Below are 57,182 nucleotides of genomic sequence, written 5' to 3'. Positions count from 1 at the left end.
CGGCTTATCAATTTTGATTCGCAGTGTTGTGTACGGCATGCCGGTTTATCTTTTGAAAAAATTCGAGGAGCAGGTGGTACAGGAAGCGATCATGAGGCGGAACGTCACCATTGTTTCCGTCGTCACAGTCATGCTTGAGAAGCTGATGAGGCAGTTGGAAGAACAACGGTATCCAGCTTCCTTTCGTTGTATGCTGCTCGGAGGAGGACCAGCACCAAAAACGCTGCTGGATCAAGCGAAGGAGAAAAATGTACCTGTTTTTCAGTCATTCGGCATGACAGAAACTGCTTCACAAATCATTACATTAAGCGCTGCAGATGCACTTAATAAACTCGGGTCAGCAGGAAAACCCCTCTTTCCGGCACAGCTGAAAATTAAAAATCCCGGAGAGGATGGCGTAGGAGAAATTCTGGTCAAAGGCCCCATGGTCACAACCGGGTATTATAAAAAAGAAGATGCCAATTCCAAGGCATTTCAGGATGGCTGGCTGGCAACAGGTGACTTGGGGTATACAGACGAAGATGGTTTCTTATATGTTGTAGACCGACGGAAAGATTTAATCATCTCCGGGGGAGAAAATGTGTATCCATCGGAGATTGAAAGTGTACTGGCAGGCATGGAGGGTATAAAAGAGGCTGGCGTAACAGGGAAAGAGAATGCCACATGGGGGAAGGTTCCGGCGGCGTTTATTGTAAAAGACGATAAACTATTGACTGAAGCGGATGTACTTCATTACGCTAAAACCAAACTTGCCGATTACAAAGTTCCTGTTATCGTTTATTTTGTGGATGAGCTGCCAAGGAATGCTGCAAATAAGCTTGTGCGGAATCAATTATGGCAATTAGTACAGTGAACATGAAAAGAGCTGTTACCCTGTATTTGGGTTTCAGCTCCTGCTGCTGCACAGTAATTATTTTTTCTTGATAAGTGCATCACGGTCATCCGCCTGCGGAGCCTCTTCCAGCCAGCCGTGTTTAATCATGATATTTGCTCCATCTTCGGCATAGAAGGCAACTTCCGGTATCAAAGAAGCATAACGCAGCCCTATATCCCTTCTCTGACTTGCGGCCAAACCCATGCCAAAATTTCCGATCCCGGCAGCAGTCATCGAGGAGACGTTATACATCATAAGTTTGTCTGAAAAGACCTTATCAGTGGAATCCAGAATTTCTCCGTCCCAACTCATCGGAGCAGGTAGATCTTCCTTTCTTAAAAAATCACTGAAAATATCTATATACTTCTGTGATAGCTTTTTCCCTCTTAAAAAATAATTCTTTACATCTTCATTTTCAGCAGTTTGTGCAAAGCCAGTGATCAAAGCTTTTCCAACCGAATTTACATTTGTATTTACAAATAAATGGGTAATCTCTACACCTGTAACAGCTCTTTTATCTCCAAAAAAGCCATTTAAAAATTGTTGCTTCTTAACAAAATCTGTTTTGTCAGGTACAGATATAAAAGGAGGTCTTACATAAGTTCCCTGTCGTAACATCAATTCCAAGGTAATGCGCTTCAATTCAATGCCCTTTTCTATAACGCGTTTCTGGAAGCGAAAAATGTCCGGTCTTGTAGCTGTACCGGCTGAAAAGCTGCCGGCTGTCATGGCAAGTTGTGCCATTTGGTTAAGGTAAACCAAAAAAAAGGTATCTGTAAAAAGCTTCGGGGCTTTGGGATTTACATCCTCTTCTGTAAACCCTGTTGGTATTGGGAAATCTTCTTTTTTAAATAAGTCTTCCAGAATGAGAATGTTTTCTTCGGAGGACTTGAGTACCTGTGCGATTACGGCTCTAACAGCTTCATCTTCTGCTTTTTCATAGAAATAACTATTGACACAAACAGCTAATGAATCACTTAAATACTGGGACCATAACCCGGACATTTCTGCTGACGTAAGATGAATATTCGTTTTATCTTCCATTACATTCCCTCCCGTTTAAAACATATTGCTTATTTATGCCCGGCGGTAGATATATTATTCAGTGATTTTTAACAGAAGCGTTGATCTCCCTAAGAGTATTTATATCCCCCAGTCTTCTTTTAATATATTTTTCAGTAACTGCAACTGCTCATTACCTATACGCCCGGCGATTTCTTCCTCCAAACCGGCTTTCAGCATCTTATTTTTTTCGTAACAAGCTTCTCCAAGTGTTGTTAACTGAATGCATTTAGCTTTTTTATTATGTTTGGCATCACTGGTTTCCACCAGTCCTTTTGCTTCAAGATTCTTAATAAATTTATGTGTAGCCTGCCTTGTAATATCAACGTTTTTTGAAACATAAGCGATGCTAGCCTTCTTTTTATATATTCTGGCCATTATGTACCACTCTGAATTGGAAAGTTGAATATCACTATTATCATTCCACAGCTGTTCTGTTATCTTTCTAAGTTGCATATGACGCTCACTTAGAACATCAAATAGATCCAGATCTTTTATATCAAAACTCATCCGTTTCCCCCCTGTAACCTAATTACGGAATATACTATATATAACCGCTTCCTGTTTGTCAACCAAGTTGACAAAATTCTTGAAAACGGTTATACTGGTGTTGTAAACCAAGTTGACAATACAATAGTAGAAGGAGCCAGGCAAATGTTTAAAGTTGGAGATTTGATTATATATTCGACGCATGGCTTATGTGAGATTGAAGATATCTCTGAAAAAAAGGTTGGTGGTGTGACTAGAACTTACTATGTGATGCACCCGGTTGAAGACACCAATCTGACAATCAGCATTCCTAAAAAACTTGGGGAGAAAAATATGCAGCCGCTTATGGGAAAAGAGGAAGCGCAAAAGATATTGCAATCTTTCCAAATGGATGGTATAGCCTGGGTCGAGGATGCAAGAGACCGGTACAAGAAGTACAGCAGTATTGTCAAAACAGGGGAGCGCACAGATATTTCAAAAGTGGCCAATACGTTAATGAGAAAAGTAAATGAGGCCAGTAAAGATAAAAAAAGACTTTCCGAACAGGATCGAAAGCTGTTGGAATCGATTCAGACTATTTTATTTCAGGAACTGGCTGTTACATTGAATAAACCGCGGGAAGAAATAGCTGAACAAGTGTACAGTATGATTAAGAAAAAAGCAGTATAACTTATTTTAACCCATTTTCATCTGAGATTTTTATTTATTAACAAGATAATAGGTTAGTGAAAAATGGCTGGATCATTATCCGGCTATTTTTATTTTTAATAGTATACAACATTTTTTTATCAATAAATGAATAATAAGACAATATTTTTATAAATACTCCTTTCCCTGCATGATTTTTGCTATTATATATAGTATAGTGAGAAAATAATAGTAGTTAACTGCAACAATGTTCTATTTTCTACATAAAAGAGAAACAGAACTGCTGCGGAAATTTTAAGTAATTAAGGGAGGAATAATAATGGCAACAACGAAGGAAATCATTGAACAAACAGAGCAATACGGTGCACACAACTATCATCCCCTGCCAATTGTAGTGGAGGAAGCTGAAGGAGTGTGGGTAAAGGACCCTGAAGGAAATAAATACATGGATATGCTCAGTGCCTACTCTGCAGTAAACCAGGGGCACCGCCATCCGAAAATAATTGCAGCGCTGGAGGACCAGGCTGGTAAGGTAACGCTTACTTCCCGTGCGTTCCACAATAAAGTGCTTGGACCATGGACAAAAAGAGTTGCAGAACTTACAGGCAAAGACAAAGTATTGCCGATGAACACAGGTGTCGAGGCTGTGGAAACTGCGATTAAAGCTGCCCGCCGCTGGGCATATCAGGTGAAAGGTGTGGAGGATAATAAAGCTGAAGTCATTGCGGCTAAAGGAAACTTTCACGGCAGAACGTTAAATGCAATATCCTTATCCAATGATCCAGATGCAACAACGGACTACGGCCCATTTGTACCAAATATAAATAAAGTGGAATATGGCAATATTGAAGCCATTAGAGAAGCTATTACACCCAACACAGCAGCTGTCATCGTGGAACCGATCCAGGGTGAAGCCGGCATTATCATACCACCGGAAGGGTATTTAAAAGAAATCCGTCAAATTTGTGATGAAAACAATGTATTATTCATTGCGGATGAAGTGCAAACAGGTTTAGCACGTACAGGTAAAATGTTTGCGTGCGAATGGGAAGATGTGGTCCCTGATATTTATGTGATGGGCAAAGCGCTGGGCGGCGGTGTATTCCCGGTATCTGCCATAGCAGCGAATAAAAATATTATGGACGTTTTCACACCTGGTTCCCACGGATCTACTTTTGGGGGAAACCCATTGGCATGCGCCGTCTCATTAGCTGCGCTTGATGTGATTGAAGAGGAAAATCTGGTGGAAAAATCGCTGGAGATGGGGGAGTATTTCGTAAATGAGCTCCAGAAAATCGATAACCCTGAATTAAAGGAAATTCGAGCACGTGGTATGTTCATCGGTGTAGAGTTCAATCATCCTGTCCGCAAGTATTGTGAAGAACTAAAAGAAGAAGGCGTGTTATGTAAAGAGACACATGAGAATACCATCCGTTTTGCTCCGCCACTGGTGATTTCCAAAGAAGAAATTGATTGGGCAATGGAAAAGGTGAGAAAAGTATTGTCGAAATAAAATCATATTGAAATGGAAAGAGGATGGACTAGTGAAGCAGTTCCATCCTCTTTTAAATTTGTTTTGAAGAGGTGATGCGAAGGGAGTACTTCTTCGATATAAGTGAATGAGTCATTAAAAAGATCTTCAAGAAGTCGCTGAAGTTCAAAAAAAGCAGGGACGAGCGTAAAAATGATCTTCAAGAAGTCGCTGAAGTTCAAAAAGAGTTAGGTCGAGCGTAAAAATGATCTTCAAGAAGTCGCTGAAGTTCAAAAAAAGCAGGGCCGAGCGTAAAAATGATCTTCAAGAAGTTGCTGAAGTTCAAAAAGAGTTAGGTCGAGCGTAAAAATGATCTTCATGAAGTTGCTGAAGTTCAGAAAAGCAGGGCCGAGCGAAAAAGTGATCTTCATGAAGTTGCTGAAGTTCAGAAAAGCAGAGCAGAGCGAAAAAATGATCTTCAAGAAGTCGCTGAAGTTCAGAAAAGCAAGGCAGAGCGTAAAAATGATCTTCAAGAAGTCGCTGAAGTTCAGAAAAGCAGGGCAGAGCGAAAAAATGATCTTCATGCAGTTGCTGAAGTTCAGAAAAGCAGGGAAGAACGTAAGAATGATCTTCAAGAAGTCGCTGAAGATCAAAAAAAGTTAGGCAGAGCGAAAAAGTGATCTTCATGAAGTTGCTGAAGTTCAGAAAAGCAGGGCCGAGCGAAAAAATGACCTTCAAGAAGTTGCTGAAGTTCAGAAAAGCAGGGCCGAGCGAAAAAATGACCTTCAAGAAGTTGCTGAAGTTCAGAAAAGCTGGAGTAAGCATAAAAATGATGCTCATCTAGGTAATAAAGATCAAATAAGCCGGAATAGCAAAATAACAGCCTTATTTTAAAATTTCCTGGAAGTTAAAGACAAAGTTAAACATAATAAGCCCACTGATGAACGCCTACAATTTTGTAATTATTACTTAGTATTCTTCTTATCCTCTGTTTTGACTTGACTACCGTGCACCAATCATGAATTATATTTGTCGTAAGCCTCTTATTCGGGAATAGAATCTGAAATTCCTTTATACTTCTTAATACAGCGTTTGTTACTAACTCTTCAAAGCCGCATTTACAACAAATACATTTGCTTTTCACCACTGTAACAGATAATGACTGACACCTTGCACATGCAATGCCCTTTCGCAATTGATTAAAATCGTAGTACGGCAATTTGCTATATTGTGATTCGGTTTTATGCAAAGCCAACAATCGTTCTGCAAGTTTCTTATGATTTCCTGTTAATTTTGATGGAATTGTATTTAAGCTTTCCATATAACTGTGGATCTGGGTTGGAAGAATAAATGGCTTGTCCATAGGTGCTTGGTATAAGGTGAATTTGGGATTGATGAAAAGAACAGAAGCATCTATTTGAGGATTGGAGCCAAGGCTTAGGAGTAACTGTCGCAGCAAAGAATCTGCTCTGCTCAATTGGTGCAGCGGGTTGATCACTTCTTTTCTCGGTTTTTTATACAATTTGTCTTTTTCATAGTAGTAATCACCCTCATGATATTTAACTTCATAAAAGTAAATCTTTTCCTGCATAATGATTAGTGTATCAATTTGGAAGGTAGTGTTACTCACTTCGAGTAAGAGATCATTTAATATTAAGCAGTCGCATTGAAGTTTTTCCGTAAATGTATCAAATAGCATCTCTCCCTCATAACCTTTTTTCAGGCTAAAATAATACTGCTTGTCCTTGCTGCTTAGATCCATTCTCTGGTTTAGTAACTCGAGGATTATTAATTTTTTGGGTTTAGTTCGAGGTTTGTAAATCATCAACTACATCCTTTCTATGTTTATATAAGCTTAATATATTTTAATAATTAAATAAAGAGAATTAACTAATAATTTTTCGGCTCACAATAAAATTAATGCCAATTACGCTGAAAAAGACAAATGGTAACACCAATTCTTTTTGCCAGATAGTAAATTGACGCCGTGTAAAAGAAGTGCTATTACAGGTTGAATTTAAGGTTAAAGACGAGTATTGTTCAAGTGATGGAATTGCAAAGGACCTTGCAGTTTTATAAACATGTATTAAAACTTAAGCAAATCCTTTAACGATAAGCGTATGGCTTTTTTCTCAGTTGGAGAGGGGACTACAAATCTGCTCCATACGGCTGATGAGCCAGACCCACCAAAGAAAGAAATGGATAAGTTGGAGGCTGCTGTATTATTCATGAAATCTGACAACGGAGAAATCGTAACAGTATCCCGTTAATAAGATTGGGGCGTAAGAGATGCTGTCCGGACGGGTATAAAGTTTTGGCTGGGACAGTGGAAGGTATAAAAAGGGGTGAGAAAATTGGATATATCAATAGTGAAACCGGACATAAAACATACAGAGGGCATTGCCGGCGTCTGTGCAGCCGGCTGGAAGCAGACGGTGGAAGGAAAACTGAGTAAGGAATATCAGAAGAAGAATATAGATTTTTGGTACAACCATGGCAGGGTATATAATGATATTCTTGAGGACATATACTCGTATGTCGCACTTGATGATAAAAAAGTTGTAGGGGTTATTGGGGGAAGTATCACAGAAAAATACACAGGAGAAATATTTGTTCTTTATGTGGATGAAACATATCGCTATAAAGGCATTGGCAGGCTGCTTCTTGAAAAAATTACGAAAGAACAACAGATCCAAGGTGCAAAAATGCAATGGGTGTCGGTGCAGGAGGACAACCAGCGGGGCATTCCTTTCTATGAAGCAAGAGGTTTTGTGTATCAGCATCAACAGGTTACATATACGGATACGAATGAGAAGCAGGTATCTCTGCGGTATTTGAGAAACATATAGGTTGAATGAATTTACACGGCTTATGCATATAATGAATGCGAATCAACCGATTGTCAATATGGATCCACTTTAGTGCAGGTTCCCTTTCTGTACATTATGAGCATCTTTATTTCCATTTACATTAATTATAGGCAGTACCAAATTTTCAACTAGCTTAAATTCATACATGCTTTTAGGTATATTGAGCCAAATTATTACCAGGAGGTGTTGGATTTGAAAAGAAAGAAGTATTATGTCAATCTTGGTTCCGGAGAAATTTCCCAAATTAGATTTGGAAATAATGATGAGTTTACCATTCATGCAACAAATGACGAAATCTTATTATTACGCTCCAAAATGGAGAATATGCATGGAGCGGGATGGTATTCATTTTGGCGAGCTCATGTACCGATCATGCCATACCATAATGACAAATCAAATGACCGTTATGACAGTGAACTGACAGAGGCATATCAGATGCTGTACGATTTAGGCGACGAAAATGTGAAAAGGCATATTGAAGAAATAGGTGTATTGGGTACCGACCCTTTGTAAAATGAAATGATTACGGCTATAGGTATAAAAAGAGTGTGGTGACTTGGTTGATTTAAGCACCACACTTCTTAAGTTTCGTTTATCGGGTGGGCTGCTGGGCGCAACACCTGTGATCATGAGAGCTGTATATTAGTAGACGGAAAGATGTGGTATAAATTTTCTACTGAGACAACATTAAAACAGGTCATCCCTGAGCCCCCGCCGGAAAAAACAGAGAGGCGGGAGCAGCCACAGTGCAGCAACTGTTTCAAGCTTTGCTCAGGACATCAATGATATGGATTCACATGGACGTACACATCCTGTGTTTCTTCATGACCGCTTATTAATGCTTCTTTTACATTTTTTGCAATATCATGCCCTTCATCTACCGTTATTTGCGAATCGACACTGATTTTCGTATCAATGATGACGTAGGACCCGTGAGAGCGTGCATGGAGGGAATCAATTCTTTTTACACCTTCAATGCTATTCACTGTATCAATGAATTTCTTTGTTTCTTCCTCATCCAGCACTATTTCCAGAGAGATTTTCACAGCCTCCTTACCAAGGCTGAAGCCCATCCATATAATAATGACTGCAATAATGGCACCTGCCAGGGGGTCCAAATATTGCAAGTATGGAATGTTATAATTGGCTCCCCAGATGGAAAGCCCAATCCCGGCAAGTGCAATCACAGAAGAAATGGCATCTGTACGGTGATGCCAGGCATCTGCAATGATGGCCGGGCTATTGATTTTTTTTCCTAAACGTTTTTTATATTGAAAAAGTGCTTCTTTCACGAAAATGGAAAAAAGAACGATATATAAAGCGACTATGCTTGTATAGCTCTGTGTATTTGACCAAATGGCGGAGACGGCATCCATCAAAATTTCAAAACCAATCACAACGAGCAAAAAGGATACAATGAGAGTAGCAATATTTTCTGCTTTGCCGTGACCATATGGATGCTCGGAATCGGGTGGTTTTTGCGCTGCCCTGATCCCAACCAAAACGGCAATGGAGCTGATTACATCTGATGCAGAGTGAAATGCATCCGCTATTAAAGCTCGACTATTCCCCATCACACCTCCAATGCCTTTGATTACTGCCAATACCAAATTCGCCACAATACCCAGGATGGAAGCGAACTGGGCTTTTTGAAATCGATCATTCATGAAAATACCTCATTTGCAATTTGCCTTCTTTCCATTCTATCAGTATTTTAACAAAAACGTCCATGGGGAATTGGTGCATATTTGGTTTACAGTGTAATAATCATCACCTGCCCATCATATTTTTCTCCAGGCAATGTTTATCTATCCGGGTAAAAAGGAATAGGCATAAAGACAAGTCATCAAAGACCCACAGGAGGAGTCATCAAATGAAAAAAATACATTATAAGAAACAGCATGCTATGTATTTTCTGGTTCCTGCAATGATTATCATATTATTTATATCGTATACATACGACAATGAATTAAGACAAGTCGTTGCCGAAAATTCCATCAACCAGGATGAACAGGAAACTGAAATAAAACCATTGGAACATGAGCAGATAGTACGGATGACAGATCGGTTTATGGATTTAATTTTACAGGATATTGATGAAAAGCACATGGTGCTGAATTACGAGTCAAAAGAGGAGCTATTGGAGGCATTTGAAGAGATTGCAGTAAAAGAAGTTGCCAAGCCGTACGTGGAATATTATTTCCATGAAAAGCAGGATGGCATGTATATTCTGCCGACGGAAGCACCTTCCTGGTTTATGGAAGAGAATGAGTATGATATGATTCAATTAGAGGAAAATAAAGTGAAGCTTGTACAGGACAATTTTTTGGAAATGTATGGAGCGTACAGCATAGAAATAGAATTTACTTATGAGAACGAATGGAAAATTACTGAAATCAAACATTTGTATTGATGCAAAAGGCAGTTGACACGATGTTCACGTTTACAGACTATTATAATAACCAGGTAAAACTATCGTTTGAGGATCATCCATTTTCAAAAGAGCCTAAACACGTATGGGTGATTTGCAGATATAAAAACAAGTGGCTTTTAACCAATCATAAAGAAAGAGGATTGGAATTCCCCGGCGGTAAAGTGGAAGAAGGCGAAACTGCAGAGCAGGCTGCCATCCGTGAGGTGGAAGAGGAAACCGGTGGACTGGTCAATCATATTCGCTACATTGGCCAGTATTTTGTTGACGGAAAGAGACAGGCAGTTGTGAAGAATGTGTACTATGCGATTGTTGATACGCTTGAGGTGAAAGACACCTACCATGAAACAAATGGACCTCACCTTTTAAAAAAAATTCCCAAAAATGTTAAAAACCTGGGAGTGTATAGTTTTCTAATGAAAGATAATGTGTTGAAATACAGTTTGCGTTTTATTGATGAAAATGATCTGTAAAACTCGCCTGCTCATTTTTAGCAGGCGAGTTTTTTAAGTGGAATGCTTCATAAGCCAGCCTTCTAATCTTTCCACCATTTTATACATGATGGCAGCAAAGATGGCGATCAGCACAAGGCTGGACAGAACGAGAGAAAAATCAAACACCTGGAATCCATAGATAATTAAATAACCGAGTCCGTTTTTTGCTACGAGAAATTCGCCAACTATGACGCCTACCCAGGAAAGGCCAACATTTACTTTTAACGTCGAAATCATGGCAGGAAGTGTAGCCGGGAATATAGCTTCTTTAAAGGATTGCCACCTTGTTGCTCCAAAACTGATAAGTACTTTCTCATAATTGGGATCCACTTCATTAAAGGCAGAGTAAACGACCAATGTTGTAATGATGATACATATAATTGCTCCCATCGTAATAATGGATATATAGCCGGTTCCGAGTGCAACAATCAGGATCGGACCAAGGGCTACTTTCGGCATGGCATTGAGAATGACCAGGTAGGGGTCCATAATTTTGGCAAACCGCTTTGATGACCAGAGCGAAATCGCAATGATAATTCCGCCGATTGTTCCAATGAAAAAGCCTGCAATAGTCTCAAACAGTGTTATTTGCACATGGGTCAGCATGGATCCTTCGCTGAGGCTTGAAATAATGACGTTAAAAACCTGCGTGGGAGAACTGAATATAAGCGGGTCAATCCAATACAGCCTGCTGGCGCTCTCCCATAAGACAATAAAGCCGATGAGAATCGCAATTTGCCAGCTGATGACAATCCTTTTCTCTTTTTTTAACGAGTTTTTATATTCCTGAAAAAGCTGCTGATCATTTTTGGATGTCATTATTTGTGTTCACCACCTTTTCAGTTACCGGGTCATTTTCTTCGTTCTCCAGTTCTTTCCAAATCTTATCAAACAAAATTTGAAATTTAGGATGACGCCTGACATAAAAAGGTGTCTCGTTTCGCAATTCGATGGGCACATTAAACGTTTTCGAGATTGTGCCCGGGTTGGCATCCATGACAAAAATTTTATCACTCATGGCGATTGCCTCTCCGATATCATGAGTTACCAGAATAGTTGTTTTGTTGTATGTTTTTAATAGCTGGGAAACGAGTTCTTCCAGTTTCAGTTTTGTTTGGTAATCCAGGGCGGAAAATGGTTCATCCAGAAGTAATATTTTCGGGTCATTGATTAAAGTGCGGACTAAGGCAACCCGCTGGCGCATCCCTCCGGAAAGCGAGCCTGGATAGTTATTCGCGACATCGGGGAGACCAACTTCTTCCAGCAGTTTATTGGCCATTTCCTGGGAATCATCTCCAAGTGTTTTGGAAATTTTAGGTCCGAGCAGTACATTGTCAATAATTGTTTTCCAAGGAAATAAATAATCCTGCTGCAGCATATATCCAATCACCGTGTCCGAATCTTGGATGGGCTGATTTTGGAGAAGCACTTTGCCTGAAGTTTGTTTCATAATACCAGCAATAATGGATAGTATCGTTGATTTCCCGCAGCCGCTTGGACCCAACAGGGAGATGAATTCCCCTTCCCGGATGGATAGTGATACATCATCCAACGCCTTTGTAAATCCTTTTTTGGAAAAATAATGATGGGATACATGTGCTAATTGTAAAAATGACACGAAATCCCCTCCTTAGTTGTTGATAACATCCTCGGCTATTTCTTTATTAACGAGCTCTTCATACGGCACATCTTCCGGCAGTTCCCCAGCTTCATCCATAATATCTTTTAAGTTTTCCCATGCCTCTTCTTCCATTAATGGGGTTGGGGAAAAAGAGTCCTGTTCTTTGTACCTGTCAATGGATGCAGCAAGCATTTCCACTTCCGTATCTTCAAAGTAGGGGTGGATGGATTCGGCAATGGTTTCTGCACTGTTTTCCTGTACCCATTGTTGTGCTTTAAAAATAGCGCGAGTAAATTTTTCAATCGTTTCCTGATCTTCATCTATCATGCTCTGTTTTGCCATAAAGACGGTATAAGGGACTTTCCCTGACTCCTCACCGAAGGAAGCGATTATATGGCCATCTCCATCTTTTTCAAAGGTGCTGGCAGTTGGCTCAAAGAGCTGTACGTATTCTGCATCCCCGGTTTGAAAAGCGCCCGGGATATTGGCAAAATCAATGTTCTGCTGCAGATCCAAATCCTGATGTGGATCAATGTCATGATTTTTCAGCACATATTCACCAACCATCTGCGGCATGCCGCCTACCCGCTGGCCAAGGAATTTACTGTCTTTAAGATCATCCCATGTGAAGTCCGGCTTAGGTTCCTTGGCAACAAGGAATGTGCCATCCGTTTGGGTGAGCTGGGCAAAATTAATGGCGTAGTCTCTGGAGTCCTGCGCATACACATAGATCGACGTTTCCGAGCCGACCAGGGCAATATCCACGCCATCGGATAACAGCGTTGTCATGGTGGTGTCACCGCCCCAAGTTGTCTGCAATTCCACATCCAACCCTTCCTCTTCAAAGAAACCTTCTTCCAAGGCGACATATTGCGGTGCATAAAATACAGATCGCGTTACTTCCGCCAGATCAATCGATGTTGTTTCACTCCCGGACTGACAAGCAGAAAGAAATAGGACAATACCGAGAAAGAAGATAACAATATAGTTTCTCATACTTTCGTTCCTTTCTGTATTAGGTGTTATTGATTACATCCCAGTTTATGCACGTGATATAAATGTGTGAATGCCTAGGGACAGGGGGAGGGTTTGAACGAATGTGCTGGAAATCCGGCGTGATTTTTGGGTGCTGTTCATTACTTTGAAAGGTGAAATATAAGGGGTGGCTTGATGTTGGCAAATCATGAAGAACGTTGATGAAGGACCAAATAGTTTCATTACCTTAATGGGGTTTCAGAGTGTGGTGTGGCTAAATAAGTCCATCATCGTTTGGGTGAAGAACAAAACTGATCCGAATGAACGCGGCTAGTCCTTCATCGTGTGTATGAAGGACAAAATCCAGTTGAATGAGCCTTGAAAAGATCTTCATCGTGTGAATGAAGGACAAAATGCAGTTGGATGAGCCCAGAAAAGATCTTCATCGTGTGAATGAAGGACAAAATGCAGTTGGATGAGCCCAGAAAAGATCTTCATCGTGAGCATGAAGAACAAATTCCAGTTGGATGAGTCCTGAAAAGATCTTCATCGTGTGTATGAAGGACAAAACCGAGTTGGATGAGCCTTGAAAAGATCTTCATCGTGAGCATGAAGGACAAAATGCAGTTGGATGAGCCCAGAAAAGATCTTCATCGTGTGTATGAAGGACAAAATGCAGTTGGATGAGCCCAGAAAAGATCTTCATCGTGTGTATGAAGGACAAAATCCAGTTGAATGAGCCTTGAAAAGATCTTCATCCCGTGAATGAAGGACAAAATGCAGTTGAATAGTCACACAAAAAGTCCATCATCCATGGCATCTGGGGCATGCCGCCTACCCCATGAAGGACAATACGCAAGAATATAGTTGAAGTAAGAATCTCCTCTCTCATGAAGAACTTTACTCTATGAAAAATTTATAAAAATCTCCGCTGGAGTAAATAATTTAACAAGCTTGTGTGTGTACAAAAGTTAAAATCACACTGAATCCCTGTTTCAATAGAATTTATAAATTAAAACATACTAAGATTAGTGGGTAAGATCATCGACGGGTGACTTTACCCACTATTTTCTTTTTTAAGATATAGTGAGAAGTGAAAGAAAGCCCGGATGAAGCCTCGAGGATCATGAATCCGAATATAAAACCGGGCTTCTTCACTTTCATTTTTGAATCAGGTTTAAGTATGTTGGGGCCGATGAGCTCGTGTAAAGGAAATTGGAATCGAAATGAATAGGTGAAGAACTTTCATACAAACAGAAGAAAGAGGTAGTAAAATGGGAACAGTAATGGCTTTAGATGTTTCGATGGGGAAAAGCTATAAAGTTGTTTACAACGATCAAAATTGTCTTTCTGAAGGAGAAATAATACATAATCAAGCTGGTTTTGAGGAGCTAATAAACGAGATCCGTAATCTGCCTGAAGATTTAATACTTGTTTTTAAATCTGCTGGCATTTACTCCAAGCCTGTAGAAACATTTTGCCAAAAAAATCAGTTGCGTTATTGCTTATTAAACCCACTTGCGGCAAAAAAACAATTAGAACAAGGTACGTTACGAAGTTGGAAGACAGACAAGAATGATGCCCATAAATTGGCACAAGTTCATCAACAGAATGATCGACCAGTAAAAATACACCAACCGGATATCTATCATGAAATACGTGATTTATCTCGCTTTTACCAAGAAATAGAAGAGAATATAAAGCGCACACGGATGTACCTGCATAATGCATTACAATTAAGCTTCCCAGAGCTTGAGCGATTCTTTTCAAGGAGAGTTACACCATACGCCTTGACGCTCATTGCTTTATTTCCGCATCCCGAATTCGTGTTAGAAACGAGTAAAACGAAAACCTTTTGATAAAAAGTACCACCAAAAAGATATCCGAGAATCGCGCAAAACAAAAAGCAGTTGAAATTATAGAATACGCAAAAGAGTCTTATCCAGCTGTATCTTCAAACAGCATACAAACCCAAAAAGTTCAATATTACGCAAGTCAACTTCTTCAACTATTGGAGGAAAAAGAGAATATCTCAAAACAAATGATGGAGAAAGCCAAACAACTTCCAGAGTTTGAACTACTCATAAGTTTTCCAGGTATAGGTGAAATTAGTGCAGCACTTTTCATTGGCGAAGTTGGAGACATTTCAAGATTCTTAAATCATAAGAAAGTCAACGCCTTTATCGGGATTGATATTCGAAGATATCAATCAGGAAAGTATGCGGGCCAAGATCATATTAACAAGCGTGGGAATCCGAAAGGAAGGAAAGTCTTATATTTCATTGTTCGAAACATGATTCGCCAACAAAAAGCTGCACCAAATTACATTGTTGATTACTATTATAAATTTAAAAAACAACCTCATCCTAAAAAGGACAAGGTTGCAGTAATAGCTTGCATGAACAAACTACTAAAGTGTATTTATTCCATGGTCAGGAACAATACAAAGTACGATTACTTGCACACGGTCTCTAAGGACCAATAATTCACTTAGATTATAACATATATATTCCCTCAAAAAAGTTGAATGCTTGAGGTTTATTTACTATGTTTAAATATTTCGTATCAAACAGCATTTAAATATATGATAAAAAGACTTGACTAATCGTAGGAATGAGGCTGGGACATAACTATAACGTCTAGAAGAAATTCCGAACAAATCATGGTGATAGAGTATCACCGGCCGCTCCGGGAATACACTTCGCTTTCACCACGGGCACAAGTGCGACATCTAATCAAACTCCCGTTGGTCGTTTTCTTAGTGTCTTCTTTGCCGCAGGCGGCTGATGAGCCTCCTTGCCCCGACAAGGGGTATGCCGACGTTGCCCGCAAAGGGTGTTTTTAGTCGGCCTTCATTAATGTTGCCCTGCGGGGTCTCATCGATGCCTTTTATCCTGCTGGACAAGTAAAGCTTCGGCAGCATTACATCTTCGTGAGAAAATGCATAGCATTTTCAAGGAGTCTCCGTATATTCCCGGAGCTGGGCAAGTCGTTTGTTTGGTTTTTTCCAATAAAATTAGTTATGTCCCAGCCTCTGGTTCCGTAAGTTAAAAGGGGTGTGTAAAATATCTCTTTCCCTTTATCCTTTATAGATAGGTCCAGCTTCTCTGATTTCCTGGCTAGCCTGGTCAAACTTTTTAAAGTTCTCATGGAATTTCATGGCTAGGGAAGTGGCTGCTTCATAGTATGCTTCTTCATCATCCCATGCATTTCTTGGTACGAGTACTTCATCCGGAACGCCGGGGACATGTATTGGAATTTCCAGGCCAAATACATCATCTGTTGTTGTTTCGGCCGTATTCAGTTCACCCTCAAGTGCTGAATGTACCATGGCACGGGTATAGGACAATTTCATTCTGCGGCCAATCCCATAAGAGCCTCCAGTCCAGCCAGTGTTAACTAAAAACACGTTAGAGTTGTAGGAATCAATTTTTTCCCCAAGCATCTTCGCATAAGTGGAAGGAGCAAGCGGCAGGAACGGTGCCCCAAAACAAGCTGAAAACGTTGCTTCCGGTTCTGTTACTCCACGTTCTGTTCCAGCGAGCTTACTTGTATATCCGCTGAGGAAATGATACATTGCCTGTTCTTTCGTCAACTTACTGATCGGCGGCAATGTGCCTGAAGCATCCGCTGTTAAAAAGATAATTGTATTTGGGTGCCCAGCAATACTTGGACTGACAATGTTATCCATGTTTTCCAATGGATATGCAGCCCTGGTATTTTCCGTTAAGGATGTATCGTCATAATCCGGCAGTCTGCTGTCATCATCCAGGACGACATTCTCGAGCACAGACCCAAAACGGATTGCATCGAAAATCTGTGGTTCCTTTTCCTGAGACAGGTTAATACATTTTGCATAACATCCGCCTTCAATGTTGAAGACGCCGTTCGGACTCCATCCATGTTCGTCATCTCCGATAAGCCGGCGGTATGGATCAGCGGACAGGGTAGTTTTTCCTGTGCCGGATAAGCCGAAGAATAAGGCAACATCTCCTTCATGCCCCACATTGGCAGAGCAGTGCATGGACATAACGTCGTTCTGTGGCAGGAGGTAGTTCATGACGGAGAAGATGGATTTTTTAATCTCCCCGGCGTATTCTGTCCCGCCGATTAGTACGACACGTTTTTTAAAGGAAATAATAATAAATGTCTCCGAGTTGGTTCCATCCACTTCCGGGTCTGCCTGGAAATCCGGTGCAGAAATAACCGTAAATTCAGATTGATGGTTTTTCAGTTCTTCTTCTGTAGGTACAATAAACAGCTGGCGGGCAAATAAATTATGCCAGGCAAATTCATTAATTACCTGGATCGGGAGCCGGTATTTCGCATCCGCACCTGCAAAGCCATTGAACTCGTAAAGGGTGTCTTTTTCGCTCAAGTAGTCGATTACTTTATGATACAGCTTATCAAAAGAAGCCTCATCGATAGGTTGGTTGACAGGTCCCCAATCGATCTTTTTATCCGTTTCGTTATCCCGTACAATAAATTTATCCTTGGGGGAACGGCCGGTATATTTTCCGGTTGTTGAACGAACCGCTCCGGTTGCTGTCAGTAACCCTTCATCCCGTTCTAAGATTTCTTCTACTAAACCAGGGACAGACAAATTACGTTTTAAATTTTTATGAGCATGTAAATTTTCTATCATCGTTTTCATTTGAGATACCTGCCTTCTTGATAAAATATGTAAATACCAATGCTGGTTTTCATGAATCTGTTTATTAGTATAACACATTTAAATAAATAATCCATACTAATTATCATATTAATTTATAAAAAATAAGTGTCAAATTTGTTGCAGGAATTAATTTGTGAAAAACGATCCCTTTCCTATATAACAGTATAACATTATTCGCCGTCATATAGCATTAATTTTTAAGATTGAACGATTAATCAAGTTTCCATAAATACAGTTCCATTGGTGTTTTTATTGACAATCCCCCGTGTTTTCGTTAATCTGTCTTTGAGCGGATACTCTCTTATTCAGAGTTGGTGGAGGGACAGCCCCGATGAAGCCCAGCAACCGTCACATTTGTGAAATGGTGCTAACCTGGTGCAAGGAATTTTCCTTGAACAATAAGAGCGAAAGGCCACACCCTTTCCTCATACATGCAGGAAAGGCTTTTTTGTTTAGGGTAAAACCTTGATTTGGGCAGTTGACTGGTGGTATGGAATAAATAGTGGATCCGGATTATTGAATAGTGTAATTTCCTACCTCTGACTTACTTCTACATATGCACCCCAAATCAACTTAAGCATATAGTAATGGAGTTCCGTAACAAATGATAAGGGAGAGAGCCTTATGGCTGCTAATCGTCGTTTATTCACATCAGAATCAGTAACAGAAGGCCATCCGGATAAAATTGCCGATCAGATCTCGGATGCTATTCTGGATGAAATTTTAAAAAAGGATCCGTACGCACGGGTAGCTTGTGAAACAACTGTAACAACTGGTCTTGTATTGGTGTCCGGTGAAATATCAACGAGTACTTACGTAGATATTCCTGCAATCGTACGCCAGACCATTAAGGATATAGGATATACACGGGCGAAATTCGGGTTTGATGCGGAAACCTGTGCTGTTTTAACCGCAATTGATGAACAATCCGTGGATATTGCCGGTGGGGTGGATACAGCCCTGGAGGCCCGGAAAGGAAAAATGAGCGAAGAGGACATTGATTCCATTGGAGCCGGGGATCAGGGGATGATGTTTGGCTTTGCATGTGATGAGACAGAAGAATTGATGCCACTTCCGATTTCCCTGGCACACAAAATGTCCAAACGACTTTCCGATGTACGTAAAGATAAGACGCTTGGCTATTTACGTCCGGACGGGAAGACCCAGGTAACTGTGGAGTATGATGAACATGACCAGCCTGCACGTGTGGATACTATCGTCATTTCTACTCAGCATCATCAGGATATAACGACGGAACAAATAGAAAAAGATATTAAAGAACACGTCATTCGTCCAGTGGTGCCGGAACAATTGCTCGATGAATCCACCAAATATTTTATTAATCCAACAGGGCGATTTGTGATTGGTGGACCACAGGGAGACGCGGGGCTGACAGGCCGAAAAATAATTGTGGATACTTATGGTGGCTATGCAAGGCATGGCGGTGGGGCATTCAGTGGAAAGGATTCCACCAAAGTGGACCGATCTGCAGCATATGCTGCCCGCTATGTAGCTAAAAATATTGTTGCTGCAGGTCTTGCAAAAACTTGTGAAGTGCAGCTTGCATATGCGATTGGAGTAGCGGAGCCGGTATCAATTGCAATCAACACTTTCGGCACCGGTTTGGTGAGTGAAGAAGAATTGGTGCGGGCAGTCAGAAAACTGTTTGACCTGCGCCCGGCCGGAATTATCCGCATGCTGGATCTGCAGAAGCCGATCTTCAGAAACACGTCTGCATACGGACACTTTGGCAGAACGGATTTGAGTTTTCCATGGGAGAAAACAGATAAAGTGGAAGAATTAAAAGCACTAACCGAGAAGTAAAAAAACTGCCTGGAACCGGAGTTTCCGGAACCAGGCATTATTTTATCCGTTATGCTTGTTAAGCATTTCCTGTGAATATTCCTCCGACTTTCCAACAGGTATACTGAGACTTGTCCAGTTTTCATTTTTAATCTCTTTACCAATATAAACAATCTGGCCGACATGATACGAATAATGGGAGAGCTGTCTTTCTATTGCTTCAATGACAGCGTGCTTTTCCCCGCGGATTGTAACGGTTTCCAAAAGGTTTTCTTCCTTTAACGAATCAATGGCATCAAACAGAACGTTCCAGCCTTTATTCCAAGCGTCCATAATATCTGTCTTTGATAAAAATGTATCGATAAATTCCTCATCTCGCAGGCGATTATGTTTTTCACCGTCACTCTTTAAAAAGTCCGTCCACCTGGAAATCATATTCCCGCTCATATGCTTTACAATAATTGCTATATTGTTCGAAGTATCATTGGCAGACCAGTGCAATTCTTCATTTGTTAATTGCTCCATAGTTTTATCTCCCAGTTGTTTTACACTGGCAAACCTGCTATGAATGGCATTTATATATACTTTACCTATCGTCATAAAAAAATCCTTTCTTGCTCAAACTACAAATCGGTATGATCACGGTAATAATTACATTTTTCCACATAGGATTTAATGACGCGGTCCATCTCCGCATAATCCTTTTCCGTCAGTTCACGGACCACTTTAGCCGGTCTTCCCATGGCCATCGTATGGGGAGGGATCTTTTTTCCGGGTGGTACGAGACTTCCTGCACCTACAAAGGCACTTTCACCAACTTCTGCACCATCCAATATAATTGATCCCATCCCAATAAGAGAATTTTTCCGTATGATGGACGAATGCAGAGTAACCTGGTGGCCAATTGCCACATCATCTTCCAAAATCAGTGGATTATCCGGACTCTGATGGAGCATGGAAAGGTCCTGTACACTAACCCTTTTTCCAATGATGGTAGGAGCAATGTCCCCGCGAATAACTGTGTTGAACCAGATGTTGGATAATTCGTCAATTTTTACGTCTCCTATAATAGTTGCGTTATGTGCTACAAAAACGGACTCATGAATTTCCGGCTCGTAGCCTTTGTATGAATGAATCATTTGCATCCCCCTGTGACATGATGGTATATAGAATATAGTATAGCAAAAAATAGAAAAGAACGGTTGCAGAACGGAGGAAATAAATTGACTGCCCCTGTCCCAGGAAATGCAGCCACACTCATGGCTGCTGTTTATCGAAAAATTTTACCAGCAGTAAGGAAAGAGCTCGCCTACTGGAAAACTCGCGCTGAAGCTATTCCAAATGAAGAGCTGCGAACACAGGCGCTTGCCAGTATGGCTTCCAAACGGTTTCACTGCCAGGGGGGTTCCGTCTATGCACTTCTTGCCGGGCAACAGTGGAGGGAAGCCATCCGTTTCATTGTTGCTTATCAGACAATCAGTGATTACCTGGATAATCTATGTGACCGCAGCACCTCTTTGGACCCGGATGATTTCAGGTTGCTGCACCACTCCATGCGAAATGCACTAACACCGGGAAGTGACCAGGAAAATTATTATGCATTGCGGGAAGACCAGGATGATGGTAACTATTTAAGTGAATTGGCTGCAACCTGTCAGGAAATGTTGCGCAATGTAAAAAACTATAGTCATATTCAGGAGCATGTCTGGAGACTTGAAGGGCTATATGAAGACTTACAAGTACATAAGCATGTCAGGCAGGATGAGCGCATTCCGCGTTTAAGGTATTGGTTTGATAAAGAGAATGATCCGGAGTTGGATTTAACCTGGTATGAATTCTCTGCAGCAGCTGGATCTACGCTGGGAATTTTTTGCCTGGTTAGTTACGCGATGGGCGGGAAAATGACTGAGAAGCGAGCTGAAGCTATTTATAAAGCCTATTTTCCTTATATACAGGGATTGCATATTTTACTGGATTATTATATCGATCAGGAAGAGGATAAAACAGAAGGGGATTTGAATTTTTGTAATTACTACCCGAATCAGGACAGGTTGAAAGCGAGGTTTCTCCATTTTATAGAACAGGCGAATAAACAAGTGCAGACCTTGCCTGACCGTCATTTTCATGAAATGGTTCACCAGGGGCTGGTTGGGCTGTATTTGGGAGATCGAAAGCTAAAAAGAGTGGATGCTTCCCGTGATATGAAAAAAGTGTTATTGCAGCGAAGTGGATTTAAATCGAAATTTTTTCATTGGAATACAAGGGCGTATTATCGATTGGGGAAATGATTTAAAAGTTATATCAGGCCAGGGATTGGAGAAATATGAGCGTTTTATTTGAGGTTTTGAATGAATTTCCCTGGCTATGAGCGCTTCTCCCGAGTTATGAGCGGTTTCCTGGTTTTATGAGCGATTTCCTGGAATTATGAGCGAATCCCTCTAGTTTATGGGCGGTTTCCTGGAATTATGAGCGGATCCCACTAGTTTATGGGCGGTTTCCTGGAATTATGAGCGATTTCCTGGAGTTATGAGCGGAATCCAGAATTTATGAGCGCTTCCCGGTACTTATGAGCGAATCCCTAAGTTAATGGGCGAATCCCCAGTGGAAGAGCTTCAAACCAAAAAAATAACCCGGAAGGCATATTCCTCTGCCTTTCCGGGCTTTATTTCTTCTGCACGGCCAAGATAAATGGTGGATCATTTTTCTGATTAATAAACCCGTACTTCAGCACAGCGAATTTTTTTTGATCCAGTGTAGTCACGTATTTTAAAAGGGCTTTCTTCTCTGCCTCACCGCCTTCATGTCCGTGATATACAACTATAACTACGAGCCTGTTCTGTTTCAGATGATACAAAATGGAACTGACAGCGGTAATGGTTGAGTCACTTTCCGTAATAACCTTTTTATCACTGCGGGGCAAATATCCAAGGTTGAAAATCGCTCCCCCCAGTTTTGCTTCATCCTCCAGTTGCAAATAGTCTCCAATATAGGCATGGCTGTCATGGATGAGGGAAACATTTTTCAGCCGATTTTCGACAAGCCTATCCTTCGTGGACTGAATGGCCTGTTCCTGAATATCAATCGCCAGCACATGACCTTCCTCGCCAACCAGTCTGCTTAAAAAAACAGTGTCATGTCCATTGCCGCATGTGGCATCGATGACCGTATCGCCTTTTTCTACGGTTTCTTCCAGTAAATAGTGTGCGTATTTCAAAATTCCCTTCAACGTCATAATCCCCTTCGTGTTGATATATGTCTATTTTAGCAGAATACAAAGCAAATTGCCTTGACAAAACGGTGGCACTTCAATAAAATTCAATATACATAATAAAACGACGCCGGGAAGGATTAGTAGTAATTATTTTCAGGTAAAGAGAGGCAGTGGCCGGTGAAAACTGTCCCTGAAAAATTATGAACTCGCCTTCCATGTTGCAGGGGTGAAGCCAAGTAGCTTCTGCCGTATGATTCGCGTTAAGAATTCAAGTGAACGCCGGTAAATTGCGAAACAATGCGCTGCTGCGTTAATTTGGGTGGTACCGCGGGAATAACAAGCCTCTCGTCCCTTTCCAGGGGGATGAGTGGCTTTTTTTCATCGGAATGTACAACACAATGGCGATAATAGTTGTTTGATCAAAGGAGGAAGCAGAATGAGTTTTCATCATCAGAAAATCGAAAAGAAATGGCAAAATTATTGGGAAGAAAAGAAAACATTTAAAACGGATACGTATTCGGAAAAGGAGAAGTTCTACGCCTTGGATATGTTTCCGTATCCCTCGGGAGCAGGACTGCATGTCGGGCATCCGCTGAGCTATACGGCTACGGATATTTTGTCACGTATGAAACGGATGCAGGGGTATGAAGTGCTGCACCCGATGGGCTGGGATTCATTCGGTCTGCCGGCAGAGCAGTATGCAATTGATACTGGGAACAGCCCGAAAGATTTTACGCTGAGTAATATTGCTACATTTAAAAGACAAATGAAGGAAATCGGATTTTCTTATGACTGGGACAGGGAAATAAGCACGATGGATCCAAGCTACTATAAATGGACCCAGTGGATTTTCAAAAAGCTGTATGAACAAGGACTTGCCTATGTGGATGAGGTCGCAGTTAACTGGTGCCCGGCACTAAATACCGTACTGGCAAACGAAGAAGTCATTGACGGAAAAAGTGAACGCGGCGGACATCCTGTTTACCGAAAACCAATGAGACAGTGGGTTTTAAAAATTACTGCTTATGCAGACCGTCTGCTTGAAGATTTGGAAGAACTGGACTGGCCGGAAAACCTAAAAGATATGCAGCGCAATTGGATTGGAAGGTCGGAAGGGGCAGAAGTCAGATTTTCCATTGATGGTCATGATAAGCATTTTGATGTTTTCACCACACGTCCCGATACATTGTTTGGGGCAACCTATGCCGTATTTGCACCGGAACATCCATACGTAAAAGAAATTGTTACGGAAGCACAAAAATCAGCAGTGGAAGATTATTTGCATAAAGTAGAAACAAAATCCGATCTGGAACGTACGGATCTGGCAAAAGATAAGACAGGGGTTTTCACGGGGGCTTATGCCATCAACCCGGTAAACAATGAAAAAATGCCGATCTGGATTGCGGATTATGTCCTCATGTCTTATGGAACAGGAGCGATTATGGCAGTTCCCGGACATGATGAGCGAGACTATGAATTTGCAACGAAGTTTGAACTGCCGATTGTGGAAGTTGTTTCCGGTGGAGACCTTTCCAAGGAAGCTTACACGGGAGACGGTGAACATATTAATTCCGAATTCCTGAATGGCTTGCATAATGAAGAAGCAATTTCCAAAATGATTGACTGGCTGGAGGAAAACAAAATAGGGAAAAAGGAGATCACCTATCGTCTGCGTGATTGGCTATTTTCCAGACAACGCTATTGGGGAGAGCCAATTCCAATTATTCATTGGGAAGACGGCACCATGACAACTGTTCCCGATGAGGAACTGCCTTTGGAATTGCCGGAGATGGATGAAATTAAGCCGTCAGGTACAGGAGAATCCCCGCTTGCCAATAGTGATTGGGTAAATGTGACTGATCCGGAAACTGGAATGAAAGGCCGTAGAGAAACCAATACGATGCCCCAATGGGCGGGAAGCTGCTGGTATTTCCTGCGGTATATTGACCCGGAGAATCCGGATCAGCTTGCAGACCCGGATGCATTGAAAAAATGGCTGCCCGTTGATATTTACATCGGCGGTGCGGAGCATGCGGTGCTTCATCTGCTGTATGCCCGTTTCTGGCATAAATTTTTGTATGATATTGGTGTGGTTCCAACTAAAGAACCGTTCATGAAGCTCTTTAACCAAGGAATGATTCTTGGGGAAGGCAATGAAAAAATGAGTAAGTCAAAAGGGAATGTAGTTAACCCGGATGATATTATTTCATCTCACGGAGCGGACACCCTGCGCCTGTATGAAATGTTCATGGGACCGCTGGAAGCGTCAGTAGCATGGTCGACAAATGGTCTGGACGGAGCAAGAAGGTTCCTTGATCGGGTATGGCGCTTGTTTGCCTCTGAGGACGGATCACTGTCCGATAAAATTACTGAAGAAGAAAACAAAGCAATGGATAAAGTGTACAATGAAACGGTGAAAAAAGTAACGGAGGACTTTTCCACGCTGCAGTTTAATACCGGCATTTCACAAATGATGGTATTTGTAAATGAAGGAAACAAGCAGGAGAAGCTGCCGAAGGAATATATGGAAGGCTTCGTAAAACTTTTATCCCCTGTTGCACCGCATCTTGCAGAAGAGCTTTGGGAGAAGCTGGGTCATAAAGATACAATTACGTACGAACCTTGGCCAGCTTATGATGAAACAAAACTGGTCGAGGACGAAGTGGAAATAGCTGTACAAATCATGGGCAAAGTCCGTGCGAAAATTCACGTGGCAAAGGATGCAACAAAAGAAGAAATGGAAGCACAGGCGCTGGCCAATGAAAAAATCAAAGAACAGGTCGAAGGAAAGACTGTTCGAAAAGTAATTGTTGTTCCTGGAAAACTAGTAAATATAGTGGCAAATTAATGAAACACCGGGACGGTTCTCTTGTTACATTTACAACAGGAAAACCGTCCTGGTGTTTACTTAAATTGTCGTAAAACAGATGAATTTGCAAGCATTAATGTGTGGTATAATATAAGTAGGGAGAAGGGTACCTTCCTTAATCCATAAATAAAGGTGTGATAGCATATGAAACGTCGAATTCTTGTAGCCTATGATGGATCGGAACTAAGCAGAGAAGCGCTTGAGGAAGCCAAATTACAGGCTGGCGGTGTGCCGGAGACGGAGGTTCATATTTTAGCTGTAGTTACGAAGGCAGGTCCCAGTACGAATCATGGTGTAGCACTGAGTATTCAGAAAGATATTGCCGAGGGTATGGAAAAGGAAATTGAAGACATCAAGCGGGAGTTTCAAAAAGATAATATAACCGTTGAAACCCGTGTATATATTGAGGAAAAGCAGCGTAACGCCGGAAAAACGATATGTGATTACGCCAAAGTAAATGATATAGATCTCATTATCGCGGGAAGCCGTGGACTCGGAAGCATGAGACAAATCCTTTTGGGAAGCGTGAGTAATCACATTGTGCAGTATTCCCATTGTCCGATTTTAATTATTAAATAGCATCACTTTAAAGATTCCTATATACAGATATAATAAATAATATTTTCACACTTGTGATTGTATAAATCCAAGTGTTTTTTTATTGGCCTATTTATTAAAAAATTAAGATTAATTATTGGATTTGTTATGTTATGATAGATGACGTAAAATAGTTTGTGTAAATTATTTGAGACAAAAAACGAGGTAGGGTACCCTCGGAATTGGCTAAAATTCTAAGAGAGGAGAAACCCTACCATGTCTCATAGTATAACCAATAATGACTTTATGAATCAACTTGACACACTTGTTCGTGACTTTGTCAAAGAGCACCTGGAAACCATTATGAAAGAAGAAATGGAACAGTTTTTTAAGGTGGAGCACCCTGAACTGAAACAGGTGAAAAACGGGTACTACACACGCACTCTCGACACCAAGCACGGTCATATCGATGACCTTGCTGTTCCGCGTGATCGCAACGGTGAATTTAAGACGGAGTTGTTTGATCCTTACCAGCGCCGTGACCAATGGGTTGGAGAAACGGTCACGAGAATGTACCAGAAAGGCATCAGCACCCGTGAAATCGGTCAAATGATCGAGCACATGTTGGGTTCTGCTTATTCGGCAACAACGGTAAGCAATATAACGGATGTCACACTGGAAAATATCGAATCATGGCAAGAGCGCAAGCTGCAGAAACGCTATTCGGTTCTTTATCTTGATGGAACCTATCTCAAGCTGCGTCGCGATGACGTTGATAACGAAGTCGTCTACCTGGTCATTGGCATCACCGAAGATGGTTATCGCGAGATTCTCGGTTTCTATGTCGGCGGCCAAGAAAGTTCACTCGGTTGGAAAGAAATCCTTCTTGACCTTTACAAGCGCGGTGCCGAGGAAGTGCTGCTTGGTGTATTTGACGGCCTGCCTGGTTTAGAAGACGCAATGAAAGAAGTTTATCCAAAGGCTGATGTGCAGCGCTGTGTCGTTCACAAAATCCGAAATGCCATAAATGCCGTACGTAAAAAAGACCAAACGGCCATTGCCGAGGATCTAAAGCCCATTTACGAGGCAAGTACAAGAGAAGAAGCCAAAAAGCAATTCCAGGCTTTTAAACATGCTTGGGAGGCTAAGCATCCTAAAATCGTCAAATCGTGGGAGAAAGACTTAGATGTGCTTCTGACGTTTTTAAATTACCCGTCATCCATCCAGCGCATGATCTACACGACAAACATCATTGAGCGAACGATGAAGGAAATCAAAAAACGTACCAAGACGATGAACAGCCTGCCCAGCGAAAAGGCGGCAGAGAAAGTGGTTTATCTCCAATCCATTGACTACAATCAAAAATGGGCAGAACGGAAACTGCGAGGCTTTGCGAGTGCTTATCAGCCGCTTCAAGACATGTTTGAAGCAAGATATGGAAAAACAAGCAAAGTATAACCGGGAGAATTTTCAGTCATCATCCCCCGGGTACCCGGGGGATGATGACTGCTCCCCCACCAATTCTGTGGAATACCCTATTAAAATTTACACATACTTCTTGACGGAACCTTATGATAAAAAAAGAAACTTTAAAGTTGGAGAAGATTTAGATGAGACATATATTAATTAATGCGTTGGATTTACGGAAAAGTGAGAAATACGATGAATCAAATGAATTACTTATGAAGTTAACAGGCGATTTTCCTAATGATGCAAAAATCAATTATCAATGTGCCGTGAGTTTTGATTTGATTGGTGAAGAAATGAAAGCAATACCTTTTTATAAAAAGGCGATTAAATTAGGACTGCCCCCAAAAGAGCTGGAAGAAGCCTATTTAGGATTGGGAAGCAGTCTTAGGGCATTGGGAAGATACGAGCAATCAAAAAGGATATTGCAAGAAGCAATGGTATTATTCCCTGAAAGCCATGCTATCCAGGTTTTTTATGCAATGACCCTGTATAACTTAAAAGAACATGAAAAATCAATAGAATTATTGTTGGGATGCATAGCAGAGACATCTGAAGATACAAAAATTAACCAATATAAGAAAGCAATCCGTTTTTATGCTGATAAATTGGATGAAATTTGGGCGTGAATGAAACTCAATATTGCAGTTGGTTTTACGGATCTATTCCCTAAAAATACATAATAAAAGCAGGTGGGAAAATGTTGGTGGAATCTTTTGAGAAGCCGTTGAAATACGCTGGAGAAGAAAACCTGACAGGTTCTATGGTGAAAAAATACATAAATATAAATGGAGCAAGACAAGGATTGATTATCGAAACGCTCAACCAACAAAAGCCATTATTGCTGTTTCTGCATGGCGGCCCCGGATTTCCGGCCTACCCTCTGATCAAAGCGCATGGTCTGAAGCTTGAGAAGTATTTCGATGTCTGTTACTGGGACCAAAGAGGTACAGGGATGTCCTATGATGGGAAGGCAGCCAAAACGCCTTTGACAGTGGAACAGTTACTGGATGATACATTTCAGGTGGTAAATTACTTAAAAAAAGTATATGCCCGGGATAAAGTATATCTGCTTGGCCATTCCTGGGGTACTTTTTTAGGAAGCCTTGCAGCTTGTAAACGTCCGGAGCTTTTTTATGCTTATATCGGGATAGGCCAAATTGGTTCAGCGCTGGAATCGGAAAAAGAGACCTATGATTTTATGCTGGCCACTGCAAAAAAGAAACGGGACCACCGTGCCCAAAAACAACTTGAAAAAATTCACATTGATACTTTTTATTATATAAATCGTTCCTATGGCGCTATTAAATCAAAATATGTAAACGCATATGGCGGGGGCTTTAAACGTGAGGGTTACGCTAATCTTGAGACTCTTAAACACATTTTTGGTAGTCCAAACTATTCACTCAGAGAAAAAATAAACATACTTATCGGGAGTAACTACGCTTGGCAGTCGCTTGGCGGGAATCTTGCAGCTGCTGATCTGGTAAAGCTTGTCCCGTCACTCGATCTTCCGGTTTTCCTTCTACATGGCAGGCATGATTATATAACAACATGGACACAGGCCAATCGTTTTTATGAAGCGGTTCAGACTCCGTATAAAAAAATGTATACCTTCAACCATTCAGCACATAGTCCGTTTATTGAGGAACCGGAATATTTTTATGAAATTATCGAAAATGAAATATTGGGGCGTCCGGGAAGTTAACTTAACTTTGTAAATGAAAGCAAAAAAATACATGAATGACCTATGTTCTTCATCCCAGGGTATACAATATTTCTATCTATAAACTTGAGTAAAAGGAGTGCGGGAAGACCATCTAATTATAATATTGAAAGGAGCAGCTTTGTGGATCCAAACCGCCTATCCAAACATTTTAAAGTATTCGCTGAAAATGAATGCAAAGGTTCAAGTAAGTTATATGAATTTCTTTCTTTAAGAATTGCGGAAGATAAAGCCATATTGGAATTAGCATCATACGCAAGAGAAGGTCAGCCCATCCCAAACATGTTGTTTGGGGCTGTGCATTATCTGTTACTGAAAGGAAAGGTACATAGCTTAAAAGAATTTTATCCTAGTATCATCAGGAAACCGGGAAATGCATTAGATTCATATAAGTATTTCCGAGACTTTTGTAAGCAATACACAGATGAAATAATTCCGATTCTGGAAAGTAAATTGGTACAGACGAATGAAGTTAGGAGATGTGCCTATCTTTTTCCGGTTTTTCATTATATTTATAACATTGCAAGGAAGCCCCTGGCTTTAATCGCACTCGGAACAAGTGCTGGATTACAACTTTTATGGGATAAGTACAGCTACTCATATGGTACAAACAAAACATACGGGAATCAGGATTCAAAGGTACATTTAACTTCTGAAATCAGAAGCGATAAACTACCAAACCTATATGGGGATATGCCGCTGTTTATTTCCCGCATTGGCATAGATCTCCATACAATTGATTTAACGAAAGAGGAGGAGCGCCTTTGGTTGAATGCCCTGATTTGGCCGGAACACGCTGAAAGAAGAGAATTATTTAACAAGGCGGCAGAATGCTTGAAGGAAAATCCTGTAACACTGGTTGAAGGAGACGGGGTGGAATTACTATCGGAACTGACAAATGCTATACCAAAGGACCGTGCCATTTGTGTCTTCCACACCCACGTTGCCAATCAAATGTCGACTCATGTAAAAGAGAATTTACTTGAACAAGTTGAATCTATAGGATCTACCAGAGATATTTTTCATATTTATAACAATGTTTTCGATAAAAATCTGCGTCTGGATTATTATATTGATGGAAATGCGTTCGCGAAGATAGTTGGTGAGACGGACGGGCATGGTAGATGGTTTACGTGGGCGCTTTAGTTCAGACTGTTTACAAATAGGAAGGAGCAATTTGCTTGTTGTAATAGGAGTCATTGCACTTATAACACTTTTTTCAATTGAGAGTAAGCTCAGGCAGGGAAATAAACAAGATGAGAAATGTTTTGGTTTGCTAAATGAAATTAAAGAACAGAAATGAATATGATAAGTTTTATAAATTGGAGGAAAAACAAATGAAAGAAGCTGAAAGTATTGCAGTGTGCCCAAAATGTGGTGGTAAAGAATTGGGAAAAGGAAAACACAGTGGTTATTCAGCCATGCATCCAGTAAACAAGATGAGTATGGGTTCGACAGTAGAATACATAATTTGCACGGAATGCGGATATATTATAGAAGGCTACGTAAAAAAACCGGAAAAGTTCAAAGGGACACTATTTTAAATTCGCTTCAAAAAAGTTGCTCAGATAGAGAAATTCTGAGCAATCCGTGTGTTTTTATGCAAATGCCCTCCAAATTACCAACTTATCCCATATTCACAAACGGCCTGTGATAATCCAGCTCTCCTTTAATCCTGGTAATATGAATATTATCTCCCTGAAGCCACTTTCTAAAATCAAAAATTACCGGTTTCCTGTCCGGTCCGATCACAAACCATGCCTTCAATTCTTTCGGGAAATATGCCGATGTATGAAGCGTACCGGCGGAGGCATCGTACTTGCTTGAAAAAATTCCATGATCAGGACTGTTCATTACTTTATAAGCCCCATAAGGATTCATTGCATGCTGCTGCTCATCCAATATCGTTTTTTCTCTTTGACGGGTCTCTTCCTGCCTATATCTGTTTTCTTCATCCAATAAGTGAAAATGATTTGTGCATACATTGGACTTCCGGGCAACCACATGTCTCGGGGAAGCTTCGACTATATAGGATGCTCCTGAAGGATCCAGCAGTACATAACTGAACGAATGGCGGTGGGGGAGTTCTTTCAGCAGAGAGATGGCTTCATCAACGTTTGCACAGGATTCTAGAATGAGGCGGCCAATCATGTTACATATAAAACCGTCACCTGATTTTTTACTGTGCGTGAAATTATAGCCCATCACCAGTCCTTTTTCATTCATGCCATCAATCCGTCCCGTAATTTGCATGGACGGACCAATCACAGCGTATCCCTCATCTGTAGGCTGATATAGCATATAACGCCCTTCGTAGCCCCTTGGGTGACTGTCATAATTACGAACCATAAAATTGGGATCAGTAAAAATGGAACAACCACTTCTGGTAAATTCCAAGTAATAACCGCCAAATAATCGAAATGCTTTTTCGGTATTCAAATTCAACGCATCACGCAGACCATAGATTTCTTCCAATATAGCGGGTGACAACTTGGCCATCATTTCTTTATAAGCCCCCGTATCAACGAGGAAATGCCTGTCTTTCTTTGGTCCCCATTGTTTTTCACGGTTCGGCAATATAGGGGAATTCCTTAGCAGTTCCCCTTGATAATAACCGAAATCGTAGTGATTTCCTCTATATTGAATAACGTCACTGAAATACTGTTGCATTTTATCCATTCCTCTTTTGGTTCTTTCTATTCCCAGTGTACGGTATGTAATATGTAATGTATAATTTGATGCCTGGTTTATATAAAAGCCCGTAATCAATTGTCTGCCTGAACAATTTCAGTGGAAGCTGAATGGAAAAAGTGAATTTGGCATGGTTACAATGAGGGTAGAAAGTGGCGTGCTGGATTGTATGGTACCCTTTTGATATAGCAATATACCCCGTTAAAAAAAGCTGCAGCGGAAATATAAAATACGTTTATATAGAGAAACATATTATACAACACAGGAAATCCCGCTTGCTAGAGGGGATTTTCTGTTGATATTCCTTAATTAGTTACAGGGTAACCAAGTTTTTCAATCGTTTCTCTGATTTCATCCTTGCTCACTTGTGCCTCATTGAAAGTTGTTTTTACTTTACTGGAGTTAAACATTACTTTAGCTTCTTCTACTCCGGGTATTCTACCAACTTTACTTTCAATTTTTTTAATGCATGATGGACAAGTCAGTGGTTCTAATTGAAACTTAGTTGTTGTCATAACAAATCTCTCCTTCGTTTTCTTATACATTTATTATAGATGAGGTTATTATATAAAACCTTGATATAAGTCAATTTTTGTATACTTTTCCCCTGTAGATGTTGTTTCAATAAATGTTGTTGGGTTATTGTCGGGGGTAGAGCCGTTAAATCTACAGGAAGTTAATACATTTTTATGGTTAATATTGGTTTAGTTAGTGAGTGGGTAATGAAGTAAAAGGCGGCTCTTGTAGAAAGAAAAAACCCTATTATAAAAAATAAGGCTAGATGCATAACAAATTTGGCTGTTTATTTGTAAACATTATTTGATTAAGCAGGAATCCATTCCGTCTGTAAAATAATCCACTCCCCATTCTCGTAATACCAAAGTGTTTCCACCGTCCCAAGTTGATCAGCATGGTAAGCACCGCTGATCTGCTGGTAGCTTTTCAAACCATGTCCTTTACTTTTACTGATAAGGGTGGGCTCATAAAAAGAAATCGGATTTATCATGACCGAAGTCTGTTCCAACAGTTTTCCTTCTTCATTATATAAGCCAAGTCGGATATATTCGGAAGCCCGATCGGAAACATCAATTTCACTCGGTTTATGGGTTGGGGACAATTGGAAAGTGACAGTGAAATTTTCCTCAAAAGCCCCTTCAAGATATTGCTGTTGAGGCAACGCAATCTCATTTAATTCATTATTTCTTAACGTAGACAATTGGTAATGATGCAGACCTCCGCTTCCGCCGGTAGCGCTTTGGTAAAAAATATCCTTGATCCCGTCTCCGTTAAAATCCATTAATTGGATAGTTGGTTCATACCCGCCTTCATAGGAAATCGTCCATTCATCATCCATTTCATTTGTGATTTCCACCCATACGTCACGTAGGTAGCTGCTTTCTGAGGAAAAGGGGATCCCCATTAATATAATAGTTTCATTCTGACCGTCCCCTGTAACGTCTGCTTCAAAAGATTCCAACTCAACAGTATCCGGTATTTCCTGCGCTATTACAGGTTGAACATAAAGCATGATAAAGAAAAATAATAGGATGGTAAAAAAGAATCGCATGGATGTTTTCCCCCGAATTTTATAGTAGTTTTATTCTGTGTCAGATAGTTGCATGTTATGCAGTGAGAAAGTATGATGAACATAAAAAAAGAAGGATGAGTGACATGAACCAAGTGAATGAGATAACACCCAAAGAAGTGGAAGAACAAATGGAATCAGATGATAATATGGTTATTATAGATGTCCGGGAAGATGATGAAGTGGCACAGGGAATAATTGAAGACGCCAAACATATCCCTCTGCAGCATATTCCGTATTCTATTCATGAATTGGACAAAAATAAGCATTATGTGCTGGTTTGCCGTTCCGGTGGAAGAAGTAATACAGCAGCTGAATATATGAGTGAGCACGGCTACCAAGTATCTAATATGGTAGGCGGGATGCTGAAGTGGGAAGGGGAAGTCATTTTATAATAAAAGTCTTTTTCGTAGCAGGTAAATAAATTGAAAGTTTACCTGCTCCTTACAGCGATTGAAGTGATTTAAAAAGCAACTGAACATAAAGATGATAAATGGAAAATATTTGCATTGGATTAATGAGAAAATTGTATTGACATTTTCTCCAAACGGTTGTATTATAATTCTTGCTGTCCGGCAGCTTTAGTAAAAGTGGATCGGCAGTTTCTCACCATTTTTCGAAAAGACATCTTTTATTATTGACTTTTTTGTTGAAAAATGGTATATTATTTGTCCACAACAAAAAACAGGTTAAAATTTAAGTTGTGGATTCCCATTGCCCAGCAAATTTCCGAAAAAAAGTATTGACTGGAAATTGTGGCTGTGGTAACATGTAAAAGTTGTCGCTTTTAAGCAAGGTGATTTCTTGCCGGAAAAGTATATTTACTTTAATTGCTTAAGGTGATATAATTAAATCTTGTCACGAAATAAGTGACATCCGAAAATTTGCTCTTTGAAAACTGAACAAAACAACCAGTATGTAAACAGATGTCAGGAAAGCAGTTGGAGGTCGGACGAAAGTCCGGCTGAGGAAGACTAGTTAACCCTGTATCAATTTTTGAAGCTAAGAGAAGGTAGTGGATTGGTGTCCATTACACTCAAACTTTTATGGAGAGTTTGATCTTGGCTCAGGACGAACGCTGGCGGCGTGCCTAATACATGCAAGTCGAGCGCGTGAAGCAGGCAGATCCCCTTCGGGGGTGATGCTTGTGGATCGAGCGGCGGACGGGTGAGTAACACGTGGGCAACCTGCCTGAGAGACTGGGATAACCCCGGGAAACCGGGGCTAATACCGGATAATACTTTTCTTTGCATGAAGGGAAGTTGAAAGGCGGCCTTTGGCTGCCGCTCACAGATGGGCCCGCGGCGCATTAGCTAGTTGGTGAGGTAAAAGCTTACCAAGGCGACGATGCGTAGCCGACCTGAGAGGGTGATCGGCCACACTGGGACTGAGACACGGCCCAGACTCCTACGGGAGGCAGCAGTAGGGAATCATCCGCAATGGACGAAAGTCTGACGGTGCAACGCCGCGTGAGTGATGAAGGTTTTCGGATCGTAAAGCTCTGTTGTGAGGGAAGAACAAGTGCCGTTTGAATAAGGCGGCACCTTGACGGTACCTCACCAGAAAGCCCCGGCTAACTACGTGCCAGCAGCCGCGGTAATACGTAGGGGGCAAGCGTTGTCCGGAATTATTGGGCGTAAAGCGCGCGCAGGCGGTCTTTTAAGTCTGATGTGAAAGCCCACGGCTTAACCGTGGAGGGTCATTGGAAACTGGAGGACTTGAGTGCAGAAGAGGAGAGTGGAATTCCACGTGTAGCGGTGAAATGCGTAGAGATGTGGAGGAACACCAGTGGCGAAGGCGACTCTCTGGTCTGTAACTGACGCTGAGGTGCGAAAGCGTGGGGAGCGAACAGGATTAGATACCCTGGTAGTCCACGCCGTAAACGATGAGTGCTAGGTGTTAGGGGGTTTCCGCCCCTTAGTGCTGAAGTTAACGCAATAAGCACTCCGCCTGGGGAGTACGGCCGCAAGGCTGAAACTCAAAAGAATTGACGGGGGCCCGCACAAGCGGTGGAGCATGTGGTTTAATTCGAAGCAACGCGAAGAACCTTACCAGGTCTTGACATCCTCTGACCACTCTGGAGACAGAGTTTTCCCTTCGGGGACAGAGTGACAGGTGGTGCATGGTTGTCGTCAGCTCGTGTCGTGAGATGTTGGGTTAAGTCCCGTAACGAGCGCAACCCTTGATCTTAGTTGCCAGCATTAGGTTGGGCACTCTAAGGTGACTGCCGGTGACAAACCGGGGGAAGGTGGGGATGACGTCAAATCATCATGCCCCTTATGACCTGGGCTACACACGTGCTACAATGGATGGAACAAAGGGCAGCGAAGCCGCGAGGCCAAGCAAATCCCACAAAACCATTCTCAGTTCGGATTGCAGGCTGCAACTCGCCTGCATGAAGCCGGAATCGCTAGTAATCGCGGATCAGCATGCCGCGGTGAATACGTTCCCGGGCCTTGTACACACCGCCCGTCACACCACGAGAGTTGGTAACACCCGAAGTCGGTGAGGTAACCATTTGGAGCCAGCCGCCGAAGGTGGGACCAATGATTGGGGTGAAGTCGTAACAAGGTAGCCGTATCGGAAGGTGCGGCTGGATCACCTCCTTTCTAAGGATATATAACGGAACATCTGACTTTGTCAGATGAAAAACATACTGTGTTGTTTGGTTCAGTTTTGAGAGAGCAAAAGCCTCTCAAAGGATATTCTGTTAAAACCCGCCACGTCCTGGGACTGCGCATGAATGCTCGTCCCACCGGAAACATTTGTGGCGAACACAGAAGTCACCACATCCTGTGGAAGCTTGTACCTTGAAAACTAAATAAGAGTAACAACGACATCAATAACATTTGATTGTAAGCGAAGGCTAATAAAATTAGTGACGCTTATTCATTGTAAAGCTTAGTTAAGTGAATAAGGGCGCACGGTGAATGCCTTGGCACTGGGAGCCGATGAAGGACGGGACTAACACCGATATGCCTCGGGGAGTTGTAAGTAAACTTCGATCCGGGGATTTCCGAATGGGGGAACCCACTGTTCGTAATGGAGCAGTACATCTATCTGAATACATAGGGTAGATGAGGCAGACCCGGGGAACTGAAACATCTCAGTACCCGGAGGAAGAGAAAGCAAAAGCGATTTCCCAAGTAGCGGCGAGCGAAACGGAACGAGCCCAAACCGGAAAGTTTACTTTCCAGGGTTGTAGGACACTCCATTGGAGTTACCAAGAAATTCTTTAAACGAATCGGTCTGGAAAGGCCAGCCACAGAAGGTAACAGCCCTGTAATTGAAAAAGAGTTTCCTCCGGAGTGGATCCTGAGTACGGCGGAACACGAGGAATTCCGTCGGAATCCGGGAGGACCATCTCCCAAGGCTAAATACTCCCCAGTGACCGATAGTGAACCAGTACCGTGAGGGAAAGGTGAAAAGCACCCCGGAAGGGGAGTGAAACAGAACCTGAAACCGTGTGCCTACAAGTAGTCGAAGCGCGTTAATGCGTAACGGCGTACCTTTTGTAGAATGGACCGGCGAGTTACGATCGTATGCAAGGTTAAGTGGAAGACACGGAGCCGCAGCGAAAGCGAGTCTGAACAGGGCGAAGTAAGTATGCGGTCGTAGACCCGAAACCGTGTGATCTACCCATGTCCAGGGTGAAGGTCAGGTAACACTGACAGGAGGCCCGAACCCACGTATGTTGAAAAATGCGGGGATGAGGTGTGGGTAGGGGTGAAATGCCAATCGAACACGGAGATAGCTGGTTCTCTCCGAAATAGCTTTAGGGCTAGCCTCAAGTGTGAAGTACCGGAGGTAGAGCACTGATTGGACTAGGGGCCCTCACCGGGTTACCGAATTCAGTCAAACTCCGAATGCCGGATACTTTTGCTTGGGAGTCAGACTATGGGTGATAAGGTTCATAGTCGAGAGGGAAACAGCCCAGACCGCCAGCTAAGGTCCCAAAGTATACGTTAAGTGGAAAAGGATGTGGAGTTGCCCGGACAACCAGGATGTTGGCTTAGAAGCAGCCACCATTTAAAGAGTGCGTAATAGCTCACTGGTCGAGTGACTCTGCGCCGAAAATGTACCGGGGCTAAACGTATCACCGAAGCTGCGGATTGTTCTTACGAACAATGGTAGGAGAGCGTTCCAATGGCAGAGAAGTCAGACCGTGAGGACTGGTGGAGCGATTGGAAGTGAGAATGCCGGTATGAGTAGCGAGAAAAGAGTGAGAATCTCTTTCACCGAAAGCCTAAGGTTTCCTGAGGAAGGCTCGTCCTCTCAGGGTTAGTCGGGACCTAAGCCGAGGCCTAAGGGCGTAGGCGATGGACAACAGGTTGATATTCCTGTACCACCTCATGAGCGTTTGAACGACGGGGTGACGCAGAAGGATAGGGAAAGCGCACGGATGGAAGCGTGCGCCCAAGCAGCAAGAGAGTCAGGCAGGCAAATCCGTCTGGCAATCTCAAGCTGTGATGGGGAGTGAAATATAGTAGCGAAGTTCCCGATTTCACACTGCCAAGAAAAACCTCTAGTGAGTTCATAGGTGCCCGTACCGCAAACCGACACAGGTAGGCGAGGAGAGAATCCTAAGGTGAGCGGGAGAACTCTCGTTAAGGAACTCGGCAAAATGACCCCGTAACTTAGGGAGAAGGGGTGCTTCTTGCATGAGAAGCCGCAGTGAATAGGCCCAAGCGACTGTTTAGCAAAAACACAGGTCTCTGCGAAGCCGCAAGGCGAAGTATAGGGGCTGACACCTGCCCGGTGCTGGAAGGTTAAGGGGAAGTGTTAGGGTTTTACCCGAAGCACAGAACTGAAGCCCCAGTAAACGGCGGCCGTAACTATAACGGTCCTAAGGTAGCGAAATTCCTTGTCGGGTAAGTTCCGACCCGCACGAAAGGTGCAACGACTTGGGCACTGTCTCAACGAGAGACCCGGTGAAATTATACTATGCGTGAAGATGCGCATTACCCGCGACAGGACGGAAAGACCCCGTGGAGCTTTACTGTAGCCTGATATTGAATGTCTGTACAGCTTGTACAGGATAGGTGGGAGCCTTGGAAGCGTGAGCGCCAGCTTACGTGGAGGCACCCGTGGGATACCACCCTGGCTGTATGGACCTTCTAACCCAGGGCCGTGATCCGGTCCGGAGACAGTGTCAGGCAGGCAGTTTGACTGGGGCGGTCGCCTCCCAAAAGGTAACGGAGGCGCCCAAAGGTTCCCTCAGAATGGTTGGAAATCATTCGCAGAGTGTAAAGGCAGAAGGGAGCTTGACTGCGAGACCTACAAGTCGAGCAGGGACGAAAGTCGGGCTTAGTGATCCGGTGGTTCCGCATGGAAGGGCCATCGCTCAACGGATAAAAGCTACCCCGGGGATAACAGGCTTATCTCCCCCAAGAGTTCACATCGACGGGGAGGTTTGGCACCTCGATGTCGGCTCATCGCATCCTGGGGCTGTAGTCGGTCCCAAGGGTTGGGCTGTTCGCCCATTAAAGCGGTACGCGAGCTGGGTTCAGAACGTCGTGAGACAGTTCGGTCCCTATCCGTCGTGGGCGTTGGAAGTTTGAGAGGAGCTGTCCTTAGTACGAGAGGACCGGGATGGACACACCGCTGGTGTACCAGTTGTTCCGCCAGGAGCATAGCTGGGTAGCTACGTGTGGAAAGGATAAGTGCTGAAAGCATCTAAGCATGAAGCCACCCTCAAGATGATACTTCCCATCATTTAAAATGAGTAAGATCCCTCAGAGACGATGAGGTTGATAGGTCCGAGGTGGAAGCGTGGTGACACGTGGAGCTGACGGATACTAATAGATCGAGGACTTAACTAAACTAAAATATGTCGTTGGCTTCTCTTATTTAGTTTTTAGGGTATAAAGTTAAAAAAACCCTTGCATTTTTTGTGGAAAATGCATATAATATGTCTTGTCTCCCATTTAGGGACAACATAAAGGAAGTTCGGTTAAAACCGTTCACGTCCTGTGAACAACACCGAACGACCTACATCCTGTAGGCCTGGTAGCAATAGCGGAGAGGTCACACCTGTTCCCATGCCGAACACAGAAGTTAAGCTCTCCAGCGCCGATGGTAGTTGGGGCTTTGCCCCTGCAAGAGTAGGACGCCGCCAGGCAAACCAAAAACCAGGGTACGGATTAATCCGTACCCTGGTTTTTTAATGGAAATAATACCTGTTCAAATAGCATATCGGTTGAAACAGTGAATCTGCTTCTGCCGCAAACAGCATTATTACTTTGTTATTCTTGATTGATATAATAATTTTTTAACGATTAAAAAATACCCCCTAATATTTAGGCATCATAGCATAATAAATGATCAGAAACACAACCTGCCTCGTGTATCAAAGTAATAAGGGGAAAGTGTTAAGAAATCATTCCCCAAATTTATCTTTTACGCATATAATTTATCAGATGATGCTATTTAGGGAGGAAAGCTTATGTATTTCTATTATCATTACTTTTATCCATGGTATGACAGTATGCATTATTTTCCTGTCAGACAATACCCTCCCGTCGATCCGGACATGTTTTTTGATTCAGCAAATGCCATGACAAGTCTCATGAATGATGCGGCGCGGGTCCTGGATAAAATAGCAGGTTCAAAACCATTTGCTGAGCAGATCATGACAGCAGCGCAGGCTTCCGATAAGGAGGAAGTGGAACGCCTTATTGGGACGGTTGGTGTGGATTCAGAATTAGACATAAATTTTAATCCGAACAGTTTACGGCTTGAATTTAAAGAGGAGACTAAAGAAAGTGAAATGGCATGTTGCCGGCTTCTGCTGACGTTGAGGTGGCAGTAAGTTATATATTTAACCAGTACTTTCTGATTTTCCTCATTTTTGAACAAGTATCTCCTTTATATGAAACAATTTAAAGCTCAGAAAGAATCACATAAGCAAACAACAGCTTCCAATTATTATGCTTATAGAAATCTTTATTGTTAATAATCGTACGCCATTTGCTTGTGTAAGGTCTCCGTTGTGCTTTTAATTTTAACTAATTCTATTGCACAATAATGGGTTAGTTAATCTGAATTGGATATATTTTGTTTCTTAATCCTGTTTCCTTTATTAATGTATATAAGTGTAAATATAACTATGCCGATAAATAAAACAAGCCCGATGACAAATAGCGAATTATTTTCAAACAAAACACTAAGTATCCAAAACAACATACTAAATGATAGAGCAAACATCATTTTCCCCATCGCTTTGGAGAGAGCAATTTGGTCATATTTTTTCTTTTCTTTTGGTGGCATTGTGTTATAACCTGCGATTAGGGAAGAACCTTTTCCATTGATAAAAACGAGCCCCAAAATAACAAACAGCATGATACCAAAGGCTATTATGATCATTAAAACAATCTTTTTTTCCATCTTTATCCCTCCCCTCATAAATTCAATAGTAACTAAGTTATGTGTTTCATGAGTTGTAAATAAGCAATATATAAAGTTCCTTTAGATAATCTAATTGTATTGTATTATAACTTTTCTTCCTTTGCATTGGATTTTCCTTTTTTGCACCATTAAATATACATTCTTGTTTATTAGCTGTATTCCTTTTTAAATACATACGCATTTTATTTGTCGTTTCTTTCTCTCTCTTCTTATTATATGACAAACCCCTTGTGTACAACTGTTCCAACATAAAGGTAAGTTTAATTTTATTTCATAGTGGGAAGGACCTAATTGGCTGACATTTTACTAATAAACTAGGTATAAAACATCAAGGAGGGTACTTCATTGTCACAGAGAACGGGAGGAAACCATCAATTTTTGGAGACAGGGAGACCGGCAGTAGAAGGAAGAAATGGTGCGGTAACATCACCACATTATTTAGCTTCACTGGCAGGCAAGTCTATTTTGGAAAAAGGTGGACATGCTGTTGAAGCAGCAATCACAATTAACTCTGTATTATGTGTTGTTTATCCGCATATGGCTGGGTTAGGTGGTGACTTATTCGCACTCGTATGGGATAAATCTGAAAAAGAAGTACGCGCTTTGAACGGAAGCGGTAAATCCGGAAGAAATGTAACGAGGGAGAAGTTTTTTGAAAATGATCTGGATGAAATCCCCGATAGAGGTCCTTTAGCTGCAAACACAGTACCCGGAACAGTAGACGCTTGGTGGGAATTGCATCAGCAATATGGAAAGCTGCAGTGGGAAGAATTGTTCGAATCCGCGATCCATTATGCAGAAAAAGGGTTTCCGTTGACGGACAAGGTTAGTGACTTTATTCGTGAAGAGAAGGAATTGCTGCAAATGTATCCCGAGACGGAGAAAATGTTTCTCACAAACAACCAAGCACCGGAGTCAGGGGAAGTATTTATACAGCCAGAACTCGCCTGGTCTCTCAAACAAATTGCAAGTGAAGGACGTGATGTTTTTTATAAAGGAGAAATTGCGGATAAAATAGTTGCTGCTTTTGAAAAACATGGCGGACTTTTAACAAAAGAAGATTTTGAAACACATAAATCCATTTGGGATAAACCTATTTCTAACAATTATAAAGGATTTGATGTGTACCAGGTAAGGCCAAACACACAAGGAATTGCAATGTTAATGATGTTAAATCTATTGGAAAAACATGACCTTACCAGGATTGCCGATGGTACACCGGATTATTATCATCTGATGGCAGAAGCCGCAAAAATCAATTTCTCCTACCGAGACGAATGGGTAACAGATCCCGACCACATCAAAGTACCGTATGATGAACTACTTTCCGAAACGTTGTCAGAGGAAATAAATAAACATTTTTCCTTGGATAAAGTCTTTCATGCGGACCATTTCAATGATCTTCCTGAAGTGAAAAAGAACCGGGATACAGTATATATGAGCACGGTGGATGAAGAAGGAAACAGTGTATCCCTTATTCAGAGTATATTCCATGAATTTGGCTCGGGTTTTGTTCCGGAAGGCTGTGGTTTTCTATTTCAAAATCGGGGTTCCTACTTTAGCTTGGAAGAAAACCATCCAAACCGGCTGGAACCGAATAAACGGACTTTCCATACCATTATGCCGGCAATGGTGATGAAAGATGATAAGCCATTTATGCTGTTTGGATCCATGGGGGGAGAAGGGCAGCCGCAAACACAGTGTGCGTTATTAACGAGAGTGGTGGATTTTGGCTACAATATACAGCAGGCAATCGAAGCACCCCGCTGGTTATATGGAAAAACATGGGGTGAGGATAGTTCTACATTAAAATTAGAAGGCAGAATTCCGGACTCTATTTTGCATGAGCTTGAAAAACGGGGCCATATGATCGAAAGAACGGAAAATTTTTCACAAACAATGGGACATGCCCAGGGAATTATACTGGACCATGAAAAAGGCATTTACAGTGCCGGAGCTGATCCTCGAGGAGATGGAATAGCAGTAAGCTGGTAGTTTCATAGCAATAGAGGTAGAAGATATCAACAAGGAAATGGAGGATACAATATGGATAGCAATTTACCAGTAGATATACTTCATTGGTCACTGGCAATCCTGCCGCTTGTCCTTTTGCTTATTATGCTTGTTGGCCTTAAGTGGTCCGGCGGGGTATCCGGTTGGATTGCCATGGCCGTAGCTACAATTGTCGGGTTTTTTATGTTTCAGGCACCATTGGACAATCTGGCTGTTGGCTTTGGTAAAGGATTATGGGAAGCCTTTTTTATCTTGCTAGTTGTTTGGCCCGCGCTATTGCTTTACCAGGCAACAAATGATGCAGGTGCTTTTAAAGTAATCAGGGAAGATATTCAAAAACACAGTCAAAATTATTTATTTCTCATTCTCGGCTTTGGTTGGGTATTTGCATCTTTCCTGCAGGGTGTAGCTGGATTTGGTGTTCCAATAGCGGTAGTTGCGCCTCTATTAATCGGAATTGGCGTAAAACCTGTGATGGCAGTCGTCATTCCATTAATCGGTCATGCATGGGCCAATATGTTTGGAACGCTTGCAGTTGGCTGGATAGCCACTGTCAATACCGTCCAGATTGAAGAGCAGACGCTTACGCTTTTTTATACAGCACTGCTTCTCTGGATTCCAAACTTACTGGCCGGACTAATGATCAGCTGGTTACATGGCAGGTGGAAAGGGGTAAAAGAAGGGTTTCTCGCTGTCATTATTATTTCTGTCATTCATGGTGGAGGACAGCTGGGTATGGTTTTTGCAGATCCGATTTTAAGTACTTTCGTTCCAACTATCCTGGCGTTTGGTGCTCTATTTGGTCTCTCAAAAATGAAGCGTTACAGCGAAAGGTCCAAATTGGATGAAGAAACAGATGTCATGGAAGAAAAGAGTAATGACGATGAGGAAAAACCGAATATTTCACTCCATCAGGCTTTTATGCCTTACTATGTTCTCACTGTCCTGACAATCATTATGCTGGGCATCCCATTTATAAAAGATTTCCTTGAATTATTTGAAGTGGGACCGCCATTTCCGGCAGCGGAAACAGGATATGGATTTGAAATGGAGTCAGTCGAGTCTTATTCTCCAATCGCACCATTTACCCATCCAGGTTTCTATTTGCTGATTGCATTTATATTCGGCTATTTCTGGTATAAGAGATTTAACTTATACGGGGAAAAGCCAATAAAGAATATATTCTCAGGTTCCAAGGACAATGCATTGGGTGCTTCCATTGCCATTGCCGGATTTTTAACGATGACGATGATTATGGAAAATTCCGGGCAGACCAATGTGCTGGCCTTAGGCATTGCAGAAGTATCACCACCTGCTGTATACGTTGCACTTGCCAATGTATTGGGGATTATTGGCTCTTTTATGACCTCTTCCAATACGTCATCCAACGTATTATTTGCACCACTTCATGGCTCGGTTGCAAATTCAATGGATAATTTGACATTGCCGATTGTCATTGCAGCACAGTCTGCAGGTGGAGCCATTGGTAATGTTATATCACCTGCAAACATTGTACTCGGTACAAGTACGGCAGGAATACAAGGAAAAGAATCGGAAGTGTATAAACGAACCCTGATTTATGTCGTTATTTCCGGACTTCTTGTTTCTGCTGGGGCAATACTCATTTTCTTCTTGGCAGGCTAATAAGTTACTCTGGGAAATGTCAATCCCGTAACACGTTGAAGTGTTACGGGATTGTTTATGATGTAAGCTTTTTAAGTCCTCATTGACTGAATGCAGACTTGTGGAAAAGCAGACTTCTATAGATCGTAACCAAAGGGATGCTGATTTTTTTGTCACGTTATCAGCTATGTATTTTTCCGTGATTCTCGGATTTATGTGCGGCAATTTTATTACTTTGTTTTTGAGGTTTTAAAAGAAAATAATTACTCCAATCTCAGCCTATACATATTTTTGTGTAGGCTGTTTGTTATGGTAGAAGTAAGGAACAAATATTTCATAAAGGAGAATGTCATGATGTCCGAGAATATAAAAAAGCCATTTTATAAAAAGTGGTGGGTGTGGGGAATTGCTGTAATCATTATCGCTGTTGCTGCTACAGGCGGAGATGACGAAGATAGTCTTACTGATTCCAAAGTGGAAGCTGTAAGTGAAGGTGAGGAAAAGGAGAAGCAGGAAGCAAAAGAAGAAGATACAGTGGAAGATGAAGCGGGATCGGATGAAGTGGAAAATCAGGCTGAAGAGAGTACTGAAGAAATGAACGACGACACATTGATCGCTGCAGGAACATATAAAGTCGGTGAGGATATTCCGAGTGGAGAGTATCTCGTCTTTGGGAATGGAATGGGGTATATCGAAAGTGCTTCAGACAGTACTGGAGAATTGGACAGTATTATTTTTAACGACAATTTGATGAATGATGCACATGCCTATGTTACTTTAGAGGATGGCGAATACTTTAAGCTGCAAAGTGCAGAGATGTATCCGGTGGAAGATGCACCATCCGTGGAGCCGGATGATGGCGTCTATCAAGACGGTATGTATAAAGTAGGGGAGGACATCCCGGCTGGTGAATATCAAATCATACTCGATAGCTCGATTGACATGGGCTACTATGAAGTTGCTACAGACAGCAGCCATCAGTTGGGCAGTATCGTAACCAATGAAAATGTGCAGGCAGACACTTATCTTACTGTTAGCGAAGGGCAATATTTAAAACTGCAGGATGTGAAAATAGAAAAGTGAAAAAGGGGAGCAGTTCTGCCATTGCAGGAAAATAACAGCAGAACTGTTTTTAATTGTCGAAATTCAGGACCGGTCTGTTCAAGTATCCTTCAATAATTCTATGAGTATATTTCCGAGTATCTTCCCGGCGGATTTGGGAGCAGTCTTACCAGGAAGACCCAGGGCATGCAGCGCGTTTATGCCATGTGCTTCTGCAGCCTGAAAGTCGGTTCCTCCCTCTCCTGATGCCAGATCGATAATAAGAGAGGATGGATTCATGGCAGCTATCATTTCTTTATTTACAATAGGATGTGGAACGGTATTTATACATAGTCGGGTTCCAGCAATGGACTCCTTCACATTGTGTAAATAGATACCATTCATTCCCATTTGCCTGGTACGGGCAAGATCTTCGGCCTTTCTTGCAGCAACAGTAACATTCGCGCCTACAGAACTAAACAGGTGAGCCACCGTCATCCCAACACGGCCAAACCCAAGCACCGTGACTTTGGAGCCGTGAACCGTTATGTCCATTTCCTGTATCGCAAGCATGAGTGTTCCTTCAGCAGTTGGAATAGCATTCATGATGGCGGTTTCATCCCTGTCAAAAATCCGAATCAATTGTCTGTCTGCTGAATGAGTCACGTCCGTTAAATACTGATTGGCTGTACCTGAATAAATAATACAATTACTTTTCGTATTTTTAAGGAATGAATCTGTTAAAACAAGTGATTCATCGGAATAATCGGCTTCCACATTACCATGATCATCGGTTCCGCGAACAGGCAGCAGAATGGCGTCAAATTCATCAGCTTTTAAGTTCTTCATAGTTGTATGCTGAATATCGGGTAAATCAAAACGGACCTTTTCAAAACCAGCTGCGGAGACAGTAAATTCTTGTTCTGCTAATTTTGTTATTACCTCCAATGTTCTGGCATCTCCGCCAAGAACAAGTATGTTTTTTCCTCTGGACAAGCATCCCCTCTCCCTTCCATATTACAAGATATTAAATGTGGGTTTTTATTATTATACCATGTAATTGGTTCGGGTTTGTATGTATAATATGTATCCTGACTGAAAGTGATCGGTAACTATAGCAACTAAAAAGCCTCCCAGCATCAAGTGGGAGACTTATCTCATTTCTTGAAATCGCGGAAATTCTCTTCATCGGAAAACTCCGTTTGAATCTTATTTTCGGTAAAATTATATGGCTCGTGTTTTGGATCAAGAATGTAGGCATTCATGTAAATATGGAACATGGACTCTGTAACAGCAATGAATACAGCCGCAAGTATAGCTATGGTTAATGCCGGAAATCCGGGACCGACAAGGAAATAGCTGAGCAGCCAGATGGTGATGGCAGCCAGTCCAAAATCAGCGAAAAAAGCAATCCCGTTTCCAAACTTGCGGAGGACATACAAATCTCCAATAAGATATCCAATACCTGTAACGCCGATGCTGATCAGCAAAATGTCTCCATAGCTGGGAAGACTAAAAAGAATAAACAGCAGAGAAAGTACGATTAATGTACTAAAAAATTTAATGAGTATTGCTTCGATATGTTTCATTGTAAGAATCCTTTCATTGTGAGGTAAATCGGGTATGTAACCTATTATTTAGTATGCAGATAAACAGGAAGATTATACGCAGAAGAAAAGAGGGATTTTCCGTATGACTATATGGCTTTGAATATAATAAAAACCGTTCCGGTGCTCCGAAACGGTTTTTATTTTTTAGAACCATGCTGCACCTACGATGATAAGCAGGATAAATAACACAACAATGAGGGCAAAACCTCCACCATAACCCCCACCGTAACCTGCAGGTGCTCCATAGCCATATCCATATCCGGCATAATGCATATTATTACCTCCCGTTATTAATTTGGTTTTTTTTTAATAATATCCATACCCACCGTAAGCTGAACCTACGATGATTAACAATATAAACAACACTACAACGAATGCGAAACCTCCACCATAGCCAGCAGTGCCACTCATTAAGTTAACACCTCCATCTCCTTTTGTTATTACTATATGTAGTAAAAATGTGTATTGATATGGGTACTTCCCCATATGAGAAAAAATGGGCGGTAAAATTTTGCATATGATCGTATAATGAAGAATTATTTTATGAAGGGAACATATTTTTAAAAGCATTATACCCACCCCTTACAAATTGGGATAATAAACATAACCTATTTAAGGAACCTGTAATGGGGGTGAAATTATGTCAGCAGGCTATTATCACGGCTTATGTCAACGGTACAAAGGAAAAGCAGTGGAAATAAAAACACACAATGGCAGAAGTCACAGAGGGATTATCCATCATGTTGATCATCATAAAGTATATTTGCAGCCATTGGGTCACCCAAGACATTTGGGAGGATTCGGCTATGGTTTTGGAGGAGCCGGATTCGGTGGCTTTGGCGGAGCTGGATTGGGTTTTGGTTCAATTGCCGCTTTAACCTTGCTTCCTTTTTTGTTCATTTAAAAAGAAAACATTTCTTCCTGCGAAGAAAAAAACAGTTGGTAAGGGCGGATACCTTTTCGAAATTTGTGTGGGTGAATAAGATGTAATAAGTATAACTAAAGGAGGTGATCGGATGTTCCCGGTAAGACAAAGGCCACCCATGCCGCCTCGTTCACCTTTTGGACCACCTGGACCGCCACCGAGAATGCCGCAGCCACCGAGAGCCCAACAGCCAAATCAGACAAGACAGAATTTAATGGCTATGCTTCAAGATGAAAATGGCCAATGGGATTTTGATAAGATATCAAACGCCGCAGGACATGTCAGTAAAATTTACGGGCAGGTAAGTCCGCTGATTACAAGGTTTTTCCGTTAGAATATGAAACTATTGCAAGATAAGTGTATATTTGCTTGTCCGGTAACAGTGATATCATTCATTAGTAAAGTTATTTATTTGAAGGGTCAGATCTGATGATTTGATCCTTTTTATTGCATTATAAAAATTACAAGTATTGACAATAGTATTGATTTATTATGTTAAAATGGAAGTAACATACATATGAGTTCTTGCATGTTTTTTCGATTTATTTATACGTATGGAGGGAGGTATTGGTTGCAGGCTTTAAAGTTTTTGTTGAGTTGGATAGCAGGTGTAATAATAGCTGTATTGGCTTTGAATTTGTTCAGCAATGAGGGGATAGATTGGGCGCAAATGTTTGGTCTTATTCTGGGAGGAATAATTGGGGTTGCTATTGTAACTGGGATGATAAAAGTCTTGAAAAAGTAAGATGAGAGGTGCTGTTTTGAGAAAGGTAGAAGTATGTCCGTATAATAAAAAATGGTCTTTACAATTTACGGAAGAAGCGGTAAAGATCCTGAATATCTTTCAAGAAGAAATTACAGCAATACATCACATAGGCAGTACTGCTGTACCGGGTTTAAAAGCAAAGCCGGTTATTGACACCATGCCTGTTGTGAAAGATATCGGCATGGTGGAACAATATTACACGGAAATGGAGGGACTCGGATATGAACCAAAGGGAGAACATGGAATTTTGGGGAGGAGATTTTTTATGAAAGGTGGAACTCAGCGAACCCATCATGTTCATTTTTTCGAAGAGGGAAGCGATCATATAGAACGGCATGTGGCTTTTCGGGATTACCTGAGAGAACATCCCGATGCAAAACAAAAGTATGGTGATTTGAAAGAAAGTTTGGCAAAACAGTTTCCTTATGATATGGAGGCCTACATAAACGGGAAGGCATCATTGGTAAAAGAAATAGAGGCTAAAGCGTTGAAATGGCAAGCCAAACAGGGCAGTGCTTTATGAAATTTTACAAATTCAGTAAAGCGTATGGTAAGCGTGTAACTGCATTTAATTCAGATTTTATCATGTCCCGCATTGTTCAAACAACAGAAGTTTCCAACATCAGTGGCATGCACCTGGAAAAAAACGGTATGATCGGCTATCATCAGGCAGCCGTTCCTCAACTTTTATTGGTGGTTTAAGGCGAAGGGTTCGTGCGGGACGAAAAAGATGAACATGTCAAGGTTCTGCCGGGAGATGCTGTTTTCTGGGAGAAAGATGAATGGCATGAAACCAAAACAGATACGGGGTTAACCGCTATCGTTATTGAAAGTGAAGTGCTGGAACCCAGCTCATTTATGGGATAGTGAATTAAGATTTAAACAAGAAAGGCCATGGATGAAAATAGGGTAATTATTTATGAAAAGAAATAAACAGATATTCTTGGAAGCAGGAGGTGTCTTTCATGATGGCAAATATTGGGGGAATACTGGGAATACTGTTTTCTATTGCTATTTTCATCTTATTATTCGTTGGACTGTGGATTAGCAGGAAAAAGTCATTTAAAGCAGGCGTTTATTTTTTTGTTTTACTAATCATTCATAAACTCTATTCCTATGCAGCGCCGCGTTTCATAGAAAGTTATGTAGAAAGGGTGGTGTCCGAAAATATAGAATTATGGTTTGATATGACTGTTGCACAATTGATTGCCTGGTTTTCATTGATCCCGACAACGATTGAACTGGCTGCATTTATCTTTTTAATTGTTGGTTTATATCAGTTGAAATTTTATCGTGAATCTTCAAAGTAAAATAAAAGGGTTAATTTTCTAATGAGAAGTCTAATTAGGATATGCTGTAAAGGTAAAAAGGGGAGTAGCTGTTCATGCAACAATGGTCTGGTTCTGCAGGTGTATGTGTGAATGAAAATGCTGAATTACTAATGATTCTACAGGGGAAACCCAAAGAGAAGAAAAAATGGTCTATTCCGTCTGGTGGAAGAGAGAATGGAGAAACGTTTGAGGAATGCTGTATTAGAGAGGTCGAGGAAGAAACCGGATACATAGTTGAAGTTGTTGAAAAGATCAAAGTGAAAAGAACGCGTTATGAAACTTGGAATACAGGTGTTGAAGTGCATTATTTCCTTGTGCAAATCGTTGGGGGGAGCAGAAACTTTCAAGACCCGGATCAACTTATATATGATATTGCCTGGAAAGCCATAAACGAAATAAAAACTATAAATTTATCTTTTCCGGAAGATAGGGAATTTCTTATTGATTACATAACGAAAAACTTTGCAAAAACGTAGATGGAGAGAGTTATATGGTAAAAGTGAATTTTAAAGACACCAGCTTATTCAAAGCCGATGCGGAGAAAGCTTTTTTATCCCAAATGGAACTAATTAAGGAATACATTCCGGAAGCTGATATTCAACACGTCGGCAGTACCGCCATTCCAAACAGCCTAACAAAAGGCGATTTGGATATACAGGTACGGGTAAATGCAGAACAATTTCCGGAAGCGGTTAAAGCACTTGCTTCATTATATGAAATCAACGAAGGCAGTATCAAAACCGATGCGTTCCGGGCTTTTAAAAATGATGCCATGATTCCACCTTTGGGAGTGCAATTAACTGTTATTGGTTCAGAATTTGATTTCTTTTGGAAGTTTCGTGAGGTTTTACTGCAAAATGATACATACAGACTGGAATATGACGAATTAAAAAGGACGTGTGAAGGTAAAGACATAGACGAATACAGGGAAGCCAAAGATGCGTTTTTCACTAGAATAATGAAAAGTCCTGAATTCCGAAAACTTGATGATACAACAACAGGGTAAACTGACATAGGTATTTGATAAGAGGTGTGCGATTTTGAAGTGTAAAAAGTGGTGATGTGTTAACATGAAGATGTTTTATAGGGGGATTAAATATGGGTTACGTCAAAGGTCTAAGAGAATTAGTCGGTCATCGGCCATTGATTTTACCAGGGTCTGTAGTGATGATATTAAATGAAAAAGATGAATTATTATTGCAGCACAGAACGGATGGGGATTGGGGGCTGCCCGGCGGAATTATGGAAATGGGAGAAAGCCTTGAGGATACCGCGAGAAGAGAGGTTAAAGAAGAAACGGGTCTAACTGTGGGCGAGCTTAAATTGCTGGATGTTTTTTCAGGCCCAGAGTATTACTTGAAAGTAGATAACGGGGATGAATTATATTCCGTGACTGCTGTGTATGTGACAAGGGATGTGAAAGGAAAGATCGAAATTGATAAAAGAGAATCTGTTTCGCTTCAGTATTTTAAACTTGATGAATTGCCGGAGGGGTTGACAGAGTCATATCGAAACTATATTGCTCCATACATAACTCAAATAACTAAATAGATAAACTTCTATGAAAAATCATAATAAGGGTACATTTGTTCTTTTTGTGTGCTATGATAAATATACCCCCAACCTAACTTTCCATCAGGAAGGGGGGATAGAAATGGAGATTATTGCACTCTTAACGGGCTATTGTTTCACTGGTAACAGCCGTGGTGAATTTAACCATCTCATTCTTGCACATCAAGAAGAAAGACCATCGCCGTCCTGCCAGAAAGCGATAGTCATAGGGTCAATCGCAAGGGAATTCAGCTTTAGGTGATTTTCCTTGCACTCCATATTTTATGTTATTATAACCGAATTATCCCAATTATACAAGAAGGAAGTAAAAATGATGGAATGGGCATTAATTATCTCTCTTGTTGCTTTGACTATTTCTTTTTTTGCACTGTATTTATCCAAAAAGAACACTTCTAAGTGATTAGGGTATGATGCCTTTGGTGCAAAGGCTGAATTAGTATCAAATTGGCGGTATCCTTCATTACAGACAAATGATCATGGGAAAAAATTATCGTATTGAGGTGAAAAGATGAGCATAAAAGGATTGAATCATTTTTTATTTTCTGTTTCTGATCTGGAAACTGCAATAGCATTCTATCAAAACGTATTTGAAGCAAAATTGCTCGTAAAAGGAAGAAGCACTGCATATTTTGATTTACATGGAATGTGGCTTGCCCTTAATGAGGAAAAAGATGTTCCGCGAAATGAAATAGAACATTCATATACACATATCGCTTTCTCCATAGACGATGCGGATTTTGACAACATGTATGAAAAGCTGAAGGCATTAAATGTACATATACTGTCCGGCCGGCCAAGAGATGAAAGGGATAAGAAATCCATTTATTTCACAGATCCGGACGGTCACAAGTTCGAATTTCATACAGGGACGTTGCAGGATCGGCTTCACTATTATAAACAGGAAAAAACACATATGGAATTTTTTGATTAAAGTATGCACTTGTTAAGCCCTGTCACCAAAGAGCACTTAAGAACAGGAATGCCCACGACTGTGCTGCTAAACTGAATGCAGAAGGGAGAGAGACATATGGACGGCTTTCAGAGAATGCTGGAAAACATTGAAAAACTACCGCAAGATTGGGAAGAACATCAAATCCCTGCAGCAGCCTGGGCAGTTTTCCCGGTACATGGCGCCATGCCTGATGCGATGCCAAAAGTGTGGAAGCGCATATTTTCTGAGTGGTTTCCTGCCACAGGCTATGAACACGCCGGCGGGCCGGAAATGGAGATTTATCCGACGGATGCCGATCCTTCAACTGAGGATTATTACAGTGAGATATGGATTCCAATAAAAAATATGAAAGCAAACACATGGACATTTTGTTCCTGTGCTTACTTTTTGTGAAGGGTGATGAAAAATGGAAATTCGCAAATTGAAGAAACACGAACAGGCGCCAATGGATTTGTTAATATTGGCTGATCCTTCGATAGAAATAATAGAGGCATATTTGACGAGGGGAGACTGCTATATTGCTGAAATGCAAGGAGAAACAGTAGGTGTTTATGTGCTGCTTCCCACCAGACCTGAGACAGTAGAATTAATAAATGTGGCAGTTGTCGAGGAACAACATGGCAGGGGAATAGGAAAACGATTAGTGATGGATGCCGTACAAAAGGCAAAAGATAAAGACTATAAAACAATGGAAGTCGGTACTGGCAATTCCAGCATTGGACAGCTTGCCTTATACCAAAAATGCGGGTTTAGCATCAGCGGCATAGATAAAGACTTCTTTGTCAGAAACTATGCAAAAGTAATAGTTGAAAATGACATTCAGTGTAAAGATATGGTTCGGTTGTCGCAGGATTTATAGTATAATGCAGAAAAGGATTGAACCGACCTGGTTCGGAGCCAATCAAATCTTTACCTGAAAAGATTCAATGAAAGGAATGAGTAAGATTGGCAAAAGTGAAGATTCATCCGTTTATACTGCTTGCTTTAACTTTTAGTTCCATTTCCATGGCCATGTATGCCTATAGAAATTTTGCAAACCAGGAAATAGGAAATGGTGTTATCTTTTCCATTTTGTTTCTTTTCCTGGTTGGGCTGGTAATATCAGGCTTTATTCGAAACAGAAAGATCAGAAGGGAGGGCGCGAATGAACAAGAGTGAGAACATGATCAGTGTAAGAAATGTACAACCTGACGATGTAGAACAAATAGTGCAAATAGAAAAAGAAAGTTTTATAGAAGCTGAAGCTGCGACCAAAGATGTATTTATTGAAAGAATAACCAAGATACCGGACACCTTCCTGGTGGCAGAAAGAGGTGGAGAGATCCTGGGGTTTATCAATGGTCCTGTCATTCAGCAGCCATATATCACCGATGATCTATTTAAGCAAATAACCAAAAATCACGATAAAGGCGGAGTGCAAAGCATACTGGGAGTAGTGACCTCAAAGGAGGCCAGAAATCAGGGGGTTGCACAAATGCTGATAAATAAACTGACAAAACGCGCAAAAGAAAACGAAAGAGCAGCTGTCACTTTAACCTGCAGGGGAGAATTGGTTTCCTTCTATGAAAAACAGGGATTTGAAAACCACGGCAGATCAAACTCTAAACATGCTGGAGCAGAATGGTTTAATATGGTTAAAGATATCGAATAGAACTGCAGGATTCACAAAGACTGTAAAATCAAGGGTGAGTAGAGGAGAGGAAGTGCATCATGTATATACCAGTACAGTACAGAGAAACAGATATGGAGAAAATTAAAGCATTCATTCGGCAAAATGGGTTTGGCACGATTGTAACAACGAGTGATGGTAAGCCGATTGCGACGCATACTCCCCTTATGATGCGTAAAATAGATGGGGAAGATTATATTACCGGACATGTGGCGAAAGCAAATCCCCAATGGAAAACACTTGAGGGCGGGAATAACAATGTACTTGTTATGTTTCAGGGACCGCATAGTTATGTGTCCTCTTCCTGGTACAAAGAAGAAGATGTACCGACATGGAACTATCAAGCCGTACATGTCTACGGTACCTCAGAGCTGCTGAGTGAAGAAGCGTTAAAGGAAGACTTAGCCTTGTTATTGGCCAAGTATGAAAAACACCGGGAGAACCCATCTTTATGGAACAATTTATCTCCAGGGACATTAAAACAAATAAGAGGAGTTGTCGGTTTTAAAATTAACATCGAGGAAGTGCAAGCTGCCTATAAACTGAGCCAAAACCGGACAGAAGAGGATTATTTACATATTATAAATAAATTATATGGAGAAGATGATTTGAATGCAACGCAGCTGGCTGATGTGATGAAAAAGAATAAATAGCTTTTTCCTTGTAAATGTACCGTGTATTTTGCAAATGGCAAGAAGGCGGAGCTTCTTGCCCTTTCTATATAGATTTAATTTAGTTGTGGAGGACTACAGTAAAAACTCCACAAAACGCGTGAACCAGGAAAGTAAATCAATTATTATTTTTTTAATAGTTGATACATCTTCTTCGGCAACTTTATTGGAATCCTTGTATTCCCCCTCTATGCCGACTTGTAAACTATTGCTCTCCATAAAGTTAAAAAACTTGGTTCGAAGGTGGGAGGAAAAGTCTTCACTATCGATGACAACCATTACTTCTGTATTTAAAAAAGCACTTCGGGGATCAAAGTTAAAAGATCCGATTGCACTAATGCGCTGATCAACAATCATTGTCTTTCCATGCAGTGACTCACTTGCAGATTGAAATTCATACAGCTCGATGTCAGAAGCCGCCAATTTATCCCGATAATTGCTATAGCCGGAAAAAGCTAATAAATTCGGGGTGGATGCTAAAGAGTTTGTATGAAATGAAATGTTTAATTCATCTATATTGTCAACTTCAGCATATTCCATCATACGATCAGTTGGAATAATGTACGGGCTTTCCACGTAAATAGAATCCTGTGCGTTTTCCATAAGTAAAAGCAAATCTTTCCATATTAAAGGATCGGCATTCCAACGCTCAATTGGATTGTGAATAAAAGTAACCTGGTTAGTTTCAAAGGAATATTCCAGCCAATTTATATCAATTTGAAAAAAATCGGGGTATATACTTTTATTTTCTTCCAGTTGCATACGAAGCTGAGTTTCTTTTTCAGAAGCTGTATTTTCCTGACGCGCTGATAATTCAGATGCAGGTTTTTCCGTAAATTCATGTTCCCACACATAATTATAATAATCCTTTATGTCATAAATAACGCTGTTTTCTTGGTTTGTGTCATCTGTATTAATGATTAAAACATCACGGTCATTGGAAGCACCATCAAATCCGGAAGGGCCAAAATACTTATCACCAATATTTCTGCCACCCACCATGGCCAGATCATTATCCACGATCATTAACTTGTCATGAAATCGATTGTTCCAGGTCCACGGTCGAAGTGGATCAAAAGGTTCATAATATTTTAATTCAATATTTGGGTGCGCTGTAACTACATATATTGTCTCTTTTAGATTTTTCCTGTGTAAATTAACCATTCCATCCAGAATAATCCGTATATGTACCCCGCGATCAGCCGCTTCAATAAGGGTACCAAAAAAGATATCGCTGGATATTCCATCATGAATAGAGTAGTAGGATATGTCTAACGTGTCTGTAGCGTTCTCTATTAAATTAATGCGGGCAAGCCCTGATTCTAATCGGTCTTGTACAATAGCAACACGATCTGATGAAACTTCCTCTTTATAAAAGCGGGATGATGTTCTTTCATCTGTGGTTGTAGGAGGTTGTTGGAAATTGAATATTACCACACCCGTAACTACAATATAAATCAGATAAATACCGAAAATTATGCCTGTAAAAGTTAATAGTTTGCGGTACATACATAGCCACGCCAATACATATTATTTATTTTTAGTATACCTTCCTTATTTACATGAATCCATTGAGACATCGTTACGTCACAGATATGTAAGATTCTTCAGCCGGAAATAGAAAAATGGGCAGTTAATGCTATGGCTTTGTAATTTGTGACCGGAATATCCTAACTTTCATAAACTACTATAGTTTAAAATGAAAGGGGGATGCCGATGGATTATTCTTATCTTGATTGCCTGGCAGTACTTGGAGTTGGTGGAGCCCACCCAGGTGGCTTGAAATTGACAAAAGATCTGCTGGCTGATGAAATACTGGATGAATCAACTAAAATTCTTGATGCAGGCTGCGGTACCGGGCAAACTTCCGCATATATTGCTAAAGCGTATGGCTGCCATATAACAGCTTTGGATAATAATGAGGTGATGGTGGAAAAAGCAAATGAGAGGTTTTTAGCTGAAAATGTACCGGTCAAGGCTGTTGAAGGAACAGTGGAAGATTTGTCATTTTCCGATCATTCCTTTGACATTGTTTTGTCGGAATCAGTCTTGCTGTTTACTGATATAGCCAGTTCGTTACCTGAATTCAATCGGGTGTTAAGA

At 41.2% G+C, this 57,182-nt stretch carries 60 protein-coding genes, 3 rRNA genes, 2 pseudogenes, 1 riboswitch and 1 other annotated feature (2 of these 67 running past the window's edge); of the genes and pseudogenes, 45 read left to right on the top strand and 20 right to left on the bottom strand.

Features of this window, described 5'->3' with window-relative positions:
* A protein-coding gene (locus tag ACZ42C_RS07675) for an o-succinylbenzoate--CoA ligase (protein ID WP_461182441.1) crosses the window boundary here: on the top strand, positions 1-853 show its 3' portion. The gene continues 602 nt to the left of window position 1, outside the view; 853 of the gene's 1,455 nt are visible here — the last part of the coding sequence; its start codon lies off the left edge, out of view; the stop codon is at positions 851-853.
* A 57-nt stretch (positions 854-910) separates the two neighbouring features.
* On the opposite strand, the gene ACZ42C_RS07670 is transcribed toward ACZ42C_RS07675, so the two are convergent.
* Entirely contained in the window at positions 911-1,918 is a 1,008-nt protein-coding gene (locus tag ACZ42C_RS07670; protein ID WP_461182440.1) for a DUF3231 family protein, read from the bottom strand.
* A 99-nt stretch (positions 1,919-2,017) separates the two neighbouring features.
* Complete coding sequence (locus ACZ42C_RS07665; RefSeq protein WP_461182439.1) at positions 2,018-2,446, bottom strand: MarR family winged helix-turn-helix transcriptional regulator; 429 nt, start codon at positions 2,444-2,446, stop codon at positions 2,018-2,020.
* Between the two features lie 144 nt (positions 2,447-2,590).
* On the opposite strand from ACZ42C_RS07665, the gene ACZ42C_RS07660 reads away from it, so the two are divergent.
* From ACZ42C_RS07660 to ACZ42C_RS07645, 4 genes are all read left to right on the top strand, one after another.
* Positions 2,591-3,094, top strand: a complete 504-nt coding sequence (locus ACZ42C_RS07660; RefSeq protein ID WP_461182438.1) for a CarD family transcriptional regulator — start codon at positions 2,591-2,593, stop codon at positions 3,092-3,094.
* A 298-nt stretch (positions 3,095-3,392) separates the two neighbouring features.
* On the top strand, positions 3,393-4,586 hold the full coding sequence (locus tag ACZ42C_RS07655; protein WP_461182437.1) for an ornithine--oxo-acid transaminase: 1,194 nt from the start codon (positions 3,393-3,395) through the stop codon (positions 4,584-4,586).
* A 327-nt stretch (positions 4,587-4,913) separates the two neighbouring features.
* Entirely contained in the window at positions 4,914-5,207 is a 294-nt protein-coding gene (locus ACZ42C_RS07650; protein WP_461182436.1) for a hypothetical protein, read from the top strand.
* Positions 5,208-5,229: 22 nt separating this feature from the next.
* Complete coding sequence (locus ACZ42C_RS07645; protein WP_461182435.1) at positions 5,230-5,388, top strand: hypothetical protein; 159 nt, start codon at positions 5,230-5,232, stop codon at positions 5,386-5,388.
* Positions 5,389-5,463: 75 nt separating this feature from the next.
* Here the strand turns inward: ACZ42C_RS07645 and ACZ42C_RS07640 are convergent, their stop codons facing one another.
* Positions 5,464-6,369: a nuclease-related domain-containing protein gene (locus ACZ42C_RS07640; RefSeq protein ID WP_461182434.1), complete on the bottom strand. Its 906-nt coding sequence runs from the start codon at positions 6,367-6,369 to the stop codon at positions 5,464-5,466.
* A 520-nt stretch (positions 6,370-6,889) separates the two neighbouring features.
* Here ACZ42C_RS07640 and ACZ42C_RS07635 point away from each other — a divergent pair.
* Both ACZ42C_RS07635 and ACZ42C_RS07630 read left to right on the top strand, forming a co-directional pair.
* Entirely contained in the window at positions 6,890-7,393 is a 504-nt protein-coding gene (locus ACZ42C_RS07635; protein WP_461182433.1) for a GNAT family N-acetyltransferase, read from the top strand.
* Positions 7,394-7,606: 213 nt separating this feature from the next.
* Positions 7,607-7,927 carry a hydrolase gene (locus ACZ42C_RS07630; RefSeq protein ID WP_461182432.1) on the top strand — a complete coding sequence of 107 codons (321 nt, stop codon included), beginning with the start codon at positions 7,607-7,609 and terminating at the stop codon, positions 7,925-7,927.
* 266 nt (positions 7,928-8,193) lie between these two features.
* Here the strand turns inward: ACZ42C_RS07630 and ACZ42C_RS07625 are convergent, their stop codons facing one another.
* Positions 8,194-9,081 (bottom strand): cation diffusion facilitator family transporter, encoded by an 888-nt coding sequence (locus ACZ42C_RS07625; protein WP_461182431.1) that lies wholly within the window; start codon positions 9,079-9,081, stop codon positions 8,194-8,196.
* A gap of 206 nt (positions 9,082-9,287) precedes the next feature.
* Between ACZ42C_RS07625 and ACZ42C_RS07620 the strand changes: the two genes are divergently transcribed.
* Together ACZ42C_RS07620 and ytkD are read left to right on the top strand one after the other, a co-directional pair.
* On the top strand, positions 9,288-9,827 hold the full coding sequence (locus tag ACZ42C_RS07620) for a hypothetical protein (RefSeq protein ID WP_461182430.1): 540 nt from the start codon (positions 9,288-9,290) through the stop codon (positions 9,825-9,827).
* A 20-nt stretch (positions 9,828-9,847) separates the two neighbouring features.
* Positions 9,848-10,318: an RNA deprotection pyrophosphohydrolase gene (gene ytkD, locus ACZ42C_RS07615; protein WP_461182429.1), complete on the top strand. Its 471-nt coding sequence runs from the start codon at positions 9,848-9,850 to the stop codon at positions 10,316-10,318.
* A 33-nt stretch (positions 10,319-10,351) separates the two neighbouring features.
* On the opposite strand, the gene ACZ42C_RS07610 is transcribed toward ytkD, so the two are convergent.
* Genes ACZ42C_RS07610 through ACZ42C_RS07600 form a run of 3 tightly spaced genes read right to left on the bottom strand, consistent with a single transcriptional unit; the run spans position 10,352 to position 12,956 of the window.
* Positions 10,352-11,158 (bottom strand): ABC transporter permease, encoded by an 807-nt coding sequence (locus ACZ42C_RS07610; RefSeq protein WP_461182428.1) that lies wholly within the window; start codon positions 11,156-11,158, stop codon positions 10,352-10,354.
* Complete coding sequence (locus tag ACZ42C_RS07605) at positions 11,142-11,957, bottom strand: ABC transporter ATP-binding protein (RefSeq protein WP_461182427.1); 816 nt, start codon at positions 11,955-11,957, stop codon at positions 11,142-11,144. Before ACZ42C_RS07605 ends, ACZ42C_RS07610 begins: the two co-directional genes overlap by 17 nt.
* Positions 11,958-11,969: 12 nt before the next feature.
* A complete protein-coding gene (locus ACZ42C_RS07600) occupies positions 11,970-12,956 on the bottom strand; it encodes an ABC transporter substrate-binding protein (RefSeq protein WP_461182426.1) in 987 nt (328 codons plus the stop codon).
* A gap of 1,253 nt (positions 12,957-14,209) precedes the next feature.
* On the opposite strand from ACZ42C_RS07600, the gene ACZ42C_RS07595 reads away from it, so the two are divergent.
* Entirely contained in the window at positions 14,210-14,794 is a 585-nt protein-coding gene (locus tag ACZ42C_RS07595; protein ID WP_461182425.1) for an IS110 family transposase, read from the top strand.
* The gene (locus tag ACZ42C_RS07590) at positions 14,791-15,420 is read left to right on the top strand and encodes a transposase (protein ID WP_461182424.1); all 630 of its coding nucleotides are present in this window, start codon (positions 14,791-14,793) and stop codon (positions 15,418-15,420) included. Before ACZ42C_RS07595 ends, ACZ42C_RS07590 begins: the two co-directional genes overlap by 4 nt.
* A 594-nt stretch (positions 15,421-16,014) precedes the next feature.
* On the opposite strand, the gene pckA is transcribed toward ACZ42C_RS07590, so the two are convergent.
* Positions 16,015-17,589, bottom strand: a complete 1,575-nt coding sequence (gene pckA, locus ACZ42C_RS07585) for a phosphoenolpyruvate carboxykinase (ATP) (protein ID WP_461182423.1) — start codon at positions 17,587-17,589, stop codon at positions 16,015-16,017.
* A gap of 319 nt (positions 17,590-17,908) precedes the next feature.
* Positions 17,909-18,015: riboswitch (SAM riboswitch) on the top strand.
* A 219-nt stretch (positions 18,016-18,234) separates the two neighbouring features.
* On the opposite strand from pckA, the gene metK reads away from it, so the two are divergent.
* Positions 18,235-19,434: a methionine adenosyltransferase gene (metK, locus tag ACZ42C_RS07580; RefSeq protein ID WP_461182422.1), complete on the top strand. Its 1,200-nt coding sequence runs from the start codon at positions 18,235-18,237 to the stop codon at positions 19,432-19,434.
* 42 nt (positions 19,435-19,476) lie between these two features.
* On the opposite strand, the gene ACZ42C_RS07575 is transcribed toward metK, so the two are convergent.
* Both ACZ42C_RS07575 and ACZ42C_RS07570 read right to left on the bottom strand, forming a co-directional pair.
* Complete coding sequence (locus ACZ42C_RS07575) at positions 19,477-20,013, bottom strand: DUF1572 family protein (RefSeq protein ID WP_461182421.1); 537 nt, start codon at positions 20,011-20,013, stop codon at positions 19,477-19,479.
* Between the two features lie 23 nt (positions 20,014-20,036).
* Entirely contained in the window at positions 20,037-20,552 is a 516-nt protein-coding gene (locus ACZ42C_RS07570; protein ID WP_461182420.1) for a gamma carbonic anhydrase, read from the bottom strand.
* A gap of 84 nt (positions 20,553-20,636) precedes the next feature.
* Here ACZ42C_RS07570 and ACZ42C_RS07565 point away from each other — a divergent pair, with 84 nt between their 5' ends.
* On the top strand, positions 20,637-21,701 hold the full coding sequence (locus tag ACZ42C_RS07565) for a tetraprenyl-beta-curcumene synthase family protein (protein ID WP_461182419.1): 1,065 nt from the start codon (positions 20,637-20,639) through the stop codon (positions 21,699-21,701).
* Between the two features lie 374 nt (positions 21,702-22,075).
* Here ACZ42C_RS07565 and mnmM read toward each other — a convergent pair whose 3' ends face one another.
* Positions 22,076-22,645 (bottom strand): tRNA 5-(aminomethyl)-2-thiouridylate-methyltransferase MnmM, encoded by a 570-nt coding sequence (mnmM, locus tag ACZ42C_RS07560; protein WP_461182418.1) that lies wholly within the window; start codon positions 22,643-22,645, stop codon positions 22,076-22,078.
* Between the two features lie 97 nt (positions 22,646-22,742).
* Positions 22,743-22,980: a binding site (T-box leader), on the top strand.
* 80 nt (positions 22,981-23,060) lie between these two features.
* Between mnmM and leuS the strand changes: the two genes are divergently transcribed.
* The 7 genes from leuS (at position 23,061) to ACZ42C_RS07525 (ending at position 30,767) form a co-directional block, all read left to right on the top strand.
* A complete protein-coding gene (gene leuS, locus ACZ42C_RS07555) occupies positions 23,061-25,472 on the top strand; it encodes a leucine--tRNA ligase (protein ID WP_461182417.1) in 2,412 nt (803 codons plus the stop codon).
* A 165-nt stretch (positions 25,473-25,637) separates the two neighbouring features.
* Positions 25,638-26,072: a universal stress protein gene (locus tag ACZ42C_RS07550; RefSeq protein WP_461182416.1), complete on the top strand. Its 435-nt coding sequence runs from the start codon at positions 25,638-25,640 to the stop codon at positions 26,070-26,072.
* A gap of 234 nt (positions 26,073-26,306) precedes the next feature.
* The gene (locus ACZ42C_RS07545; protein ID WP_464891246.1) at positions 26,307-27,488 is read left to right on the top strand and encodes an IS256 family transposase; all 1,182 of its coding nucleotides are present in this window, start codon (positions 26,307-26,309) and stop codon (positions 27,486-27,488) included.
* A 152-nt stretch (positions 27,489-27,640) separates the two neighbouring features.
* A complete protein-coding gene (locus tag ACZ42C_RS07540; RefSeq protein WP_461183748.1) occupies positions 27,641-28,126 on the top strand; it encodes a tetratricopeptide repeat protein in 486 nt (161 codons plus the stop codon).
* A 71-nt stretch (positions 28,127-28,197) separates the two neighbouring features.
* Entirely contained in the window at positions 28,198-29,205 is a 1,008-nt protein-coding gene (locus tag ACZ42C_RS07535) for an alpha/beta fold hydrolase (RefSeq protein WP_461183747.1), read from the top strand.
* A 141-nt stretch (positions 29,206-29,346) separates the two neighbouring features.
* Positions 29,347-30,369, top strand: coding sequence for a DUF2332 domain-containing protein (locus ACZ42C_RS07530; protein WP_461183746.1), 1,023 nt, complete (start codon positions 29,347-29,349; stop codon positions 30,367-30,369).
* 191 nt (positions 30,370-30,560) lie between these two features.
* Positions 30,561-30,767 (top strand): transcription initiation factor TFIIIB, encoded by a 207-nt coding sequence (locus ACZ42C_RS07525; protein WP_461183745.1) that lies wholly within the window; start codon positions 30,561-30,563, stop codon positions 30,765-30,767.
* Between the two features lie 82 nt (positions 30,768-30,849).
* On the opposite strand, the gene ACZ42C_RS07520 is transcribed toward ACZ42C_RS07525, so the two are convergent.
* From ACZ42C_RS07520 to ACZ42C_RS07510, 3 genes are all read right to left on the bottom strand, one after another.
* Complete coding sequence (locus tag ACZ42C_RS07520) at positions 30,850-31,893, bottom strand: C45 family autoproteolytic acyltransferase/hydolase (RefSeq protein ID WP_461183749.1); 1,044 nt, start codon at positions 31,891-31,893, stop codon at positions 30,850-30,852.
* Between the two features lie 326 nt (positions 31,894-32,219).
* The gene (locus tag ACZ42C_RS07515) at positions 32,220-32,429 is read right to left on the bottom strand and encodes a heavy-metal-associated domain-containing protein (protein WP_461183744.1); all 210 of its coding nucleotides are present in this window, start codon (positions 32,427-32,429) and stop codon (positions 32,220-32,222) included.
* A 308-nt stretch (positions 32,430-32,737) separates the two neighbouring features.
* Entirely contained in the window at positions 32,738-33,481 is a 744-nt protein-coding gene (locus tag ACZ42C_RS07510; RefSeq protein ID WP_461183743.1) for a hypothetical protein, read from the bottom strand.
* A gap of 104 nt (positions 33,482-33,585) precedes the next feature.
* Here ACZ42C_RS07510 and ACZ42C_RS07505 point away from each other — a divergent pair, with 104 nt between their 5' ends.
* From ACZ42C_RS07505 to ACZ42C_RS07485, 5 genes are all read left to right on the top strand, one after another.
* On the top strand, positions 33,586-33,894 hold the full coding sequence (locus ACZ42C_RS07505; RefSeq protein ID WP_461183742.1) for a rhodanese-like domain-containing protein: 309 nt from the start codon (positions 33,586-33,588) through the stop codon (positions 33,892-33,894).
* A 648-nt stretch (positions 33,895-34,542) separates the two neighbouring features.
* Positions 34,543-36,108, top strand: a 16S ribosomal RNA gene (locus ACZ42C_RS07500).
* Between the two features lie 294 nt (positions 36,109-36,402).
* Positions 36,403-39,321, top strand: a 23S ribosomal RNA gene (locus tag ACZ42C_RS07495).
* A 183-nt stretch (positions 39,322-39,504) separates the two neighbouring features.
* Positions 39,505-39,620 (top strand): 5S ribosomal RNA (gene rrf / locus ACZ42C_RS07490).
* The 16S, 23S and 5S rRNA genes sit together here, the layout of an rRNA operon.
* Before the next feature lie 324 nt (positions 39,621-39,944).
* Positions 39,945-40,310 (top strand): YuzC family spore coat inner layer protein, encoded by a 366-nt coding sequence (locus tag ACZ42C_RS07485; RefSeq protein ID WP_461180792.1) that lies wholly within the window; start codon positions 39,945-39,947, stop codon positions 40,308-40,310.
* A gap of 224 nt (positions 40,311-40,534) precedes the next feature.
* On the opposite strand, the gene ACZ42C_RS07480 is transcribed toward ACZ42C_RS07485, so the two are convergent.
* Complete coding sequence (locus tag ACZ42C_RS07480) at positions 40,535-40,885, bottom strand: DUF3784 domain-containing protein (RefSeq protein ID WP_461180791.1); 351 nt, start codon at positions 40,883-40,885, stop codon at positions 40,535-40,537.
* A gap of 366 nt (positions 40,886-41,251) precedes the next feature.
* Between ACZ42C_RS07480 and ggt the strand changes: the two genes are divergently transcribed.
* From ggt to ACZ42C_RS07465, 3 genes are all read left to right on the top strand, one after another.
* Positions 41,252-42,901, top strand: coding sequence for a gamma-glutamyltransferase (gene ggt, locus ACZ42C_RS07475; RefSeq protein WP_461180790.1), 1,650 nt, complete (start codon positions 41,252-41,254; stop codon positions 42,899-42,901).
* Between the two features lie 51 nt (positions 42,902-42,952).
* Entirely contained in the window at positions 42,953-44,563 is a 1,611-nt protein-coding gene (locus tag ACZ42C_RS07470) for an L-lactate permease (RefSeq protein WP_461180789.1), read from the top strand.
* 330 nt (positions 44,564-44,893) lie between these two features.
* The gene (locus ACZ42C_RS07465; protein WP_464891341.1) at positions 44,894-45,625 is read left to right on the top strand and encodes a hypothetical protein; all 732 of its coding nucleotides are present in this window, start codon (positions 44,894-44,896) and stop codon (positions 45,623-45,625) included.
* Positions 45,626-45,703: 78 nt separating this feature from the next.
* Here the strand turns inward: ACZ42C_RS07465 and dpsA are convergent, their stop codons facing one another.
* From dpsA to ACZ42C_RS07445, 4 genes and pseudogenes are all read right to left on the bottom strand, one after another.
* Complete coding sequence (dpsA, locus tag ACZ42C_RS07460; protein ID WP_461180787.1) at positions 45,704-46,579, bottom strand: dipicolinate synthase subunit DpsA; 876 nt, start codon at positions 46,577-46,579, stop codon at positions 45,704-45,706.
* A 161-nt stretch (positions 46,580-46,740) separates the two neighbouring features.
* Positions 46,741-47,172, bottom strand: a complete 432-nt coding sequence (locus tag ACZ42C_RS07455; RefSeq protein WP_461180786.1) for a DUF2512 family protein — start codon at positions 47,170-47,172, stop codon at positions 46,741-46,743.
* A 165-nt stretch (positions 47,173-47,337) separates the two neighbouring features.
* Positions 47,338-47,415, bottom strand: a pseudogene (locus ACZ42C_RS07450) (YjcZ family sporulation protein); the annotation flags it as partial.
* Between the two features lie 84 nt (positions 47,416-47,499).
* On the bottom strand, positions 47,500-47,604 hold the full coding sequence (locus ACZ42C_RS07445; protein ID WP_461180785.1) for a YjcZ family sporulation protein: 105 nt from the start codon (positions 47,602-47,604) through the stop codon (positions 47,500-47,502).
* Between the two features lie 229 nt (positions 47,605-47,833).
* Between ACZ42C_RS07445 and ACZ42C_RS07440 the strand changes: the two genes are divergently transcribed.
* The 16 genes and pseudogenes from ACZ42C_RS07440 to ACZ42C_RS07365 all read left to right on the top strand — a co-directional run bounded on the left by ACZ42C_RS07440 (position 47,834) and on the right by ACZ42C_RS07365 (position 55,061).
* Positions 47,834-48,097 carry a hypothetical protein gene (locus ACZ42C_RS07440; protein ID WP_461180784.1) on the top strand — a complete coding sequence of 88 codons (264 nt, stop codon included), beginning with the start codon at positions 47,834-47,836 and terminating at the stop codon, positions 48,095-48,097.
* Between the two features lie 112 nt (positions 48,098-48,209).
* Positions 48,210-48,452, top strand: a complete 243-nt coding sequence (locus tag ACZ42C_RS07435; RefSeq protein ID WP_461180783.1) for a YppG family protein — start codon at positions 48,210-48,212, stop codon at positions 48,450-48,452.
* Positions 48,453-48,689: 237 nt separating this feature from the next.
* Positions 48,690-48,863: a hypothetical protein gene (locus tag ACZ42C_RS07430; RefSeq protein WP_461180782.1), complete on the top strand. Its 174-nt coding sequence runs from the start codon at positions 48,690-48,692 to the stop codon at positions 48,861-48,863.
* Positions 48,864-48,879: 16 nt separating this feature from the next.
* Positions 48,880-49,407 (top strand): GrpB family protein, encoded by a 528-nt coding sequence (locus ACZ42C_RS07425; protein WP_461180781.1) that lies wholly within the window; start codon positions 48,880-48,882, stop codon positions 49,405-49,407.
* Positions 49,404-49,586 carry a cupin gene (locus ACZ42C_RS07420; protein WP_461180780.1) on the top strand — a complete coding sequence of 61 codons (183 nt, stop codon included), beginning with the start codon at positions 49,404-49,406 and terminating at the stop codon, positions 49,584-49,586. Before ACZ42C_RS07425 ends, ACZ42C_RS07420 begins: the two co-directional genes overlap by 4 nt.
* Positions 49,587-49,598: 12 nt before the next feature.
* Positions 49,599-49,751 carry a hypothetical protein gene (locus tag ACZ42C_RS07415; protein WP_461180779.1) on the top strand — a complete coding sequence of 51 codons (153 nt, stop codon included), beginning with the start codon at positions 49,599-49,601 and terminating at the stop codon, positions 49,749-49,751.
* A gap of 98 nt (positions 49,752-49,849) precedes the next feature.
* On the top strand, positions 49,850-50,194 hold the full coding sequence (locus ACZ42C_RS07410) for a hypothetical protein (protein ID WP_461180778.1): 345 nt from the start codon (positions 49,850-49,852) through the stop codon (positions 50,192-50,194).
* Between the two features lie 68 nt (positions 50,195-50,262).
* On the top strand, positions 50,263-50,691 hold the full coding sequence (locus ACZ42C_RS07405; protein WP_461180797.1) for an NUDIX hydrolase: 429 nt from the start codon (positions 50,263-50,265) through the stop codon (positions 50,689-50,691).
* 14 nt (positions 50,692-50,705) lie between these two features.
* Entirely contained in the window at positions 50,706-51,221 is a 516-nt protein-coding gene (locus ACZ42C_RS07400; protein ID WP_461180777.1) for a GrpB family protein, read from the top strand.
* A 92-nt stretch (positions 51,222-51,313) separates the two neighbouring features.
* A complete protein-coding gene (locus tag ACZ42C_RS07395) occupies positions 51,314-51,766 on the top strand; it encodes an NUDIX hydrolase (RefSeq protein ID WP_461180776.1) in 453 nt (150 codons plus the stop codon).
* A gap of 529 nt (positions 51,767-52,295) precedes the next feature.
* Positions 52,296-52,718 carry a FosM family fosfomycin resistance protein gene (gene fosM, locus ACZ42C_RS07390; RefSeq protein WP_461180775.1) on the top strand — a complete coding sequence of 141 codons (423 nt, stop codon included), beginning with the start codon at positions 52,296-52,298 and terminating at the stop codon, positions 52,716-52,718.
* A gap of 138 nt (positions 52,719-52,856) precedes the next feature.
* Positions 52,857-53,132 (top strand): annotated as a pseudogene (locus ACZ42C_RS07385) (GyrI-like domain-containing protein); the annotation flags it as partial.
* Positions 53,133-53,145: 13 nt separating this feature from the next.
* Positions 53,146-53,598: a GNAT family N-acetyltransferase gene (locus ACZ42C_RS07380; protein WP_461180774.1), complete on the top strand. Its 453-nt coding sequence runs from the start codon at positions 53,146-53,148 to the stop codon at positions 53,596-53,598.
* 86 nt (positions 53,599-53,684) lie between these two features.
* Entirely contained in the window at positions 53,685-53,897 is a 213-nt protein-coding gene (locus ACZ42C_RS07375) for a hypothetical protein (RefSeq protein ID WP_461180773.1), read from the top strand.
* Positions 53,884-54,390, top strand: coding sequence for a GNAT family N-acetyltransferase (locus ACZ42C_RS07370; protein ID WP_461180772.1), 507 nt, complete (start codon positions 53,884-53,886; stop codon positions 54,388-54,390). Before ACZ42C_RS07375 ends, ACZ42C_RS07370 begins: the two co-directional genes overlap by 14 nt.
* Before the next feature lie 59 nt (positions 54,391-54,449).
* Positions 54,450-55,061 (top strand): FMN-binding negative transcriptional regulator, encoded by a 612-nt coding sequence (locus ACZ42C_RS07365; protein WP_461180771.1) that lies wholly within the window; start codon positions 54,450-54,452, stop codon positions 55,059-55,061.
* A 93-nt stretch (positions 55,062-55,154) separates the two neighbouring features.
* Here the strand turns inward: ACZ42C_RS07365 and ACZ42C_RS07360 are convergent, their stop codons facing one another.
* The gene (locus ACZ42C_RS07360; protein ID WP_461180770.1) at positions 55,155-56,588 is read right to left on the bottom strand and encodes a phospholipase D-like domain-containing protein; all 1,434 of its coding nucleotides are present in this window, start codon (positions 56,586-56,588) and stop codon (positions 55,155-55,157) included.
* 207 nt (positions 56,589-56,795) lie between these two features.
* Between ACZ42C_RS07360 and ACZ42C_RS07355 the strand changes: the two genes are divergently transcribed.
* Positions 56,796-57,182, top strand: partial view of a class I SAM-dependent methyltransferase gene (locus ACZ42C_RS07355; protein ID WP_461180769.1) — the 5' portion only. Its footprint extends 327 nt past the window's final position; 387 of the gene's 714 nt are visible here — the first part of the coding sequence; it begins with the start codon at positions 56,796-56,798; its stop codon lies beyond the right edge, outside the window.

The sequence above is a fragment of the Virgibacillus kimchii genome (assembly GCF_055379185.1).
The sequence above is the reverse complement of the archived record's forward strand: the minus strand, read 5'-3'. Positions and strand labels throughout refer to the sequence as shown.

Excerpts from the sequence above, each read along its gene's own strand:
- ACZ42C_RS07670 (WP_461182440.1), bottom strand. The coding sequence starts at position 1,918 with ATGGAAGATAAAACGAATATTCATCTTACGTCAGCAGAAATGTCCGGG.
- ACZ42C_RS07665 (WP_461182439.1), bottom strand. The coding sequence starts at position 2,446 with ATGAGTTTTGATATAAAAGATCTGGATCTATTTGATGTTCTAAGTGAG.
- ACZ42C_RS07660 (WP_461182438.1), top strand. The coding sequence starts at position 2,591 with ATGTTTAAAGTTGGAGATTTGATTATATATTCGACGCATGGCTTATGT.
- ACZ42C_RS07655 (WP_461182437.1), top strand. The coding sequence starts at position 3,393 with ATGGCAACAACGAAGGAAATCATTGAACAAACAGAGCAATACGGTGCA.
- ACZ42C_RS07650 (WP_461182436.1), top strand. The coding sequence starts at position 4,914 with ATGATCTTCATGAAGTTGCTGAAGTTCAGAAAAGCAGGGCCGAGCGAA.
- ACZ42C_RS07645 (WP_461182435.1), top strand. The coding sequence starts at position 5,230 with ATGAAGTTGCTGAAGTTCAGAAAAGCAGGGCCGAGCGAAAAAATGACC.
- ACZ42C_RS07640 (WP_461182434.1), bottom strand. The coding sequence starts at position 6,369 with ATGATTTACAAACCTCGAACTAAACCCAAAAAATTAATAATCCTCGAG.
- ACZ42C_RS07625 (WP_461182431.1), bottom strand. The coding sequence starts at position 9,081 with ATGAATGATCGATTTCAAAAAGCCCAGTTCGCTTCCATCCTGGGTATT.
- ACZ42C_RS07620 (WP_461182430.1), top strand. The coding sequence starts at position 9,288 with ATGAAAAAAATACATTATAAGAAACAGCATGCTATGTATTTTCTGGTT.
- ytkD (WP_461182429.1), top strand. The coding sequence starts at position 9,848 with ATGTTCACGTTTACAGACTATTATAATAACCAGGTAAAACTATCGTTT.
- ACZ42C_RS07610 (WP_461182428.1), bottom strand. The coding sequence starts at position 11,158 with ATGACATCCAAAAATGATCAGCAGCTTTTTCAGGAATATAAAAACTCG.
- ACZ42C_RS07600 (WP_461182426.1), bottom strand. The coding sequence starts at position 12,956 with ATGAGAAACTATATTGTTATCTTCTTTCTCGGTATTGTCCTATTTCTT.
- ACZ42C_RS07595 (WP_461182425.1), top strand. The coding sequence starts at position 14,210 with ATGGGAACAGTAATGGCTTTAGATGTTTCGATGGGGAAAAGCTATAAA.
- pckA (WP_461182423.1), bottom strand. The coding sequence starts at position 17,589 with ATGAAAACGATGATAGAAAATTTACATGCTCATAAAAATTTAAAACGT.
- metK (WP_461182422.1), top strand. The coding sequence starts at position 18,235 with ATGGCTGCTAATCGTCGTTTATTCACATCAGAATCAGTAACAGAAGGC.
- ACZ42C_RS07575 (WP_461182421.1), bottom strand. The coding sequence starts at position 20,013 with ATGACGATAGGTAAAGTATATATAAATGCCATTCATAGCAGGTTTGCC.
- ACZ42C_RS07570 (WP_461182420.1), bottom strand. The coding sequence starts at position 20,552 with ATGATTCATTCATACAAAGGCTACGAGCCGGAAATTCATGAGTCCGTT.
- mnmM (WP_461182418.1), bottom strand. The coding sequence starts at position 22,645 with ATGACGTTGAAGGGAATTTTGAAATACGCACACTATTTACTGGAAGAA.
- leuS (WP_461182417.1), top strand. The coding sequence starts at position 23,061 with ATGAGTTTTCATCATCAGAAAATCGAAAAGAAATGGCAAAATTATTGG.
- ACZ42C_RS07550 (WP_461182416.1), top strand. The coding sequence starts at position 25,638 with ATGAAACGTCGAATTCTTGTAGCCTATGATGGATCGGAACTAAGCAGA.
- ACZ42C_RS07545 (WP_464891246.1), top strand. The coding sequence starts at position 26,307 with ATGTCTCATAGTATAACCAATAATGACTTTATGAATCAACTTGACACA.
- ACZ42C_RS07540 (WP_461183748.1), top strand. The coding sequence starts at position 27,641 with ATGAGACATATATTAATTAATGCGTTGGATTTACGGAAAAGTGAGAAA.
- ACZ42C_RS07535 (WP_461183747.1), top strand. The coding sequence starts at position 28,198 with ATGTTGGTGGAATCTTTTGAGAAGCCGTTGAAATACGCTGGAGAAGAA.
- ACZ42C_RS07525 (WP_461183745.1), top strand. The coding sequence starts at position 30,561 with ATGAAAGAAGCTGAAAGTATTGCAGTGTGCCCAAAATGTGGTGGTAAA.
- ACZ42C_RS07520 (WP_461183749.1), bottom strand. The coding sequence starts at position 31,893 with ATGCAACAGTATTTCAGTGACGTTATTCAATATAGAGGAAATCACTAC.
- ACZ42C_RS07515 (WP_461183744.1), bottom strand. The coding sequence starts at position 32,429 with ATGACAACAACTAAGTTTCAATTAGAACCACTGACTTGTCCATCATGC.
- ACZ42C_RS07510 (WP_461183743.1), bottom strand. The coding sequence starts at position 33,481 with ATGCGATTCTTTTTTACCATCCTATTATTTTTCTTTATCATGCTTTAT.
- ACZ42C_RS07505 (WP_461183742.1), top strand. The coding sequence starts at position 33,586 with ATGAACCAAGTGAATGAGATAACACCCAAAGAAGTGGAAGAACAAATG.
- ACZ42C_RS07485 (WP_461180792.1), top strand. The coding sequence starts at position 39,945 with ATGTATTTCTATTATCATTACTTTTATCCATGGTATGACAGTATGCAT.
- ACZ42C_RS07480 (WP_461180791.1), bottom strand. The coding sequence starts at position 40,885 with ATGGAAAAAAAGATTGTTTTAATGATCATAATAGCCTTTGGTATCATG.
- ACZ42C_RS07470 (WP_461180789.1), top strand. The coding sequence starts at position 42,953 with ATGGATAGCAATTTACCAGTAGATATACTTCATTGGTCACTGGCAATC.
- ACZ42C_RS07465 (WP_464891341.1), top strand. The coding sequence starts at position 44,894 with ATGATGTCCGAGAATATAAAAAAGCCATTTTATAAAAAGTGGTGGGTG.
- ACZ42C_RS07455 (WP_461180786.1), bottom strand. The coding sequence starts at position 47,172 with ATGAAACATATCGAAGCAATACTCATTAAATTTTTTAGTACATTAATC.
- ACZ42C_RS07445 (WP_461180785.1), bottom strand. The coding sequence starts at position 47,604 with ATGAGTGGCACTGCTGGCTATGGTGGAGGTTTCGCATTCGTTGTAGTG.
- ACZ42C_RS07440 (WP_461180784.1), top strand. The coding sequence starts at position 47,834 with ATGTCAGCAGGCTATTATCACGGCTTATGTCAACGGTACAAAGGAAAA.
- ACZ42C_RS07435 (WP_461180783.1), top strand. The coding sequence starts at position 48,210 with ATGTTCCCGGTAAGACAAAGGCCACCCATGCCGCCTCGTTCACCTTTT.
- ACZ42C_RS07420 (WP_461180780.1), top strand. The coding sequence starts at position 49,404 with ATGAAATTTTACAAATTCAGTAAAGCGTATGGTAAGCGTGTAACTGCA.
- ACZ42C_RS07410 (WP_461180778.1), top strand. The coding sequence starts at position 49,850 with ATGATGGCAAATATTGGGGGAATACTGGGAATACTGTTTTCTATTGCT.
- ACZ42C_RS07400 (WP_461180777.1), top strand. The coding sequence starts at position 50,706 with ATGGTAAAAGTGAATTTTAAAGACACCAGCTTATTCAAAGCCGATGCG.
- ACZ42C_RS07395 (WP_461180776.1), top strand. The coding sequence starts at position 51,314 with ATGGGTTACGTCAAAGGTCTAAGAGAATTAGTCGGTCATCGGCCATTG.
- fosM (WP_461180775.1), top strand. The coding sequence starts at position 52,296 with ATGAGCATAAAAGGATTGAATCATTTTTTATTTTCTGTTTCTGATCTG.
- ACZ42C_RS07380 (WP_461180774.1), top strand. The coding sequence starts at position 53,146 with ATGGAAATTCGCAAATTGAAGAAACACGAACAGGCGCCAATGGATTTG.
- ACZ42C_RS07370 (WP_461180772.1), top strand. The coding sequence starts at position 53,884 with ATGAACAAGAGTGAGAACATGATCAGTGTAAGAAATGTACAACCTGAC.
- ACZ42C_RS07365 (WP_461180771.1), top strand. The coding sequence starts at position 54,450 with ATGTATATACCAGTACAGTACAGAGAAACAGATATGGAGAAAATTAAA.
- ACZ42C_RS07360 (WP_461180770.1), bottom strand. The coding sequence starts at position 56,588 with ATGTACCGCAAACTATTAACTTTTACAGGCATAATTTTCGGTATTTAT.